This is a genomic window from Mycobacterium sp. MFM001 (genome assembly GCF_003402475.1).
GTDB lineage: Bacteria > Actinomycetota > Actinomycetes > Mycobacteriales > Mycobacteriaceae > Mycobacterium.
The window spans coordinates 625017-677879 of record NZ_BFAB01000001.1; the positions used below are offsets into that span (position 1 = coordinate 625017).

Here is a 52863-nt window from a genome sequence, read left to right on the forward strand (position 1 = left end):
CGAGCCCTTTGACGTCGCGGCGGGATACCAGGAAAAACCAGCCGAACCGCAGCCACTCCTGCAGAAGCAGCCGGCGAAGACCCGGCTGCGCCAGCAGATAGCCGCGGTTGCGATAGGTGAAGAACCGCTTGGCCGGGTCTTCCGGATACTGGGTGTGCATTCGCCCGCCCAGGATCGGCTTGAACTCCGCCGAGCCGCAGGGGTGCAGATAGGCGGTGTCCAGGCAGGTCCCGAATGCCAGCCCGGAGCGCACCAGCCGGCGGTGCATCTCCACCTCGTCGCCGCGGACGAACAGCCGCAAGTCGGGCACCCCGATCACGTCGAACGCCGACGTTCGGAAAAGCGCGCCGTTGAACAACGATGCGATGCTCGGCAACAGGTCCTGTCCCTCAGCAGTGCGCAGCTCGGCCGCGAACCGGCGCCACACCAAGCCCCGGCGAAGCGGGAACGCCAGCCGTGCCGGGTCGTCGGCGTTGCACACCATCGGCGAAACCTCGGCCAGGCCGTGCTTTTCGGCGCACGCCAGCAGCGTGGCCAGCACCCGGCTGTCGGCCGGGTGGCCGTCGTCGTCGGCCAGCCACACCCAGTCGGCGCCCAAGGCCAACGCGTGCAGAATACCGAGCGCGAAACCGCCTGCGCCGCCGAGGTTTCGGCGCGACCCTAGATACGTCGTCGGGATCGGCTCGCCGGTCACCAGCTCGCGCACCCGGTCCTCGTTGGCGTTGTCGACCACGATCAGGTGATCCGGCAACCGGGTCTGCGTAACAAGCACGTCCAGCGATTTGGCCAGTTCGTCGGGGCGCCGATGGGTAACGACGACGGCGCAGATCATTGGGGAACCTCGTCGAGCACCTCGCGCACGTGCCGGGCGGCGTCCTCGCCCTCGTAGGCGCGCACGACGTCCTCGATGCCGCCGGTCATCCGGATGGTGCCGTGGTCGATCCACATCGCGGTCTTGCACAGCCGCGCCAGGAATTCGTTGGAATGGCTTGCGAATACCAGGATTCCGGAGCGCTCCACCAGGCGCTGCAGCCGGGTCTGAGCCTTCTTCAAAAACTCGGCGTCCACCGCGCCGATGCCCTCGTCGAGCAACAGGATCTCCGGGTCGATGCTGGTGACCACACCCATCGCCAGCCGCACCCGCATCCCGGTGGAGTAAGTGCGCAGCGGCATCGACAGGTAGTCACCGAGTTCGGTGAACTCGGCGATCTCGTCGACCTTGGCCAACATCTGCCGTCGCGTCTGCCCGAGGAACAGCCCGCGGATGATGATGTTCTCGTAGCCGGAGATCTCCGGGTCCATTCCGACGCCGAGATCGAAGACCGGCGCCACCCGGCCGGTGACCGACGCCGAGCCGCGGGTGGGTTCGTAAATGCCCGAAAGTAGCCGCAGCAGAGTCGATTTCCCGGCACCGTTGTGCCCGACCAGCCCCACCCGGTCACCCAACTCCAGCGAGAGAGTGATGTCCCGCAGCGCCTCGATGACGACGACGTTGGAGGTGTTGCGTCCGATCGTGCCGCCGGCCTTGCCCAGGAAGGTCTTCTTCAGCGAGCGCGACTTGGCGTCGAAGATGGGAAACTCCACCCACGCGTTGTGCGTCTCGATGTGGGGTGCTGCCACGGATGTCTGCTTACAGGTATTGCCCGGTGCCCGACTGACCGTGTCCGCCCCGGCTTACCCCCGGTGGCAGGGCGCCGTGGCGCATCTGCTCGAGTTGCGCGCGGGCGGCCATCTGCTGGGCGAACAATGCCGTCTGGATCCCGTGGAACAGGCCTTCCAGCCAGCCGACCAGTTGAGCCTGGGCGATCCGCAGTTCGGCGTCCGACGGCGTGTTGTTGCTGAACGGCAGCGTCAACCGGTCGAGTTCTTCGCGCAACTCCGGCGCCAGGCCCTCTTCGAGCTCGCGGATGCTGGTGGCGTGAATCTCGCGCAGCCGGTTGCGGCTGGCGTCGTCGAGCGGTGCGGCGCGGACCTCCTCGAGCAGCTGCTTGATCATCGTGCCGATCCGCATCACCTTGGCGGGCTGCTCGACCAGGTCGGTCAGCGACTGGTCATCGTCGTCGTCGCTCCGCTCGGTCATCAGCCGCGGGTCGACGCCGATGATCTCGACGTTGTCGTCGCTGTTGTCGGTACTCAATGCAGTCACCATCCTCGTCATGATTCAGAAGTTGTCGGAGTGGCCGCGCCACTCGAAGATCCGGGCTTCGCCGTTGTCATAGATCTTCACCCACGACTTGGACTTCTCGAGTGAGACTAGCCCGTCGGGCATTGCGAACCCCCGGACCGTCGGCGTGCTGGTCAGGACGTAGCGGATATTGAGTACCCGAATCGCCTCGGCGGCCCGCGGATCGGTGTCGGCGTCGTCGGCGTAGGCCCAGAAGTTGAACCGGTGGTAGCCGGGGCCCTGCTGCTGCGGGTAGTCGTAGTGTGTCCACAGCGGGTGCAGGCCGGCCACTGCGTACATCCAGGCGGTGCCGTCGGTGTTGCCGTTGCCGATCAGGGTGTCGCGGGCGCCGGGAAGCCTGGCCAGATACGCCATTGCCTCCAGATCCCGCTGGTCGACCATCACCGAGTCGTACTTGTCGCCGAACAGAAACCGGTGCCGCGGAAAGTAATGCCAGGTGCTGACCAGAACGACTGCCAGCAGCAGAGCGGCGGTGAGCCAGGCCGACGCCGGGGAGGGCAGCCGCCGGGCCACGAGGGCGACGACGGTGAACAGCCCGACTCCGGCCATCAGCATCAACAGCAGCGTCGTCGCCGCCGCGATCCGGCGCGGATCCTTGTAGAAGAACTCGTCGAACGCACCGGCCAGCGCTCCGATCGGGCCGCCCAGCGGGGTGCCGGCGTCGACGTTCATCACGATCAGCAGCAGCCATACCGCCAGCGGCCACCAGATCCTGCGAACCAGCAGGACGATCCCGCCGACGGCCGCGACCAGGATCAGGGCGTACTGCACCGGAAAGTCGTTGAGGTGGCGGGAGTGCTGGAACACCGCGTCGAACAGTCCGCGCTTCTTGGACAGGTAGGTCAGAAACGAGTGGCCGGCGATGATGTCTTCCTGCTGCTTGACGGCCCAGAACTGCGGCAGCAGCACCAGGGCGGTCGGCACCGCGACGGCGGCCAGAGTCCACACGTCGGCAAGGCGCCCGCGCACCGGATGCCACAGTGCCTCCAGCAGCCACCACGCCGCCAGCAACAGCACGGCGACGACGCCGCCGGTGATGTGCACCGAGAAGACGCCCACCAGCGCCAGCACCGCCAAGGGGATGCGGTCGCGGTGCCGCAGCGTGGAGGTGATCAACGCGAACGCGGGCACCGCGAGCCCGTAGGCGGTCAGGTTGGGCATCGCGGCGGTGTCGAACTCGACGTAGGGCACCGCGGTGAACGACGCCGAGAGCGCCGCCGCGGTGGCGGCTGCCCCGGCGGTGTGCCACTCGCTGGTGTGAGTGCGCAGCACCCGCCAGGTGAGCACCGCAGCGCTGACCGGAAACAGCCAGATCGCCGCCGCCAGCGAGCTCAGGGTGTAGCCGGTGGTGGCCGCCACGCCGGTCAGCTGGCAGTCCACCGCGGCCAGCGCGTGAAACGCCGACGGGTAATACAGCAGGGCGTGGGTCTCCACGTTGCGCAACTCGCCCATGTGGGTCGACGAGGCCTGCCCGGTGTCGAGGATGAACTTGACGGTGTTGGCGTGCCAGACCGCGTCCCAGGTGCTGGGGATTGATTGCCAGTGCGGAATGCCGCGCAGCGCCGCGTACCAGATCAACAGCACGCCCAGCAGCACACCGGCCGCCACTGTGGCGGCCGGCCAGCCCGTAACGGCTCGTGATTCCCCTTCGGTATCTCGGTAGCGGGCCAGCAGCACCCGCAAACCGGCCACCACCACGGTGACGACGGCCAGGGCGGCCAGCGCAGTCCAAGCGTTCCAAGGGATTCCGACGGCGCCGAACGGGATGATAGCCAGCGCGATAACGCCGTAAGTCAGTGCCGGGCCAACCACGATCGAGATGGGCCAAGTTAGCTGAGCGCTGCGTGCGACGATTGCCCCCGGCACTATCAGCAAAAACAACGCGATCAGCGTTCCTAAGGTCAGCCCCACTGGACTAGTATGGCTGGCCGGGTGACCTGGCTCGGGACGGCGGGGACGTATCTGGGCGCCCCGCTACTGTCGCGGTTTGCGGAATTGCGGGAACTCTAAGGTGGCTGGCATGGCATACGACGTCGCCCGGGTGCGCGGACTACACCCGTCGCTGGGTGACGGTTGGGTGCACTTCGACGCGCCGGCCGGGATGCTGATCCCGGACTCGGTGGCCACCACCGTGTCGACGGCGTTCCGCGGCTCGTTCCCCAGCCCCGCCGGTCCGCATCCGTCGGCGCAGCGCAGCGCCGCTGTACTGGAGGCAGCGCGTCAGGCGGTGGCCGATCTGGTCAACGCCGACCCGCGGGCCGTGGTGCTGGGTGCCGATCGCGCGGTTTTGCTGGCATCGCTGGCCGACGCATCGTCGTCGCGAGCAGGGCTGGGCTACGAGGTGATCGTCACCCGTCTCGACGACGAGGCGAATATCGCGCCGTGGTTGCGCGCAGCAAACCGATTCGGCGCCAAGGTGCGCTGGGCTGAGGTTGACATCGAGACCGGTGAGCTGCCGACCTGGCAGTGGGAGAGTCTGATCGGCAAGTCGACGCGATTGGTTGCCGTGACGTCGGCGTCGGGGACCTTGGGCACCATCACCGATCTGCGCGTAGTGACCAAACTGATCCACGACGTCGGCGGTTTGGTGGTCGTCGACCACTCGGCGGCCGCACCGTACCGACTGATCGACATCAACGAGATCGACGCCGACGTGGTGGCCGTCAACGCGGTCGGGTGGGGCGGTCCGCCCGTCGGGGCGTTGGTGTTTCGCGATCCGGCGCTGATCAATTCGTTCGGCTCGGTGTCGACGAATCCGCACGCCACCGGTCCGGCGCGCCTGGAGCTCGGCGTGCACCAGTACGGGCTGCTGGGTGGTTTGGTCCGTAGCATCGAATACCTGGCCTCGCTGGACGAGTCGGCACACGGCACCAGGCGCGAAAGACTCGTCGTGTCAATGGAATCCGCCGCGTCGTACATGAACCAGATCTTCGACTACCTGATGACGTCGCTGCGCTCGCTGCCGTTGGTGGTGGTCATCGGCCAGCCCGAGTCGCGCATACCGGTGGTCAGTTTCGCCGTGCACGAGGTGCCCGCCGAGCGGGTGGTACAACGGTTGGCGGACAACGGAATTCTAGCGATCTCCAATGCCAGTTCGCGGGTGCTCGACGTGATCGGCGTCAACGATGTCGGCGGCGCGGTGACGGTCGGGCTGGCGCATTACTCGACGATGGCCGAAGTCGACCAGTTGGTGCGGGCGCTGGCCTCACTCGGCTAGCGTCAGCACGATCTTGCCGGTCACCCGGCCCGACGACAGCATCCGATGCGCCTCGGCGGCCTCCTGGATCGGCATCCGCGCGCCGATGACGGGCCGGACGCGACCGTCGGCAAACATCGGCCACACCGACTCCACCACCGCGGCAACAACGACGCTCTTGCCGTTGGGGCCGTCGACGGGACGGCCCCGCAACGCCGTTCCGATTACCCGTGCCCGTTTGCTGACCAGCTTGCCGAGGTTGAGTTCGCCCTTGACGCCGCCCTGCATGCCGATGACCACCAGCTGGCCGTCGCTGGCCAACGCGTCGATGTTGCGGTCCAGGTAGGCGGCGCCCATGATGTCGAGGATCACGTCCGCGCCCCCTCCGTCGGTTGCGTCCTTGACCCGGGAAACGAAGTCCTCGTCGCGGTAGGCGATCGTCACTTCGGCGCCCAGTTCGCGGCAGAGCTCCAGCTTGGGCGGCGAGCCGGCGGTGATCGCGACCCGCGCGCCCAGCGCCCGGGCCACCTGGATGGCGTGGGTGCCGACGCCGCTGGCCCCGCCGTGGATCAGGATTAGCTGGCCCTCGCCCAGATGCGCCGTCAACACCAGGTTCGACCACACCGTGCACGCCACTTCCGGCAGCCCGGCGGCGTCGAGCAGGTCGACACCGTCCGGAATCGGCAGAAGCTGACCAGCGGGAACAGCGACGTATTCGGCGTAGCCGCCGCCCGCCAGCAAAGCGCAGACTTCTTGCCCGACCGACCAGCCGGTGACGCCCTCACCCACCTCGGCGATCACCCCCGACACCTCCATGCCGAGCAACTCGCTGGCGCCCGGCGGCGGCGGGTAGTGACCGGCGGCCTGCAGCACGTCGGCCCGGTTGACGCCAGCGGCGCTGACTTTGACCAGCACCTCGCCGCGGCCCGGTTTGGCGTCACCGACCTCCTGCCACAGGAGTTGATCGGCAGATTCGGCAACGATCGCATGCATGGCCGCCACGCTACTACCTGCGAATTCCGGCTGTTCCAAAGGCGCTGTGTCGCATAGCATGACGTCATGGGCGGCCTCATCGACGGCCGGACAGCCAGTGCGATGCCCGGGTTGGATATCGCTGAACAGAAGTCGTGGCAGAACTTCATGGATTCGGCGTTGCGGATGTATGCGACGCTCAACCGCCGACTGACCGACGCACACCAGCTGTCGCTGTTCGACGTCCGAGTGCTGGAGATGCTCGACAACGCGCCCGCCGGGTCGGCCCGGATGGGGGATCTGGCCGAGGCACTGCCGTCGCTGCCGAGCCGGCTGACCCGGCAGATCCGTCGCCTGGAGGTTCAGGGGTTGGTGCGGCGCGAGGCCAGCCGCGACGACCGGCGCGGCGTGGTGGCCGCCATCACCGACGACGGCAGGACGGCGGTCCACCAGGCGATGGCCACCTATGCGCAGGGTGTACGGACCTACTTCCTCGGCCAGTTGTCGCGGTCGCAGATCACCGCGATGGGCGAGAACTGCCGGCGCATAAGCACCGCGCTGAAACTGTCCGGCCGGTCATCGAAGCTCTGACCCCCGTTACGCTTGTCGGCGGTGGCGTGGCAGAGCGGCCTAATGCACTCGCCTTGAAAGCGAGAGACGGCTAAAACCGTCCGGGGGTTCAAATCCCTCCGCCACCGCTGAATCTGGTCAGACCTGGTCTGGTCCAATATGCTGTCCTCATGGTCGCCGACACCGTCAACGTCTACGACGCGAAGACAAACTTTTCGCGCCTGCTCGCCCGTGCAGAAGCCGGAGACGAGATTGTCATCAGTCGGCACGGCCGGCCTGTCGCGCGCCTGGTCCCCTACAGGCCCGACCGGGTCGAGCGAAAACCGGGCCTGTTGAAGGGCAAAATCAAGATCGCGCCTGACTTCGACGATTTCTCGGCCTCCGATGCACGCGACTGGTATGGGGCATGAGGGGGCTCCTCGACACTCACGTTTTACTTTGGTGGCTCGCTGACGACAGGAAGCTCTCACCGGCTCATCGAACGATGATCGCGGAACCTGACAACGAGCTCTTCGTCTCCGCTGTCACCGTCGCCGAAGTTGCGATCAAGGCCTCGCTGGGAAAGCTGAAAGCTCCCGGCTTGCACGAGGCGCTGCATGAGGCGGGCATTTATGAATTGCCTTTCACCGCAACACATGCCGAAACTCTGGGCGAGTTGCCCTGGCACCACCGAGATCCCTTCGATCGGATGCTCATCGCCCAGGCGATCGCCGAACGCTTAGACCTGGTGACAACAGACACTCGGCTGCAGGCTTATCCAGTCGTCTGTGTGTGAAGCTCACCGCACCCGCGGGATCTCGGCGGCGATGAGGTCCATCAGCGCCGTGTAGCGCTTGGGCGCAACGTCCCTGCCGGGCTTGCCGCTGCTGACCAGGCCCGCCGCCAGCTTGCGCTCCGGATCGGCCCAGATGGCGCAGTTGACCAGACCTAAGTGGCCGAATGCTGCGGGGGCGTTGCGGCCGAACGGCCCGAACCTGGTGGAGCCCAGCATGAATCCCGTGCCCCAGCGCAGCGGCGCCCCTCCGGTCGCCACATCCGGTCGCAGACGCCGGCATTCGCGCACCGCACCACGCAACGTCTCGGGCCGCATGACCCGAACCCCGTCGAGTTCGCCTCCGCGGCGCCAGATTTCGGCGAAACGCGACAGCTCGTAGGCGTTCGACACCGTGTTGGATGACGGGACAACCGTGGTGAGGAACATCGGTGTGTTGGAAAGCGGGATGATCTGGTGCACCGTACCGCCGATCGCCTTGCGGAAGGCTACTGCTATCGGGGCGGGTAGTTGCCTGCCGGTGGCGTGGCTGGGTGCGACGAGCGGGAGATCCTGTTCTGCAACACCGAAATTGGTCCAGCGGAAGCCCAGCGGGTCGAGGATCTCGGCGGCCAGAATCTCCCGGATGTCCTTGCCGGTAGCGGCATAGACGATCTCGCGCATCAGCGGACCCCACGTCAGCGCGTGATAGATGTGGATAAGCCCCGGCCGGTACAGCGGCCGCAGCTTGCCCAGCTGTTCCTGCGCGTACTCGTGGTCGTCGGCCCTTTTGAGGTCCGGCCTGGGGCCGGTCGGGAACGGGACACCTGCGCTGTGCGTCAGCACGTGGCGGATCGTGGTGCGGTCCTTGCCGTGGCTGGTGTAGGTCGGAATGTAGTCGCACACCCTGTCGTCGAGCGAGAAGTGGCCGCGTTCGACCAGCATGTGCACCACGGTCGCGGTGATCGCCTTGGCCGTCGAGTACACGCAGAACGGGGTGTCTGTCTTGACGGGAATCTTCTCGGCGTCGGGCGGATCGGTGGGGCCGCTGCCCCAGGCGTGCCCGATCGCACGGTTGAGCACCACTTTGCCGTCGCGCCACAGGCACAGCTGAATCGCGGGATGCATCCCCGCCTGATACCAGTAGCGGGCCGCCTGCCAGATGCGCTCGACCGCCGCGGGGTCGACCCCGGACTGGTCCTCGTCACCGACCGCGGTGACGGCGTCGAGATCGGCCGGGACGCGAATCGAGCCTTCGGAATTGCCCATGCCGCGAGGTTACGGCGTGGCGGTCGCGGCGCGGACGTACGCTCTCGTTATTTCGCCGCAGGGAGGGGTGCCATGCCGTTGTTCAGGAAGCGTCGGCCCGCGGAGACGACGCCCGGGTGGGCTTACGAGGCACCGCCGCTCGAACAGATGCGTGACCAGCCGGCATCCAGCGTCGCGCCGCACGCTGGGCTTACGGCCGAGGATGTCCGCAATGTGGCGTTCAACAAGCCGCCCATCGGGAAGCGTGGTTACAACGAAGACGACGTCGACGCGTTTCTCGACCGCGTCGAGCAAGCACTGCGAAATCCGTCGGCCGGCATTCTCACGCCCGCAGATGTCCGCAGTGTGGTGTTCAACAAGCCGCCCATCGGCAAGCGCGGCTACAACGAAGACGAGGTCGACGCATTCCTGGATCGCATCGAGGAGCAGTTGCAACAGCGACGGTGAGCATCAGTGCAGCGTCGGTGCGTAGCGCAGCACAGCACCTACGCCGTCCGCCGGCGCGATGCGTTCGTCCGTGCGAACCAGCGACGCGCCGACCGAAACCGCGAACAGCGGCAGGGCCTCGTCGGCCCGCAGCGTGCGATCGGCCGCGGCGCCCTGCTCGGAGAGCACATTCGCGTTGGGTGCGACGGTCGTCAGGTCCTGGTCGGAGACCACCGTTTCGTCGCCGATGTCGCCGATGATCAGCGTTTCCACCGCGCCTTGGCGCAGCGCCGAGCACACCGGCCCTAGCCCTTCGGCGGCCAGCCCGGACTGCCTGCCGATCTCGGCCGCAAAACGCTGGGCGGCGTCGTCGAGGACCGCCAGCCGCCGCTTGAGCAACTCCTGCTCGATCGCGTCCTGCACCTCATCGAAGTCGTGGCCGCTGTGCCGCGCGCCGACCTCCAGCGGCACCGCCAGCGCCTTGACCCGGTCGGCCAGCGTCGTCAACAGATCCGAGCGCGACCGCACCTCGCCGACCACGAAAACGACGTCCGCGCTGGCGTCGTCGACCAACTCCGCGACACGGTCGGCGACCGCGCGCAGGTTCTTGCGGGCCGCTTCGTCGGTACGCAGCTGCGGATCGCCGTATCCGGCGGTCTCGGCCCCCGACGCCTTGTGCACGGGATGGCCGCCGCCGTCAACGGTTTCCGAGCGGAGCGTGCCCTCGACGTGCACGGTGATGTCGGCGCCGGTGTGGTCGACGGCCACCAGCACATAGGCCGGGTTGTCGAAGCCGTGCTCGACGATCGGCACGATGTAGGGCAGTTCCGAGACCCGGACCACCGGGGCGGCGGTGGGGCGCAGCAGATGCTCGTTGAGGACGACGCCGTCGGCGCCGGCGACTATGCCGCGCCCGCTGCGGCCGATCGGCGGGCGCAGATCCATCACGGCGCGTTCGATATCGGCTGTCACCGCGTCGCTGAGTCCCTGCTCGGCGAGCTGTTCCCGCACAGCGCGCCACTTCAGCTCGAGCTGGGTCTCGGCGTCCTGGGTGTCGTGGGTGTCCTCGAAGTAGACCGATGCGAACGGCCCTTTGGTGTTCAGCAGCGGGCGGAAGCGTTCGGAATCCATGCCTGGTTGGGTTGCCCACACGGTCGGCGGACAAACGGGCTCACTCGGTGTGTTCGAAGAACCGCCATTCGCCGTCGATGTTGACTTCCATTCGCCAGCCGAGCTCGTCCTTCTCGGCCTTCTGGTCGACGAACCAGGCGTGCGCGTCGTCGGCGCTTTCGATGTCTTTGGTGGCGACGACCTCGCCGTGCGGGTTGATCACTCGGTAGTTGGACATAACCGAGTGTTCCCGGGTTCAGGCCGTCTTACTCCCCGGTGAACTCTGGGGGCCGCTTGGCGAACGTCGCCGCGATCCCCTCGGACAGATCCTTGGACGGCAGAAACGCCGCATTCCACGCCGCCACGTAGCGCAGGCTCGCCGACACCGCCGAAATCCGTTGCTGGTCAAGGACATCCTTGATGCCGTGCACGGTCAGCGGCGGGTTGGCGGCGATCTCCGCGGCGGTGGCGTGCGCGGCCGCCAACGTGGCGTCGGCGTCGTCGAACACGTCGTTGACCAACCCGATTTTCTCCGCCCTCGCGGCGTCGATGTCCTTGCCGGTCAGCGCCAATTCACGCAGATGACCGTCATTCAGGATCAGCGGCAGCCGGGCCAGGCTGCCGACGTCGGCGACGATCGCCAGTTTGACTTCGCGGACGGAGAACTTGGCGTCGGCGCTGGCGTAGCGGATGTCGACCGCCGAGATCAGGTCGACGCCGCCGCCGATGCACCAGCCGTGCACCGACGCGATGGTCGGGGTGCGGCAGTCGGCGACGGCAGTGATCGCCTTCTGCATACGCAGCACCGTTTGGTGGAAGTCGGCCCGGGGCCGCGCCGACGCGCCCTCGGTCATGACGCTGGCCAGCGACCCGCCCATGGCGGGCAGGTCCAGACCGTAGCTGAAGTTGCGGCCCGACCCGGTGAGCACAATGGCTCGCACATCGCGGTCGGCGTCGAGTTCGGCGAACAGGTCGGGCATCTCCGACCAGAATGCCGGCCCCATCGCGTTGCCCTTGCCCGGTCCGATCAGGGTGACCTGCGCGACGTGGTCTTTGGTTTCGACTGTGACGGATTCGTACGGCTGGCCCATGGCCAGACCGTACCGTGGACGTCATGTCTTCCGACCTGCGGCCCGGCCCCGACTCACCGCCCACCGACGAGCTCGCCAGCGCAGAAGCCACGCTCGGTGTACTGCAGCGCGTGCTGCATCCGATCGCACGCGACGACCTGGCCAAACCCACCCCGTGCTCGGAATTCGACGTCGCGAAGCTGACCGATCATCTGCTGAACTCCATCACCGTGCTCGGCGGCGCGGCCGGCGCGGAGTTTCCCGACCGCGATCCAGAGGACTCGGTGGAGCGGCAAGTGATCGGCGCGGCTCGGCCCGCGCTGGACGCCTGGCACCGCCGCGGGGTGGACGGCACGCTCACGATCGGCTCCAACACGCTGCCTGCGGCGGCGGCCGCCGGCATCTTGTCGCTCGAATTCCTGGTCCACGCTTGGGATTACGCGAAGGCGACCGGTCACGATGTGGAGGTCGCGGAATCGGTGGCCGACTACGTGCTGGGATTGGCGAAGAAAAACATTACGCCCCAAGCCCGTTCGGCGGTGGGCTTCGACGACCCCGTCGAGGTTGCCGACAACGCACCGGCCCTCGACCGCCTGGTCGCTTTCACCGGGCGGGTGCCTTAGCGCGAGCGTGCGGCCAGCCGCACACTGGTCGCCGAGCGTGCGTCTAGCCGCACGCTCGAGCGGTCGCGGCTACACCCGCTCGAGGTAGAAGTAGAAGTAGCGGCCGTTGTCGACGACGCCCTTGCCGTTCATGATGCCCATCACGGCGTCGTCGTCGATCCGCTTGAAGTGGTCGTGCACGGGCTGGCCGTCGTAGACCATGGTCGCGGTCACCTCGCCGCGGAACTCCTCGAGCCACAGGCTGGCTTCGCCCTTGCCCATCTTGATGTTGGAGAACCGGTTGCCGTCGTCGTCGAGACACACCAGCGGTTGCACATCGGTAACCGAGTTGAAGGTCTTGCCGAACCAGCGGGACTTCTCGAGTTGGCCGTTCATCCGGTGGCCGGTGACGAATTCGCCGCCCTTCCATTCGCCGAGCATGCCGTCGAGGGTGGCCGGCGGCAGGCTCGCCCAGTAGTCGTCGAGTTCGGCGTCGGCGATGGTGCCGGTGCGCTCCTTGAATTCGGTGAATTTCTTGCGGGCCAGCTCGTCGCTCATTAAATCCATCCTTTCGCGAATCTCAGCAGGGCGTCGTTCTCCTCCGGCGCGCCGATCGTGACTCGCACACCGTCGTTGGCGAACGGCCGCACCACAATTCGTGCGTCAGCGGCCTGTTCCACGAAATCCTGCGTGCGTTCGGCCAGCGGCAGCCAGACGAAGTTGGCCTGCGACGGCGGCAGCGTGAAACCGGCGTCGCGCAAAGCTTGAGAAACCCGCTCCCGTTCGGCGACGACAGCGTTCGTGCGCGCCAGCAACTCGTCGGCGGCGTCCAGCGAGGCGACCGCCGCCGCCTGCGACACGTTGGTCAACGTGAACGGCACCACGACCTTGTCCAGTGCGGCGATCACCTCCGGGTCGCCGACGGCATAACCCACCCGCAATCCGGCCAGCCCGTAGGCCTTCGAAAACGTCCGCAGCACAACGACATTGGGGTAGGCGCGGACCAGGCCCAGGCTGTCGGGCAGCATGCCGTCGCGGATGTATTCCACGTAGGCCTCGTCGATGGCGATCAGGACGTCCGAGGGCACCGCCTCGACGAACCGGCTCAGCGCATCGGGGTCGACGACCGTCGAGGTCGGGTTGTTCGGATTGCACACGAAGATCAGCCGGGTGCGGTCGGTGACGGCCGCCAGCATGGCGTAGAGGTCGTACGTCTCGTCGCGCAGCGGAACCTCGACGGGCACCGCGCCACAAACCCGCACCTGGAGCGGATACATCCCGAAGCTGCGCCACCCGTAGAGCACCTCGTCGCCGACCGACGCGGTGGCCTGGACCAGGCGTTGGCACAACGCCACCGAGCCGCAGCCGACGGTGATGTGCTCCGGAGCGAAATCCAGATGCTGCGCCAGCCGCGACCGGAGCTCGACGTTGTGGTTGTCGGGATAGCGGTTGACATCATCGAGTGCTTCGGTGATGGCTGCCCGCACACTGGGCAGCGGGCCGTGCACGGTCTCGTTGCTGGCCAGCTTGATCGTGCCCGGGATCGTCTTGCCCTCGACGTAGGCCGCCACCTCGGCCAGCTCAGGGCGCAGGCGGGCGGTCATTTCGACAGCTTATGCAACGGCTGTGTACGCTGTGCTCCGCGGCGGTTCCGGGGCCCGAGGCGGGTCCGGTACCCTCAGACATCCAAGGAGGCGTGCCAGAGCGGCCGAATGGGACTCACTGCTAATGAGTTGTCCTCTTACCGGGGACCGGAGGTTCAAATCCTCTCGCCTCCGCCACCACAAATGAACACAAGCGCCCGTAGCTCAACGGATAGAGCATCTGACTACGGATCAGAAGGTTGGGAGTTCGAATCTCTTCGGGCGCGCTCAGTTGCTCAGCAGATCCAGCATCACATGGCTGGCGATTTTCGCTCCGAACGGGATTGCCGCCGGGTCGACGACGTAGTCGGGGCTGTGCGGCGAATACGGGAACAGCTTGCCGGCCGCCAACGCGTTGGCATACACCTGCGGATCGGCCACACCGAGGAACAAGTAGCACAGCGGCACGTCGGCGTGCGGACCCTTGAGCAGGTGGCAGTCCTCTGAGGCTGTCACCGGCGGCACGTTGGTCAGCACGTTCGCGGATCCGATCGCGCCGCCCAGCGTCGTCGCCACCCGCGAAGCGAGCCCGTCGTCGTTGACCAGCGGCGGCGAGCCGCTCTTCACCGTGATCGTCGGCAGCTGGTCGTCGGGCATCCCGTAGCTGCGGGCAACCCCTTCGCTGACCGCCTTCACGCCGGCAAGCAGCTGCTCACGCACGGCCGGGTTGAACCATCGCAGATTCGCCTGCAGCAGCGCGTGATCGGGGATGACGTTGTGCGACGAGCCCGCCTGCACCGAACCGACCGTCAGCACCGCGGTCTCCTGCGGCGGGATCATCCGGCTGACGATGGACTGGAACTGCACCACGGCTAAGGCGGCCATCAGCACCGGATCCTTGGCCAGCTGCGGCATCGAGCCGTGGCCGCCGACCCCCTTGAACATGATGTCGACCTGATCGGTGCCGGCCATCCTGGGACCGCCCGAGGCCGCCAGCATCCCGACCGGAACGGGGGCGGTGTGCATGCCGACCAGGCAGTCGGGCTTGGGCACCACGTCGTAGAGCCGGTCGTCGACCATGGCCTGCGCACCGCCGATCAACTCCTCGGCGGGCTGGCCGATCAACACCGCGGTGCCCGACCACGCATCGGTCGTCTCCGTCAACACCCGGGCCATCCCCAGCATCCAGGCGACGTGCGCGTCGTGGCCGCACACGTGCGCGACGGGCGACTCGGTGCCGTCGCGCCGGACCCGCACCGTGCTGGCGTAGTCCAGTCCGGTGGCTTCCTCGACGGGAAGAGCGTCCATGTCGGCGCGATACATGACGGTCGGCCCGGACCCGTTGCGCAGGATCGCCGCGACGCCGGTGCCGCCGATCCCGGTCGTCACCGCGAAACCCAGGTCGGTCAGCGCTTGCGCGACGATGCCCGCGGTGCGGGTTTCGGCGAAACCGAGCTCGGGGTGGCGGTGGATGTCCTTGAACACCTCGACCAGGCGCGCCGTGTCGGCGTCCACGAGCGTGTCGATGGCCTGTTGCGGCATGCTAGGCCTCCCTCCGCAAATGAAACGTCATGTCGACCGTGGTTCCCGACGACGTGCAATCCATCTCGAGCCAGTCGCTCACCGCCCGGATCAGCATCAGTCCCCGCCCACGGTTACCCGGATCGGCGGGCGCCGTCTTCCACGAGCCGGAATCGACGATCCGGACCCGCACCTCTGCGCCGTCGCAGGAGGCGTCGACGCGAACCATACCCGGTTCATGCCCCCGATAAGCGTGCTCGATGCTGTTGGCACACGCCTCGTTGACCGCCAACACGATGTCGGCACACAGGTCCTCCGGGACCGCGGATTCCCGCGCCCAGGCGATGAGTCGATGCCGGATATCGGCCAACTCGACTGCGTCAGCGCCTGTTTCGATGCTCAGCGGTCGGTAGGGCCTGCGGTAGACCACGATTGCGACATCGTCGTCGTATCCGTCGGGCGGTGCCATCTCGGCAAGGGCGGCGTCCGCGACGCCGTCCGCTGACAACGACATCCCCGCGGCCACCACCTCGGCGACGCGCGCGATCCCGTCGTCGATCGATGCGTCGCGCCGCTCCACCAGGCCGTCGGTGTAGAGCATCAGCGTGGACCCGGGTGCCACCGTGACGGCCGCCTGCCGACGAGGGCCCCTGCCGTGCACCGCAATTGGCACCGACTGGGCGTTGGAGAGCAGCGTCGGCTCACCGTGCGGGGCCACCAGCACGGCCGGCAGGTGCCCGGCGCTGCTGTAGCACAGCTCGCCAGATGCGGTGTCCAAAATCGCCAGGAACACCGTGGTGCAGAAGGCATCCGGAATGAACTCGGCCGCGACGTCGAGCTGTTCGAGCAGCATCGCGGGTTCGGCGCCGGTCAGCAACAACGCACGCGCCGAGCTGCGAAGCTGACCCATCACCGCCGCGGCGGAAAGACCGCGCCCGACGCAGTCGCCGACGATGATGCCGATCTGATGTTCGCCGACCGGCAGCACCTCGTACCAGTCGCCGCCGATCTCCAGCGGCGGCACGGCGGGTTCGTAGCGGACCGCGAAACCCGCGGGGGGATCGCTGGACGGCAGCATGGTGCGCTGCAGCGTCAGCGATGTCTCGCGGGCGTTCTCGAACTGGCGGACATGCTGGATGGCCAGGCTGAGGTGACCGACCAGCACAGTGACCAGCAGCCGATCCTCGGCGCTGATCCGCCGCGGCGTACCTAGCTCCAACCACAGCGCGACGTCTCCGGCACCCGAGACCACCGCCACAATTCCGCGGGACTGACCGGGGGTGTCCGCCCACTCGACGGTCTGCACCGTGAGTGGCAACTGGCGACGCGCATCCTGAAATGTCTGGCGCAGCAACGGATCCAGCTCGCGCCAGGTGGCGGTGCCGGGTTCGCCGGCCACCAGCACGGTCGGGTCGGCGCCGTTGGCGGTCCACAGGGCGGCCACCACTCGCGAAACGCCGATCGCCGCCCGGCACTCGTCCAGGGTGATCTCGAGCACCTCGGCCACGCTTTTGGCCACCCCCACGGCCGTCGCCAGGCGCAGCACCGCGTTTTCGCGTGCTGCAAAAGCGCGTTCCGCGGTGACGTCGCGAATCGTCCCGACGTACGCGACGCCTTCGGCGCCCTGGGCGGTGACGGTGCTGATGTTCACCGCCACCCAGACGAGATGACCGTCGCGGTTGCGGATCGGCGTCTCGTATTGGACCTGGCTTTCCGAGGTGAGCCGGGTCTGTTGCAGCGCCGCGGTTTTCTTGTCGACCAGCCACGGGTGCGGCCACGGATAGGGCACGCCGTCGGCGGGGTAGCCGGTGATCTTGGTGAATGCCTCGTTGACCTCGATGACCGCGCCGTTGTCGGCGGCGACAAAAAATCCCTCCTGCAGCGAGTTGACCAGTGCGCTGCGAAACTCGTCGCGATCGGCGAGGTCGTCGGCGCGGGCCCGTTGTTCCTCGTAACGTCTTGTGCCGTCGAGAAATCCGCGCGTCGCCACGTCCAGCGGGGCGAGTGTCTGCAGCAGGAATTCCAGCGCCGCCGAGCGGTCGAAGTCGGGTTCGGCCGCAAGCTCGCCGGACAGCAGGACGTGCTTCTCGATGATGTCGAGCATGCTGATCTGTTCCTGCAGGGCGCGCCGGCCGAGTTCGTGTCCGACCGCGAGGTTAGCTTCGCCGCGCGGCTGCAGATACGTACGCAGCGCGGCGGCGTACTCGACATGGAAATCTTCGGCGCGGCTCATCCCGTTGTGCCTCGATGCCGGGCGGCCAGCACCAGCGCGTCGTCGGTCTGCTTGCTGTGTCGGCTCAGGATCTGCTCGGCGATCACCGCAGTGGGGGCGGCGAAGTCGACGGTGTCGAGGTGGTCTTCGGCGATCCCGTCGCTGGCGATGACGAGCAGGTCGCCGGGACGGATCGGCACTTGCTGCGGCGCTATCGCATCGGGTAGCCGGTATCCGACGATGCCGCCGGAAAGGCGCGCGGACGAACGCACTTCGACGCCGGCGGGATGTTTGGCGACGAGGTTGGCGCTGACGTTGCCGATGCCAATCCACCGCAGCGTGTCGGTGCCGCCGAAGTCGATGCGGGCCAGCGTCATCGCGGCTCCCCGGGTGCCCGACAGCGCGCGGTGGCACAGCTGGACCAGCACCTCGAGCGGCTCTGCGCGGGCGTCCTGCAGGACGCTCACCCCGCACAGTGCCGCCGTTGCGGCGTCCTCACCGTGACCGAGCCCGTCCAGCACCCCGATCAGCGCCGCGGTGCCGTCCACCGCGACCGCGATCGCGTGGTCGCCGCAGACCTGCTCGCCCGGTCGCGGGCGTGACGCGGCCGCCCACTCGAGCGGCCCGAGCCGGCCGTTCTCACTCATTGGGCGGAATCCATTTCCACATCTCGACTATCGTCCCGCGGCCCGGGGCGGATTCCACGGTCAGCCGGTCCATCAATCGGCGAGCCCCGGGCAGCCCCATGCCCAGCCCGCGGCCCGTCGAAAACCCGTCCTCCATCGCTCTTTCCACGTTGGCGATGCCCGGCCCGTGATCTTCGGCGCGCACCACCAACGCCTTGCGTCCCTCCCTGTCTTGCACGCTGATCTGAACCTCGCCGCGCCCCGCGTAGCTGGTGATGTTGCGGGCGATCTCGGAGATGGCCGTGGCGATCATCGTCACGTCGGTCAGCGTGAAACCGAGTTCGCGGGCCAGGCGATGACCTGCCTGGCGCGCGGCGACGATGTCGTCCGAATTGCCGATGTCGATTTTCAGCTCGACACCGATGTCATCCGCCACTGTCACGTCCGATCGACTTTCGCAGCGACAGTTGCCGATTCAGCAGCGCGAGGCCCTCCTCGAGGTCGAGCGCCGTATACATGTCGTCGAACGCCAGCCCGAGCTGAACCATCGCGAACGCCACTTCGGGTTGCAGGCCCACGATCACGGTGTCCGCGCCGCGCAGCCGGGTCATGTGCGCGATCGTGCGCAGTGATCGGGCGGCAAACGAATCCATCACGTCGATGGCGGTGACGTCGACGATGATGCCCTGGGCGCGGAAGCGGCTGACCCGCTCCATCAGATCCTGGCGGAGCCGCTCGGTGTCGGAGTCGGTGAGCGCGGCCTGCACGGTCGCGATCAGAATCGCGCCCTGCTTCAGGATGGGTACTGGCATGGGGCGCTCGTAATGGGGGTGCTCACCCGCTCTGCTCGCCGGTGCGGGTGACTTCGTAACCCAGCAGCCGCTCGGCCTCTTCGATGCCACCTTGCAGGTCGCCGACCGCGTTCATCTTCGAAAGATCCAGCCCGATCGTCACCAGAGTCAGCGCGATTTCGGACGACAGACCGGTGATGATCACGCTGGCACCCATCAACCCCGACGCGTCGACGGTCTGCACCAGGTGATTGGCCACCGTCGAGTCGATGGCGGGCACACCGGTGATGTCGATGACCACCACCTTCGCGCGGTTGGCGCGGATGGCGCGCAGCAGCTGCTCGGTGACCTGCCGGGCGCGCTGGCTGTCCAGGATGCCGATGATCGGCAGGATCAGCAGCTGCTCGCGCACCTGCAACACCGGAGTGGACAGCTCGCGGATGGCCTCCTGCTGTTGGCGGATGATGCGCTCACGCTCTTGGACGAAGCTGACCGCCACGGTGTTGGCAATGCGGTTGGCGGCCGGTTCGTAGGCGTCGAGCACCCGGTTGAGCATCTCGAAATCGGATTGGTACTTCTCGAACAGCGAGCGGGCGAGCACGTCGCGCAGCAGCAGCACAATGCCCACCACCTCGTCGGTCTCGACGCCCCGCGGGATGATGCGTTCGGACAGGTCGCGCGCGTAGGCCTGCAGCGCCTCGACGCTGCCTGTCTCGAGTACCTCGACGTAGTTGTCGTAGACGGCGGTGGCCTCGGAGAAGAGCTCCTCCGGCGTCATCGCGGTGAGCAATTCCGCCTCGGTGATGCGACGGGCCCATTTCTCGCGCAAGGCGGTGCGGTTCTGCCGCAGATGCTGCACCAGTTGGGGTAGCAAACCTTCGGTGGAGACGCCCATTGCCTGGCTGACAGCGCTGGTGCTCGCTAAGCCCGTCGACGGATCCGACATCGAACCTCCCGGCTCCTGCCTGCACCCCCCGGCGGTGGCCCGCACATGCTTTGCCCAGCGTAACCGACCGCCAAGCGGCAGTCGTTGAAGTATTATTTCTGGCAGTCTGCGACAGCGGGTTTGGGTCGGCACCACAGCTCGTCGCGCAGCTCAGCGCCGGACGAAGGATGGCCGTTGTCAGCTCCGGATCCGATCAGCACCTCTGTCGAGCATCTCGACGGCGTCGCGGTGCTGACCGTCGGCGGCGAGATCGATTTGAGCACCGCCCCGGCGTTCGAGGCGGCAATCGCCGAAGCGCTCGCCGAGGGCCCGCAGGTCCTCGTCGTCGACCTGTCCGCAATGGAGTTCTTGGCGTCGTCAGGGGTCCGGGTTCTGGCGGCCGCCCACGAGAACCTCGGCAAATCTGGTCAACTCGCAATCGTCGCGGACAGTGCGGTGACCAGGCGCCCGATCCAGTTGCTCGGCCTCGACAAGATTGTGGCGTTGTACCCGACGCTGGACGACGCGCTGGGGGCGCTGCGGACTACCGCCGAGGAGTAGCGCTAAGGCGAGCGCAGCACCTGCCGGGCGATCAAGTCGATCAACTCATGAGCTCCAGCGCTTGCTCGAACAGTTTCACCGTGGCGGCGTGCAGATGGTCGCCGACTTCTTTCGGCGCCTTGCCCGCGCACGCTCGCGCCAGCGTGCCCTCGATGACGATGCCGAGCTTGAAGCAGGCCAGCACGGTGTACCAGGTGATGTGCGACAGATCGCGGGTGGTGTTGGCCGCGTAGCGCTCGAGCAGGTCTTCGGGGCCGGCCAGGCCGCCCATCTCGGTGAGCGTGTGGCCGAACACGCTAGATCCGTCGGACTGCCGCCACGTGGCCAGCATCCAGCCCAGGTCCAGCAGCGGGTCGCCGATCGTGGACATCTCCCAGTCGACGATCGCGACGACGTCGGGCCCGGTGCGGGAGAACATCACGTTGGCGGCGTGGTAGTCGCCGTGCATGATGCCCGGTTTCCACTGCGACGGCCGGTTCTCGTCGAGCCATTTGGCGACGTCGTCGACGCCGGGAATGTCGGGGCCGGGATAGTTCTCGAACTCGTTGTAGGACTCCAGTTCCGAAAGCCACCGTGGCACTTGGCGTTCCAAGAAGCCTTCCGGCTTCCCGAAGTCGGCGAGCCCGACGGCGACGTGGTCGACGGCGCCCAGCTTGGCCAGCGCGTCGGCCATCGAGATGCCCATGCCGAACCGCACGCTGGCGTCGCTGGCGTGCAGCGCGGGCAGCTCTTCGCCGGCGTTGAACCCGTCGACCGGCTCCATCAGGTAGAACACCGCGTCACCGAGCACGCTGGTGTCGTCGCAGGTGGCGATCAGCCGCGGATGCGGCACGTCGGTGCCCGCCAGCGCGCCCAGCACCCGGGTCTCCCGCAAAATCACCGTGTTGCTGCGCGGGCGCAGGTGTTGCGGTCCGCGCCGCAGCACGTATGAGCGGCCGGAGCGGGTGAACCGCAGCATGATGTTCTGCGTACCGCCGCTGATCTCGGAAACGTCCTCCAGCGGGCCTTCGCCGAGGCCCTGCCGCGACATCCATCCCGCGACGGCTTCCAGGTTCTCCACGGTGCAAAAGCTACCGTCTGCGAGGATCGGGCTATGACGCCACCAGTGATTGAGCGTTGGACCGAGATCGTCGAGAACGGGCGGGTCGACGAGCTGGACAGTCTGCTGGCCGAAGACGCCGTGTTCTACTCCCCGGCGGTCTTCACCCCGCAGGAAGGCCGGCAGAAGGCGGCGACCTACCTGCGGGCGGCGGTAAAAGTGTTCGGCGACAACGATTTCCATTACGTCGAGCAGTGGTATAAAGATCGCTCCGCCATCCTCGAGTTCGCCGCGACCATCGACGGCATCTACGTCAACGGGATCGACATGATCCACTGGAACGACGACGGGCAGATCGTATCGTTCAAAGTGATGTTGCGACCGCTCAAGGCATTACAGACGATCATGCCGGCGATGGCAGAACTGTTGCAGCAGTAAGCGTGGCGGATCGACCGGCCCAACTGCGCGACGTGCACGAGATCGCCGCCGCGATGCCGTACGTGCGGCGCATCGAAGGGCCGAAAGGCAATCCGATTTACCAGGTCGGCGGCAAGTCGTTCGTGTTCTTCCGCACCCCGCAGCCTGACGCTTCGGACCCCGAAACGGGCGAGCGCTACGCCGATGTGATCATGATCTGGGTGGACTCGGAGAGCGATAAGTTGGCGCTGGTGCAGGACCCGGATTCGCCGTTCTTCACCACCGACCGCTTCGACGACCATCCGTCGGTGTTGGTGCGGGCCAGCCGGCTGGCCGAGGTCAGTCGAACCGAGCTGACCGAACTCATCCAGGACGCATGGCTGTCGAGGGCGTCGACGCGCCGGGCGGCCCAGTGGCTGGCCGCTCATCGTCCGTAACGGCAGGAGGTAATGGCGATGCCGAGAACCGACGACGACTCGTGGGACATCACCGAGAGCGTGGGATCGACCGCGCTCGGTGTCGCGGCGGCGCGTGCCGCGGAAACCGCCGCCGACAACCCGCTGATCCGCGACCCGTTCGCGCAGGTGTTCGTGGACGCGGCAGGCCGGGGAATGTGGAGCCTGTTCGCCGATCCCGCGCTGCAGGCTCAACTGATCGAGCGTGAACCCGAGCTTCGTACCCGGATGCAGGTGATGGTCGACTTCATGGCCGTGCGGACGGCGTTCTTCGACGAATTCTTTCTTGACGCAGCGCAATCCGGCGTTCGGCAGATCGTGATTCTGGCGGCCGGTCTGGACGCGCGCGCCTGGCGGCTGCCGTGGCCGGATGCGACGACGGTGTATGAGCTTGACCAGGCAAAGGTGCTCGAATTCAAGTCGACAACATTGGCGCAACAGGACGCTCGTCCGACGTCGCAGTTGGTGAACGTTCCGGTTGATCTACGGCAGGACTGGCCAACGGTCTTGCAGCGAGCGGGTTTTGACCCGTCCCGACCTACTGCTTGGTCGGCCGAGGGGCTGGTCCGTTACCTGCCGGCGTGGGCGCAGGATCTGCTGTTCGAGCGCATCCATGCGCACAGCGCGGCGGGCAGCTGGCTAGCCGTCAACGCTCCCGCCCAGAATTTCCTCGACCCGGATCTCCTGGCCCGCCAGCGCGAACAGACACAACGTTTTCAGGCTGCGGCCGCGGAACTGCTTCACGCCGAGCTGCCCAACGCTGACGATCTCTGGTACCGCGAAGAGCGATCTGATCTCACGGAGTGGCTGCGTCAGCACGGCTGGCAGGTGTCGGCAACCGGCATGGCCGAGATGCTGGCCCGTTATGACCGTGATGTTCCCGCCGAAGACGTAATGCCGCCAACGGTCTTCATCTCCGCGCAGCGGCCAGGCTGACTTTGCGGCGTTTCGAAGCGCCGGAATGCGGGTAGGGCTGGCGGATGAACAGCCCCACACCCGATCCGGCGCCTGAGCGCGGCACTCCGCCAGAATCACCCGAGCGGCTGACACCGGCGGAGCCACCGGAGCGGCTGACACCGCAAGAACCGCCCGAACGGTTGACTCCCGCAGAGCCGCCGGAGAAGTAACACCGACGCAATTCACGTCGCCGCGCTAGGAGCTGCCAAAAGCACGAACGGACCTGTTTAAGGCCCCTATCAGCTAGTGTTTGGAAATCTCCTTTCGGGGTAAACACTGGCCCAGAATTTGTGCCCGGACCAATGGAGGTCACTATGCGGTACGGCGGAATTATCAGCGTCATTGTGCTGATTTGGCTGATCATCGGCGCGGTCGCCGTCTGGCAGCGCGGCTACTTCCAGAGCGAGGCAAAAAGCTGTGCCTCCGTTGGCAACATCGCGCTGACCGTGATCGCCGGGCCCTTGAACTACGCAGGCGTAAACCCGAAAGTCAGTTGTCATTTGCCGGAACCCAGTTCGATGCCGGCAATCAACATCGAACAACTTGTTGGAATGGAGACATCATGATCGTCCTCGGAATCATCTTGCTGGTCCTCGGATATTTTCTGACGGTGCCGGTTTTGGAGGTGCTCGGCATCATCCTGTTGGTCATCGGCGCGGTGTTCTGGATCATGGGCAGCGTCGGGCGTCCGGTCGCCGGCCGGAGATATTGGTACTGACCCGCGCCTGATCTGCTCACAGCGCGCGCATAGGATTGGCACAGCATCGACTCAGTCCGGTGCGCATACTAGAAAGCTGTGAGCCAACCTTCAGCGGAGCGCGTGGTGATGCGCCGTGCGGACGGCAATCCGATCAACGTGCTCGTGGTCGACGACGAAGCCGTGCTGGCCGAGATGGTGTCGATGGCGCTGCGCTACGAAGGTTGGAACATCGCCACCGCCGGGGACGGCACCTCGGCATTGGAGGCCGCGCGCAAGCAGCGGCCGGACGTCGTCGTCCTCGACGTGATGCTGCCCGACATGAGCGGGCTGGACGTGTTACGCAAACTGCGCGAACACAATCCGCAACTGCCCGTGCTGCTGCTCACCGCCAAGGACGCGGTGGAAGACCGCATCGCAGGGTTGACCGCCGGCGGCGACGACTACGTCACCAAGCCGTTCAGCCTCGAAGAGGTGGTGTTGCGGCTGCGGGCCTTGCTGCGGCGCACCGGCGTGACGACGGTCGACAGCGGCGCGCAAATCGTTGTCGGCGACTTGGTGCTCGACGAGGACAGCCACGAGGTCACCCGCGCCGGTGAGCCGATCTCGTTGACCTCCACCGAGTTCGAGCTGCTGCGCTTCATGATGCGCAACGCCAAGCGGGTATTGAGCAAGGCGCAGATTCTGGACCGGGTGTGGAGCTATGACTTCGGCGGCCGGTCCAACATCGTCGAGCTGTACATCTCGTACCTGCGCAAGAAGATCGACAACGGGCGCGAGCCCATGATCCACACTCTGCGCGGCGCAGGCTATGTCCTCAAGCCGGCCCGCTAGCGTGCGGCGGGCCTGGTCACTTCGGGTCCGGCTGCTGGTCGGCCAGGTCATCGTGCTGATGATCGCCTGCGTCGGAATCGGCGCGGTGACCGAGCTCGCGTTGTACCGGTATCTGGTCGGCCAACTCGACGTGCAGGTGCACGAGGCGTCGCATCGGTCGGTGCGCATGTTCGGCGAACCACCACCGCCGCCGGTGCCGTGGCATCATCACCGCGCTCCGAGGCCCGGCCCGGGTCCCGAATTTCTCGACGCGCCGGGCCAACCGGTCGGCATGGTGGCCGCCGTGGTCAGTGGTGGCAGGACCGTCGACGCCGGATACCTGACCACGACGGGTTCGCGAGCTGCCTTGTCGGACAAAGCCAAAGACCAATTGGATGCGGTCGTGCCGAACCGCACACCGGTGACGCGGGATCTCGACGGCCTCGGCCGCTACCGTGTGATCGCGGCCCCCGCGCGGCATGGCGGCGAGGTCATCGTCACCGGGCTGTCGATGTCCAACGTGGACGCCACGATGATCCGGGTGCTGTTGATCTTCGGGGTGGTCACCGTGATCGCGTTGGCCGCGGCGACCACCGCCGGCATCGTGATCATCCGGCGCGCCCTGGCCCCGCTGCGGCGCGTCTCGCAAACCGCGAGCAAGGTCGTCGACCTGCCACTGGACCGCGGCGAGGTGGCGCTGCCGGTGCGGGTGCCCGAACCCGACGCCAACCCGTACACCGAGGTGGGCCAGCTCGGGTCGGCGGTGAACCGGATGCTCGACCACATCGCCGCGGCGCTGTCTACCCGGCAGGCCAGCGAGACCCGGGTGCGCCAGTTCGTCGCCGACGCCAGCCACGAACTGCGCACTCCGCTCGCCGCGATCCGCGGCTATACCGAACTGGCGCAACGGGTTCGGGACGACACAGACGCGGTGGCGCACGCAATGAGCCGCGTGCAATCCGAGACCGAGCGCATGACCCGCCTCGTGGAGGACCTGCTGCTGCTGGCCCGGCTGGATTCCGGCCGGCCGTTGGAGCGTGAACCGGTGGACCTGTCCCGCGTGGCGGTCGACGCGGTCAGCGATGCGCACGTCGCCGGGCCGGATCATCAGTGGGAGCTCGACCTGCCCGACGAGCCGGTGACGGTTGCCGGCGATGCGGCCCGGCTGCATCAGGTCCTGACGAACCTGCTCACCAACGCCCGCATCCATACCGGGCCGGGAACCGTTGTGACGACGGGCTTGAGCGTCGACACGACGCATGCGGTGCTCACGGTGACCGACAACGGCCCGGGGATCCCCGAAACGTTGCAGTCGGAGGTGTTCGAGCGGTTCGCCCGCGGCGACACCTCCCGCTCCCGCAAAGGCGGCAGCACGGGGCTGGGCCTGGCGATCGTGTCGGCGGTGGTCAAGGCGCACGACGGCACCATCGATGTGCAAAGTGCGCCGGGCCACACGGAATTCACTGTGCGACTGCCGCTCACAGCCGACGCATAGCCGCTACCCACTGCAACCCCACAACCACCGCCGACGATCGAAGGCATGACCACGATCGCATTGACCGGTGAGCAGGCACGCGCCGATCTCGCAGCCAAAGCCCGGCCCAACGCCGCCCTGATCGCCGCGGAGCGCGGCGTACCGGTGCTCGACATCGTCGTGCCGGTATACAACGAGCAAGCGGCCCTTGCGGATTCGATTCACCGCCTACACCATCACCTGACCCACGACTTTCCGTTCACCTTCCGGATCACGATCGCCGACAACGCCAGCGTGGATGCCACTCCGCAGATCGCGGCCGCATTGGCCGACGAACTCGCCGAGGTGCGGGCAATCCGGCTGGAGCAGAAGGGCCGTGGTCGGGCCCTGCACGCGGTGTGGGAAACCTCCGATGCGCCGGTACTGGCCTACATGGACGTCGACCTGTCGACCGACCTCGCCGCGCTGGCCCCGCTGGTGGCGCCGCTGATCTCGGGGCATTCCGACCTGGCGATCGGGACACGGCTCGACCACGGCTCACGGGTCGTGAGAGGCGCCAAGCGCGAGGTGATTTCGCGCTGCTACAACCTGATCCTGCGCTCGATGTTGGCCGCCCGGTTCTCCGACGCCCAGTGCGGCTTCAAGGCAATCCGCTCGGACGTCGCGCGACGGCTGCTGCCGTACGTGCGCGACACGGGTTGGTTCTTCGACACCGAGTTGCTGGTGTTAGCCGAACGCAGCGGGTTGCGAATCCACGAGGTCCCGGTGGATTGGATCGACGACCCGGACAGCCGGGTCGACATCGTCGCGACGGCGTTGGCCGACCTCAAGGGAATCGCCAGGCTGCTCAAAGGCTTTGCGCGCGGCGAGATACCGGTCCAGGCGATCGGCGCGCAGTTCGGTCGCGGCGCCGGTGCGTCTCGATCGTTGCTGGGTCAGGCGGTGCATTTTTGTGTGATCGGCGTTCTCAGCACGCTGGCATACCTGGCGCTGTTCCTGTTGCTGCGGCCGCTGGGCGCGCAGCCCGCTAACCTGGTCGCTCTGTTGGTGACGGCCCTGGCCAACACGGCGGCCAACCGCCGGTTCACGTTCGGGGTGCGCGGTCGTGCGGGAGCGGCCCGCCACCAGTTCGAGGGTCTGGTGGTGTTCGCGGTGGGCTTGGCGCTGACCAGTGGTGCGCTGGCCATGCTGCACAACGTCACCGATCCGCCGCGGCTGCTCGAGCTCGTCGTGTTGGTGCTGGCCAATCTGGCCGCGACCGTCGTTCGATTCGTACTACTGCGCGGATGGGTCTTTCATCCCCGTCGCGCCGGCAAGGAGGAACTGCGATGACGCTGGTGGCAGACGTTGCGCCGTCGGAGGTTTCGGCTCCGGTCGCGTACTCGCGGCGACCGCAATGGGAGCGGCGTGCGTTGTGGGGGCTGCTGGCCGCGACGGCGCTGCTCTACGTGTGGGGTCTGAGCGCGGTTGGCTATGCCAACGAGTTCTACGCCGCCGCCGTACAGGCAGGCACGCAGAGCTGGAAGGCGCTGTTCTTCGGCTCGCTGGATCCGGGAAACGCGATCACCGTCGACAAGCCGCCGGCAGCGATGTGGGTGATGGGATTGTCGGCGAGGCTCTTCGGCTTCAACGCATGGTCGATGCTGGTGCCGCAGGCGCTGATGGGTGTCGGTTCGGTGGCCTTGCTGCACGGCGCTGTGCGACGGGCCAGTGGACCGGCCGCCGGCCTGCTGGCCGGGGCGGTGCTGGCGCTGACACCGGTGGCGGCCTTGATGTTTCGCTACAACAACCCGGACGCGCTGCTGGTCCTGTTGCTGGTTGCCGCCGGCTACTGCACGGTCCGCGCGCTCGACGGGTCGTCCGGCCGGTGGCTTGCGCTCGCCGGAACCGCGATCGGGTTCGCTTTTCTGACCAAGATGATGGAGGCCTTCCTGGTGGTGCCGGCGCTGGCGTTGGCGGTGCTGGTCGCCGCTCCGGGTTCGCTGTGGAAGCGGATCGGCAGCCTGCTGGTCGGCTTGACGGCCATCGTGGTCTCGGGCGGCTGGCTGGTTGCCCTGGTAAGCCTGTGGCCCAAGGATTCTCGGCCCTACATCGGCGGCTCCACCGACAACAGCCTGCTGCAGCTCGCGATGGCCTACAACGGCGTCGGCCGGGTGCTGGGCGGGGACGGCAACCACGGCCCGAGCGCCAAACCGGGCGGCGGATCCCCGATGTTCGGTGGCGGGCCGGGCATCACAAGGATGTTCGGGACGTCGATGGGGACCGAGATTTCCTGGTTGCTGCCCGCTGCCCTGATCGGACTGATCGCAATGTTGTGGTTCGTGCGGTCCGCACCGCGAACCAGCCGGCTGCGGGCAGGGCTGTTGCTGTGGGGCGGGTGGCTGTTGGTGACCGCGCTGGTGTTCAGCTACATGCAGGGCATCATGCACCCCTACTACACCGTTGCGCTGGCGCCCGCGGTCGCCGCCGTCGTGGCGATCGCCGCCCGGGAACTGTGGCGCGGCAGGCAATTCGCGTCGTCGCGGGTTGTGCTGAGCGCCATGGTCTTTGCGACCGGAGTGTGGGACTTCGTCCTGCTGGACCGCACACCGGAGTGGCTGCCGTGGCTGCGTTGGACCCTGCTTCTCGGCACGATTGCCGTGGCGGCCGCGCTGCTGATCGGCCGGCCGCTGCGCCGATACCCCGCCGTGCTGGCCGCGGCCGGGCTGCTGTTCGGGTTGGGCGGCACTGCGGCATACACCGTCGAAGCAGTCGCGGTCTATCACGGCGGCGCAATCCCGCGGTCGGGGCCGGCGCACGCGTCGGACCGCGACCACGGCGGTCCGGGACCGCGGCCTGGCGACAACAAAGCCCTGGACGCGCTACTGTTGACGGCCGCCGACAAGCGTTGGGCCGCAGCAACTATCGGCTCACACCTGACCGACAGCCTCGAGCTGAGTACCGGCACGTCGGTGATGGCGATCGGTGGCTTCAGCGGCCAGGACAACTCACCGACGTTGGCGCAGTTTCAGCGGTACGTCGCCGACGGCCAGATTCGCTACTTCATCCCCGATGACGGTCGCGGGCATCCGGGTGGACCCGGTGGTCCGCGGAAACCCGCCGGCACCGCCGCCGCGATTACGGAATGGGTCAAGGCGCACTACCGCCCGCAGAATGTAGGCGGTGCAACCGTTTACGATCTTGCCGCTCAGGCTGCTACGGGCAGGTGACGTCGACCTCGAACGGCTTGCTCACCATGCCTGCCATGGGATTTGACGGATCCACGCCGGTCGCCGTCCCGGTGAACTTGTAGCCGTCGCCGTCCTTCGAGGCTTGGGCGCTGGCTCCGGGACTGCCCTGCTGGTAAGCAAGGTTCACACCGTTGACAGTGCCCAATGCGATCTGGTGAACCACGGGCGGATTGGCGTCGGTGGCCTGGACTGCGACGGCGTTGGACGAGCCAGGCTGACCGATCCCGATCTGGAGTTCGCCCGCCGCCTTTTGGCAGGTGACCTGACCCTTGGCGTTCTGATCCTGGCCGTCGACCACCACCTTGGCGTGGCCCTTGGTGCTGACCTTCTGGCCTCCACCGCCGGAACAGCCCGTCAAGCCCGTGACGACGATCGCCGTCGCTGCTGCAGCGATCGTTACTGAACGTTTCACCCGTGCTCCTTTGTCGTTTCGGCGGCCCGATATTGACGGACCGTTTCGGCAGTATGCAGCTCGGCGGGATCGGGAACATCGGATTCGGCAAAATTTAATTTCCAGGTCACAGAGCCATTTCCGCTCCGATTTCGGTCCGACGTAGATGAATTGCTGGCAGTGTTGTGGCAGTGGAGCCGATCGATGACACAACCGATTTCGCCGATGCCGATCGCGGATTCATTGCCGCGCTGAGCCCCTGCGTAGTCAAGTCCGCCGACGGCCGCGTGGTCTGGGATAACGATGCTTACTCGTTTATCAGCGGCGACGCGCCGACGTCGGTGCATCCCAGCCTGTGGCGGCAGTCGATGCTGAATGCCAAACAGGGCCTCTACGAGGTGGTGCCGGGTATCTACCAGGTTCGCGGCCTGGATCTGTCGAACGTCAGCTTCGTCGAAGGCGACACCGGCATCACCGTCATCGATCCGCTGGTGTCCACCGAGGTGGCGGCGGCAGCGCTGACGCTGTACCGCACCCACCGCGGGGACAGGCCCGTCGTCGCGGTGATCTACACCCACAGTCACGTCGACCATTTCGGTGGTGTCCTCGGCGTCACGTCACAGGCCGACGTCGATGCCGGCAAGGTGGCGGTGCTGGCGCCGGAAGGATTCACCCAGCACGCCGTTCAGGAAAACGTCTACGCCGGCACGGCGATGGCACGTCGCGCAACCTACATGTACGGCACCTCGCTGCCGCGCGGGCCGCAGGGCCAAGTCGGTTGCGGTCTGGGTCAGGCGCCGTCGACGGGTGAGGTGGCGCTCATCGTCCCGACGGTCGATATTCGCGCGACCGGTGAGACGCACACAATCGACGGCGTGGACATCGAATTCCAAATGGCGCCGGGCACCGAGGCGCCTGCTGAAATGCATTTCTATTTCCCGCAATTCCGGGCCTTGTGCATGGCCGAGAACGCCAGCCATAATCTGCACAACCTGCTGACCCTGCGCGGCGCGTTGGTGCGTGATCCGCACGTGTGGTCGGGATATCTCACTGAGGCGATCGACATGTTCGCCTATCGCGCCGATGTCGTATTCGCCTCTCACCACTGGCCCACCTGGGGACGCGATCGCCTCGTCGAGTTCCTGTCGCTGCAACGGGACCTGTATGCCTATCTGCACGACCAGACGCTGCGGCTCCTCAATCAGGGCTACACCGGTGTGGAGATCGCCGAAATGTTCGAGATGCCACCGGCGCTGGACAGAGTGTGGCATACCCACGGGTACTACGGGTCGGTCAGTCACAATGTGAAGGCCGTCTACCAGCGCTACATGGGCTGGTTCGACGGCAATCCGGCCCGGCTGTGGCCGCATCCGCCCGAGGCGCTGGCCAGTCGCTACGTCGACGCGATGGGCGGGGTGGACCGCGTGGTCGAACTCGCCCGGCAAGCCTTCGATTCCGGTGACTTCCGCTGGGCGGCAACATTACTCGACCATGTGGTGTTCACCGACGACACGCATGGCGCCGCGCGCAAGCTCTACGCCGACACGTTGGAGCAGCTGGGCTATGGCGCCGAGAACGCGACGTGGCGCAACTTCTTCCTCTCCGGCGCCGCCGAATTGCGTGACGGCAACTTCGGCACCGCGACGCAAACGGCCTCGCAGTCGATGCTGTCCCAACTGACGCCGGAACAGATCTTCGACACGCTGGCGATCAGCGTCAACGGGCCGCGGGCATGGGATTTGGATCTCACTGTCGACGTGGCCTTCGAGGACCGCGACGCCAATTATCGCCTCACCCTGCGCAATGGCGTGCTCGTGCATCGGCGGGTACCGGCCGATGCGTCTACCGCGAACGTGACGGTGCGGTTGGCGACCACGGTCCGGCTGCTGGCCGCCGCCGCCGGCGATTTCACTTCCCCGGGGCTGGAAGTCACCGGCGATCAGGCGGCGCTGCAGGCGCTGCTCGGTGTCCTCGACCGGCCCGACTCGGCCTTCAACATCGTCACGCCGTGACATGGTCAATCGACCTCGATGACCACCTTGCCGATCGCCTTGCGTTCGGCCACATACCGTAGCGCCGCCGGAGTCTCGGCCAGCGCGAACCGTGCGCCGATGTAGGGCCGGACCCGGCCGTCGGCGAACATCGCTGTCAGCTCGGCCATATCGCGCTCGGCTTCGGCCGGATGATCGCCGAGAAACGTCCTGATCTCCATGCCGCGCACCGTGATGCCCTTCAGCAGCACGAGATTGAGTGGTATCGCCGGAATCGTTCCCGCGGCATAGCCGAGCGTCATGAAGACCCCGCCGCGTCCCAGCGCACGCAGGGCCGGCTCCGAATACGGCCCACCAACGGGATCGAGGACAACGCGCGCATTGTCACCGGTGAGCTCGCGGATGCGGGACTTCAGGTCCTCGCGGTCGTAGTCGACCGTCGCCTCGGCGCCGCGCCGCCGGCACACTTGCAGCTTCTCCTCGGTCGACGCCGCGGCCAGTACCCGGGCCTTCATCGCGACCGCCAGATCGACAGCGGCCAGCCCCACCCCGCCGGCCGCGCCGAGCACCACCACCCAATCTCCTTCTGCCACTTGGGCAACCGATCGCAGGGCGTGATAGGCGGTGCGGTAGGTGACACCGAACGCCGCCGCGGCCGCATATTCCGCACCGTCAGAGATGGGCGACAGCGCCTCGGCGGGAAGCAGCGCCTGCTCGGCGAATGCACCGACGAACGCGGCGCCACTCACCCGGTCGCCCGGCGCAAACCCGACCCTGTCGCCAACGGCAACCACGTCGCCGGCCAGCTCACTGCCCGGCGTGAACGGAACCGGAATCCGGACCTGGTATTTGCCGTCGATCAGCAGCACGTCGGGAAAGTTCACCGCCGCGGCCCGCACCCGCACCACCACCTCGCCGGGACCCGGCACCGGGTCGGGAACCTCGTCGAGGACAAGATCTTCCGGTGGGCCGTATCGATGGCAGACAACGGCTCGCATCACGTCACGCCCAGTCCGCGTAAGCAGAACTGCACCAGATGATCGATGTCGTCGCGACCGGGTCGAGCGGACGAATCCAGGTAGCGGCGCAATGTTGTGGCGGTGCAATAGAACACCGCGTCGGCATCGCGCTTGACATCGGTACTGCCCAGCGCCGCAACCGGTTCGGTCAGCAGATCACGCATCGGCTGCATGATCTCCTCGTCGATGTTGGCGGTGGCTTGCCCGGCCGCCGCACGACTCATGCTCAGCAGATGCGGATCGGCGACCTGCGCCAGCACTCCTTCGATCCACCGCGCGATTTTGCCCTGCGGCGTCGGCTCTTTGGCCATCTGGTGCTGCAGATAGGACACCACGATGCCCACACCGCGTTCCATGACGGCCAAAATGAGATCGTCCTTGCCGGCAAAGTACCGGTAGAACGCCTTGTTCGACGATCCCGCCTCGGCGACGATGTCGCTGACCCGCGGCGGATCGGGGGCCGCCCGCTCCATCACCCGCACCGCGGCGGCCAGGATCCGCTCGACCTCCTCGGTGGCCTCGCGCTGGCGATCGTCGAGGGCGCGCTCGACGGCAGCCGTGACCCGGCTACTGGTCAACGAGGTCTCCGTATTTCGCACGGGCGGCCTCGCGGCGGACGTCGAGCATCTCGCTGGGCCATTCTGGATCCTCGGCGTCGTAGTTCTTCAGCAGCATCCGGGCCAGGTTGACCTTGTGCGCCTCGGTGGGCCCGTCGGCCAACCCGAGCGCCACCCCGCCGAGCAGCACGTTGGTCAACGGCAATTGGTCGGTCAGCCCTAGCGCGCCGTGGACTTGAATCGCGCGCAGACCGATCGACTTGAGCACTTGCGACGCCAGGATCTTGCAGGCGCCGATCTCCGTGCGGGCCGCATGCTCGCCCGCGGTGTCGCACAGCCACGCGGCATGAAGCACCGCCAGCCGAAACGGCATCAGCTCGGTGTACGAGTCGGCGATGAACGCCTGTACCAGCTGCTTGTCGGCCAGCGAGCTGCCTTGAGTGAAGCGGCTTTTCGCGCGGCGGCCCATCATGTCGATGGCGCGCTGGGCTACGCCGATCGAACGCATCGCGTGATGCAGCCGGCCCCCGGCGAGCCGGGTCTGCAGGATCAAAAAGCCCTGCCCGGGTTCGCCGAGCAACGCGTCGGACGGCACCCGCACGTTGTCGTAGCGCACCAGCGAGTGGCCGGGCTCATGCGGGAGAGCGCCGGTCAAGTGGTGGGTGGCTTCCACCGTCAGACCGGGAGTGCCGGCCGGGATCAGGAACGTCGACGCGCCCCGATGCACCGGCACTTCCGGATCGGTGATGGCGACGACGATGAAGAACGATGCGACAGAAGCGTTGGAGGAGAAGTACTTCCGCCCGGTGATCACCCAGTCGTCGCCGTCGCGCACTGCGCGGGTGGTGAACACGCGGGGGTCGGCGCCGCCTTGCGGCTCGGTCATCGAGAAGCAGGAGAAGATCTCCCCGGACAGCAGGCCCGCCAGATAACGATCCTTTTGGGCCTGGGTGCCGAAGCGGGCCAGGATTTCGGCATTGCCGGTGTCGGGGGCCTGGGTGCCGAACACGATTGGCGCCCAAGGGCTGCGGCCCAGGATCTCGTTGATCAACGTCAGCTTGACGGCGCCGAAGCCCTGCCCGCCGAGTTCTGGGCCGAGGTGTGGGGCCCACAAACCCTGGTCGCGGACCTGCTGTTTGAGCGGGTCGACGATGCGGCGACGCTCGTCGCTCAGCGGCAGGAACTCGCAGCCGGGGAAGAGCACCTCGAGCGGCTCGACCTCCTCGCGGACGAACTGCCGGATCCAGTCCAGCTTCTTTTCGAACTCCGGCTCGGTGGAAAAGTCCCACGCCATCTCGCCTCCTAAGGTCAGGGAATCCCGCCGTCGGCCCGCAGAATCGAGCCGGTGGTGAAGCTGGACGCGTCCGACGCCAAAAACAAAGCGGCCCCGACGATTTCGGACGGATCGCCGGCGCGCTGCAACGACAGGTGGCGGAACGGGTTCTCCGTCGCATGCTCCAGTCCCCACGCCTTGCTGACGTCGGTGAGAAACGGGCCGGCCATCAGCGTGTTGACCCGCACCGCCGGCCCGAACGCCTTGGCCAGCGCCTCGGTCATCGCGTTGAGCCCGGCCTTGGCGGCCGCGTAGGGGATGATGTCCGGCGTCGGACGTAGCGAACCCGCGGTGCTGACGTTGATGATCGATCCGCGCCCGGCGGCGAGCATGCGCTCACCGACCAACGCGGACAACCGAAACGGTCCTTTGAGGTTCAGGTTGACGACGGCGTCGAACAGCTTCTCGGTGACGTCGGTCAGCTTGTCGTAGAGCGGGGACATGCCGGCGTTGTTGATCAGCGTGTCGACCTTGCCGAACCGGTCGTAGGCGGCGTCGACTAGGCCGTCGAGCTGGTCCCACCGCCCGACGTGCACCTGATACGGCATGGCGGATCGCCCGGTTTCGGCCTCGATCTCCTTGGCGGTCGCCACGCAGTTGTCCATGTTGCGGCTGGCGATCACCACGTCGGCCCCACAGCGGGCAACCCCGAACGCGATTTCCCGGCCCAGGCCCCGGCTACCGCCGGTGATCAGGACGACCCGATCGGTCAGGTCGAAAAGCTGTTCTGCGTAACTCATTTCGACCGCGCCAATTCGGCCGCGGTGGCGATCAGCTGCAGGATCATCGGGCCGAACGCCTCGGTGATCTTCGGGTCGACCTTCCCGGTGCGCACACCGGCAGCGTAGGTCTTTTCCAGCACAATGCCGAGCTTCCAGTTGGCCAGCACGAGGTAGTAGTCGATGTTCTCGGTCGACAGCCCGCTGACCGTTTCATAGTGCTCCAGTAGCTCGCTGCGCGCCGGCATACCGGCCATGTCCAGATAAAACCCGTCAGTCCGCGGATGTTCGCCGTCATAACCGAGCAGGCACCACGCCAGATCCAGCAGCGGGTCGCCGACCGTGGTCATCTCCCAGTCGACAATCGCGGCCAGCCTGGCCGGCGCCCCGTGCGCGAACATCACGTTGGCGAACTGGTAGTCGCCGTGCATGATGCCCGGCGTGTAGTGCGCGGGACGGTTGCGGCGCAACCAGTCGGCGGCCTCCTCGAGACCGGGAAGGTCACGCACCCGATAGGCGTCCAGGAAGGCCAGCCAGCGGTCGACCTGCCGCTCGTGGAATCCGTCCGGGCGGCCGAAACCCTCCAGGCCCTGCGCGCGCCAGTCCACCCGGCCCAGCCGCGCAGCGCCGCCGACGAGTTCGAACGCCAACTCCCGCCGAGCCGCCAAGTCGCTGTCGAACGGCGCCGGCCAGCCGCCGTCCATCGGACTCCAGCCGTCGATCGCCCGCATGACGTAGAAAGGCATGCCGAGCAGATCGCCGGCATCGTCGGCGGCGATCAGCTCGGCATGTGGCACATCAGTCCCGGACAACGCCCGCACCAGCCGGATCTCGCGCAGCAGGCCGTCGATGCGGGCCGCGTCCGCCCGGGCGCCCGGCATCCGCAGCACCATGCGCTCGCCGCCGCGCTCGATCAGATACAGCGTGTTCTGCGAACCGCCCGACAGCGGTTTGAGTACCGGTTCCTCGCCGGCGCCCGGGGCACCGTTCTCGTCCAGCCAGCGACCCAGCACACCCGCGTCCACCGCACACCTCACTCTCTGTCCGGAGAATAACATTCTCCGCCTGTGTGCGAGCACACTTCGCCGCGAATGCGAGGCTGAGCGGATGCAACTGCTCCTGGTCCGGCATGCCCTGCCGCTTCGCAGCGAACCCGGCCAAGGCGCCGACCCCGACTTATCCGACGAGGGGTTCAAGCAGGTCGAACGGCTGCCTGAGGCGCTGGCCCGGTTCCCGATCACCCGGGTCGTCAGCAGCCCGCAACGCCGCGCCGTCCAGACCGCCGAACCGGTCGCCGCGGCGCGCGATCTGGCCGTCGACATCGACGAACGGTTCGCCGAATACGACCGCGATCTGCCCGTCTATATCCCCATCGAGCAGATCCGCGAGGAGAACCCTCAGGAGTGGGCCCGGATGGCCGAGGGCCGGTTACCCAGCTCGGTCGACGAGGCCGCTTTCCGCGCCCGGGTCAACGCCGCCGTCGACGACGTCGTCGCTGCCGCCGACCCCGACGACACCGTGGCGGTGTTCAGCCACGGCGGGGTGATCAACGTGGTGCTGCACGAGATCCTGGGAACCCGTCGGCTGTTGTCGTTCCCGATCGACTACGTGTCGGTGACCCGACTGTTGTTCTCCCGCTCCGGGCAGGCCAGCATTGCCGCGGTCAACTGCACCGAGCACGTGTGGGATCTGTTGCCCAGAAACCAGCGCGGCGACGATGCCGAGCGCGAAGCGCGATGAGGAGCCTCGCAATCCGGCTTAGTGCCGACCCGAGGCGTGCTTCTTGGCTGCCCGCCGCAACTGGTAGATCCGCGCGGTGCCGGCCAGCACGGTGATCAGCCCGCCGCACACCGCCGCCAGCAGAATGGCCACCCCCAGCGGCAAGCTCCAATGCCAGCCCAAAAACTGGAATTGCGCCGACGCCGTGTTCTGGGTGATGAAGATCAGCAACACGATCAGAATCAGGAAGCCGACGGTCAGCGCCGTCCACACCGCGCCGGCCCGGGTGAACATCACCGGCGAACCCGACGGCTGCTTCGCGGCGTCGTGCGCCGGTACTTCGGCTGGACGTGGCTGATCGGGCGATACAGGTGGATCGCTGCTCATAGTCCCATCTTTGCAGGAATCACCGCCGTGTGGCGCGGGTTGTGGCGATAGGGTCGGCAAGTATGGGCACGCTGCGACGCCACGCGGCGGTGTGGCTTGCGACGTGTCTTCTGATCGCAGGTTGCGGCAGTTCCAATCCTCTCGGCGGGATGTCGGGCAGCACGCAATCGATTGTGGTCGGGTCCGCCGACTTCCCCGAATCCAAGATCGTCGCCGAGATCTACGCACAGGCGTTGCAGGCCAACGGCTTTGACGTCGGACGCCGCCTGGGGATCGGCAGCCGAGAAACGTATATCCCTGCGCTCAAAGACCATTCGATCGATTTGGTACCGGAGTACATCGGCAACCTTCTGCTGTATTTCCAGCCCGACGCGATGGTGACCATCCTCGACGCCGTCGAATTGGAGCTCTACAAACGGCTGCCCGGCGACTTGTCGATCCTGACACCGTCGCCCGCGTCGGACACCGACACGGTCACCGTCACGGCCGCCACGGCCGCGCTGTGGAACCTCAAGACCATCGCCGATCTGGCCCCGCACTCGGCCGAGGTGAGGTTCGCGGCGCCGTCGGCGTTCCAGAGCCGGCCGTCGGGACTGCTTGGGCTGCGGCAGAAGTACGGACTGGACGTCGGTCCCGGCAACTTCGTCGCGATCAGCGACGGCGGCGGCGCGGTAACGGTACGCGCGCTGCTGGACGGAACGGTCAACGCGGCCAACATCTTCAGCACTTCGCCGGCGATCCCGCAAAATCACCTGGTGGTGCTCGACGATCCTGAGCACAACTTCCTGGCGGGCAACATCGTGCCGCTGGTCAACTCGCAGAAAAAGTCGGACCGGCTCAAAGATGTGCTGGACGCGGTGTCGGCCAAGCTCAGCACCGCCGGCCTGGCGCAACTCAACATGGCGGTCGCGGGCAACTCCGGTGTCGATCCCGACGAGGCCGCACGGAACTGGGTGCGGGACAACGGCTTCGACCATCCGATCCGGCAATGATTCGCTTCGACAAGGTCAGCAAGGTCTATCCCGACGGCACCGTCGCCGTCGACCAACTGTCGCTGGACGTACCGCAGGGCGCGCTGACGGTCTTCGTCGGCCCGTCGGGCTGCGGCAAAACCACCTCCATGCGCATGATCAACCGGATGATCGAGCCGACGTCGGGCACCGTCACCGTCGACGGCGCCGACGTCTCCAGCGTCGATCCGGTGAAGCTGCGCCTCGGAATCGGCTACGTCATCCAGGGCGCCGGCCTGATGCCGCATCAACGGGTGATCGACAACGTCGCGACGGTGCCGGTGCTCAAGGGGCAGTCGCGCCGTGCCGCACGCAAGGCCGCCTACGAGGTGCTGGAGCGGGTCGGGCTCGATCCGAGGCTGGCCACCCGCTATCCCGCCCAACTTTCCGGCGGTGAGCAGCAGCGCGTCGGCGTGGCGCGGGCGCTGGCGGCCGACCCGCCGATTCTGTTGATGGACGAGCCGTTTTCCGCCGTCGACCCGATAGTCCGCCGCGAACTGCAACGCGAAATCGTGCGCCTGCAAAGCGAATTGCGCAAGACCATCGTGTTCGTCACACACGACATCGACGAGGCGGTCCGGCTGGCCGATTTCATCGCGGTGTTCGGCCCGGGCGGTTCGCTGCAGCAATACGACGAACCCGCGCGGTTGCTGTCGCGACCGGCCAACGATTTTGTCTCGAGCTTCATCGGTCTCGGCCGCGGCTACCGCTGGTTGCAGTGCCTGGACGCCGACGGGCTTCCGTTGCACGACATTCCACAGATCTCGGAGTCCCAGATCGGTGCAGCCCAACTGCGCGACGGCTGGTCACTGGTGGTTCACCAGGACGGCACGCCGCTGGGATGGATCGACGCGGCAGGCCTGCGGCAGTACCGCAACGGCGCGTCGTTGTCGGACAGCGTGACCGCCGTCGGTTCGCAGTTGCGCCCGGACGGGAACCTCAGCCAGGCACTGGATGCCGCGCTGGCTTCGCCGTCGATGCTGGGTGTGGCAGTGGACAAGGCGGGCAAGGTCATCGGGGGAGTGTTGGCCACCGATGTGCTGGACGCGCTGGAATCCCGGCGGCAGGACTAGCCGTGCACTACCTGCTCACTCACCTGCCGGCCGCGTGGACGCTGACCGTGATCCATCTGCGGCTGTCGCTGGTACCGGTGCTGCTCGGGCTGGCGATCGCACTGCCGCTGGGTGTGGCCGTGCAGCGGCGAACTACGCTGCGCCGGCTGACCACGGTGACCGCGAGCATCGTGTTCACCATTCCTTCGCTGGCCCTGTTTGTGGTCTTGCCGCTGGTGATCCCCACCCGCATCCTCGACGAGGCGAATGTCGTTGTCGCGCTGACGCTCTACACGACGGCGCTGCTGGTGCGGGCCGTGCTCGAGGCGCTGGACGCGGTGCCACAGCAGGTGCGCGACGCTGCCACCGCCGTCGGCTACCGGCCGATCACCCGGATGCTGAAAGTCGAACTGCCGCTGGCTATTCCGGTGTTGGTGGCGGGACTGCGGGTCGTCGTAGTGACGAATATCTCGATGGTCTCGGTCGGCGCCGTGATCGGCATCGGCGGTCTGGGTACCTGGTTCACCGAGGGATATCAGGCCGACAAGAGTGACCAGGTGATGGCCGGCATCATCGCGATCTTCGGGCTGGCGATCGTGATCGACGTGCTGATCGTGCTGGCCGGCCGGCTCGCCACACCGTGGCAGCGGGTGACGCGCGTGCGCCGCCCGGCCCGGCCGCTGAGAGCTCCGATCGTGGGCGGCGCGCGATGAACTTTCTTGCGCGCGCACTGTCCTTCCTGTTCACCGCCGCCAACTGGATCGGGCCGACGGGCCTGGCGGCCCGCACGCTGGAGCACCTGGAATACACGGCGCTGGCCGTCGCGGCTTCGGCGTTGATCGCCATCCCGATCGGGCTGGTCATCGGGCACACCGGTCGCGGCGCGCTGATTGTGGTCACCGCGATCAACGGGCTGCGTGCGCTGCCCACACTGGGTGTGCTGTTGTTGGCCGTGCTGGTCTGGGGTTTGGGCCTGGGCCCGCCGATCGTCGCGCTGATGCTGCTGGGCATCCCGCCGCTGCTGGCCGGCACCTACGCCGGGGTGTCCAATGTCGATGCGAAGGTCGTCGACGCCGCCCGCTCGATGGGCATGACCGAGCTGCGGGTGTTGCTGCGTGTCGAGGTGCCCAATGCGCTGCCGCTGATCATCGGAGGGCTGCGCACCGCGACCCTGCAGGTGGTGGCCACCGCGACGGTGGCGGCGTATGCCAGCCTCGGTGGGCTGGGCCGTTACCTGATCGACGGCATCAAGGTGCGCCAGTTCCACATCGCGCTGGTCGGCGCACTGATGGTGGCTGCGCTGGCATTGATCCTTGACGCCGCACTGGCGTTCGCGGTGTGGGTATCGGCGCCGGGCACCGGCCGGCTGCAGCGGCTCTTGCCGACCCGACGGCCAGGCTGTGCGACACCCGACCCGGTCGCCTACGGTATAGCGCGTGAGCCCAGCCCCTCCTGATGCGACGTCGAGCGCCTGGCCGGCGATGCTGACGTGGCGTGCGCCCGACTGCTACCGCATGGAATCGGTGCGGGTGCAGTTGTCCGGCAACCGAATCAAGGCCAACGGCCGCATCGTCGCCGCGGCCACCGACACCCAGCCGGCGTTCGGCGCCTACTACGACCTGCAGACCGATGAGACCGGCGCCACGAAGCGACTCGGGCTGACGGTGACGCTGGCCGAGCGGGAACGCCAGCTCTCCATCGCCCGCGACGAGGAGAACATGTGGCTGGTCACCGACCACCGCGGAGAGTCACGGGCCGCGTTCGACGGCGCTCTGGACGTCGACGTGGTGTTCAGCCCGTTCTTCAATACGTTGCCGATCCGCCGTCACGGCCTGCACGAGCGGTCCGACTCGATCATCGCGCCCGTGATCTACGTGGGACTGCCCGACATGTCCATCACGTCAGCCGTCGTCACCTACAGCAACGCCAGTTCGGCCACCATCGGGGAGGTCAAGGTGAAATCGCCGGTGTCCGACACCACTTTGGTGGTCGACGCCGACGGGTTCATCGTGGAGTATCCAGGCTTGGCAGAGCGGATCTGATCACCCCACCGGCCCGCCCGGCTGCGGCCAGTTCCTCGCGCCAATTCTCCGCGCCGACAAAGACAGTGACGATCTCCGGCCGCGAAAAGCTGTCGTAGCGAGTGCGTGCTGCGTGCCCGGCTTCGACCAACTCGGCCACAGAGTTGTTGTGCGCCAGCGACTCTCGGGCATTGGTGAGCAATTCGATGAACCGGTCCACCATCGGCAGAACCTGGCCGGCGTTGGCTTCGCACATGGCGCGCACCAGATCCGGTGCGGTGACTGCCACCCGGGTGCCGTCGCGAAACGACCCAGCGGCCAGCGCGAAGGCCAGCGGAACCTCGGCGGCGGTGACGGCCAGCGACTCGGCGAGCAGATGCGGCAGATGAGAAATCGCGGCCGCGGCGGCGTCGTGCTCGTCGGAGCGCGCCGGCACCACAACCGAGCCGCAGTCGAGCGCCAACGTCATCACCAAGGTCCACACCGCGGGGTCGACGTGGTCGTCGACACTGACCACCCACGGGGCCCCGCTGAACAAGCGGACATGGCCCGCGGCCCAACCCGAGTGCGCGGTTCCGGTCATCGGGTGGCCACCGACGAAGCGATCACGTAGCCCGGCGGCCGTGACCTCGTCGAGCACTGCGCTCTTGACGCTGGTGACGTCGGTGAGGGGACAGTGCGGCGCCAATTCGGCGATGTGGGCGAGCAGCGACGGCAAAGCCGGCATCGGCACGGCGAGCACGATCAACGCGCCCGCGTCGGCGGCGCGGGTCAGGGCCTCGCTGAGATCCGTAGTGGCGTCGAAGCCGTCGAAGCGGGCAGCCTGGACACCCTCGACGGAGCGGTTGTAGCCGAAGACCTCGTAGTCTGCCGCGGCCGCGGCCCGCATGATCGAGCCACCGATCAGTCCGAGCCCAAGTACGCACACCGGTGTCTTTGCCACACCCCAAGGTTGGCACATTTCGCGGCAAGTTCGCTGGTCAAGCTGCACCGTCAGGGACTAGCGTTGCGCGCATGGCACCACAGCGGGCCTCTGCGCAGGCGGACACGCCGGACGGCTTCGGCGTGGCCGTCGTGCGCGAAGACGGCAAGTGGCGCTGCGCTCCGATGCGTCGCAAGGCGCTGACCAGCCTGGCCGACGCCGAGACCGAACTGCGCGAGTTGCGCAGCGCCGGGGCGGTTTTCGGGCTGCTCGACGTCGACGACGAGTTCTTCGTCATTCTGCGGCCGGGCCCGTCGGGCACCCGGATGCTGCTCTCAGACGCCACAGCGGCCCTCGACTACGACATTGCCGCCGAGGTGCTGGAGAACCTGGACGCGGACATCGATCCGGAGGACCTGGAGGACGCCGAGCCATTCGAGGAGGGCGATCTGGGACTGCTGTCCGACATCGGGCTGCCCGAGGCGGTGCTGGGCGTGATCCTCGACGAGACCGACCTGTACGCCGACGAGCAGCTGGGCCGCATCGCGCGCGAGATGGGCTTCGCCGAGGAGTTGTCGGCGGTGCTCGATCGCCTCGGTCGGTGATCGCAAGCGCGGCGGAGCCGGGCGCGGCGGGTCGCCGCCATGAAGCCCGGTCGGTGATTTCCGACGAAGACCTGATCCGCGCCGCGCTGGACGTTGCGACGACAGCGGGCCCGCGCGATGTCCCCGTAGGCGCGGTGGTCGTCGGCCCCGACGGCACCGAGCTGGCCTGGGCGGTGAACGCCCGGGAGGCCCTCGGCGATCCGACTGCGCATGCGGAAATCCTGGCGATGCGGGCCGCCGCCGGCGTGCTCGGCGACGGCTGGCGGCTGGAGGGTGCGACGCTGGCGGTCACCGTCGAGCCGTGCACGATGTGCGCCGGTGCGCTGGTGATGGCGCGGGTGGGACGGCTGGTGTTCGGGGCGTGGGAGCCCAAGACCGGCGCGGTCGGCTCGCTGTGGGACGTGGTGCGTGACCGGCGCCTCAACCACCGGCCCGAGGTGCGGGGCGGCGTGCTGGCCGACGAGTGCGCGGCGCTGCTGGAGGACTTCTTCGCCCGCCAGCGATTGGGGTGAGCGGCCCGGCGTTCGGTAAGCTGTCCGGCGGTGGCGTGTCCGAGCGGCCTAAGGAGCACGCCTCGAAAGCGTGTGACGGGTAACCCCCGTCCGAGGGTTCAAATCCCTCCGCCACCGCCAAATTTTTCCAGCCAGTTCCGGTTAACCACCGGAACGGCTAGTTCGGCATAAGTCCGGTGTGGTGTGTTGTGGCGCAACCTATTTCAGCTATCGATGGCAGGAATCTACCCCTCGGGCCGCCTTCTCGCGACGGCATTCACGGCGACTCGTCGCCAGCCACCGCGTCAACGAAGGTTCGTTTACCCTTTGCTACGGCGAGTAGGGTCAAAGCATCGGGGTCAGCGGGGGGCCAGCGGCGGCTAACCGCTTGGAGGAAACTGTGGACATCGTGCTCGGAGTGTCGATGGCACCCACCACTGTCCGCATGGTGCTGGTCGAAGGCGAAAACGCGGACGGCGCCACCGTCGAAGAGGACACGTTCGCGATCCCCGCGGGCGCCAACACCGCGCCGCCCACCAGCGCCGCCGACCAGGTGATCGCGGCGATCCTGGGCACCCGCGAAAGCGCGGCGGACGGCGGCCACCGGCTGGCTTCGACCGGCGTGACCTGGACCGACCCCATCGAAGCAAGCGCACTGCGAGATGTGCTGGCCGCCCGCAAGGTGGAAAACGTCATGCTGGTGTCGGCGTTCCTGGCCGCGGCCGCGCTGGCCCAAACGGTCGGCTCCGCGATGGGCTACACGCACACCGGGTTGCTGTTCATCGAACCGGACAGCGCGACCCTGGCCGTCGTCGACTCCGCCGACGGTTCGATCACCGATGTGCACCGGGCAGTCCTGCCCGACGACGACACCCAGGCCGTCGCCCGGATCACCGCGATGACCGCGGGTGCCGACGGCTTGCCGTCGCGGCCGGAGGGCCTGTTCGTGGTGGGCTCGGGCGTCGACGTCGGGATGATCAAGTCGGAGCTGGATGCGGCGACGACGCTCGCGGTCAGCGCCGCCGAGGAGCCGGAGACCGCGCTGGCCCGCGGTGCGGCGCTGGCGTCGGCGCACGCACCGCTCTTCGAATCCTCGACCGCCGCGGTGGCCTACGCGCAAGACCCCGGCACCGGCCTGGCACCCGATGCCCAGCCGAACGACCACGGCCAGCCCCTCGCGTACAGCGCCGACCCGGTCGACGAAGCCGACGAACTCGACTTCCACACCAATGCCGACCACCCGGAACGCAAGCCGTTTCTGGTGGCGCTGGGAGTGCTGACGATCTTCGTCGTCGGTGTTGCGGCACTGGCGATTGCGCTTGCCCTCGACATTCGGCCGCACGTCAACCAGCGGCCCAATCTGGGCCAAAGTGTCGTCGCCCCAACCAAACAGGCGCCGCCACCCCAGCCGGCGCCCCCTCCCCAAGCGCCCGCGCCTGCGCCGGCGGCTCCCGCACCTGCTCCCGCGGCTCCGGCGCCCGCACCCGCGCCCGCGGCCCCGCCACCCCCGCCGGCGCTGCCGCCGCCGCCGGCGTTACCGGCCCCTCAACTACCCCCGCCGCCGCTGCCGGGGCCGGGCATTCCGGGCCCGAACCTTCCGGGTCCAAAGGTTCCTGGCCCCGGACTTCCGGGCCTGCCCCACGGCGGTGGCCCGCACGTTCCCGGACTGCCCGGTATCCCGGGCATACCCGGCCTGTAAACCGCTGGGCCAGTTGCTATTTGACCGATCTGGATGATGCGTTAGCCAGTCACGGTTTAATAGTTCAATGGAGCTGATAACGCCCACCGATTCGATATTTCTGCTGGGTGAATCTCGTGAGCACCCCATGCATGTCGGTGGCCTGCAACTGTTCGAGCCGCCCGAGGGCGCCGGACCCGAATTCGCCCGCGAGACCTACGAAGCTCTGGTCGCCAACACGGAATTCCAGCCCACCTTCCGTAAACGCCCGGCACGGATGTTCGGCGGAATCGCCAACATCGGCTGGGCCTACGACGACGAGAACGACATCGACATCGACTACCACGTGCGGCGCTCGGCCCTACCGCCGCCTGGACGGGTCCGCGATCTGCTCGAACTGAGCTCCCTGCTGCACGGCAGCCTGCTCGACCGCCACCGCCCGTTGTGGGAAGGCCATTTCGTGGAGGGGCTGAGCGACGGGCGATTCGCCCTGTACACCAAGTTCCACCATGCGCTGATCGACGGCGTCTCGGCGCTCAAGCTGATGCAGCGCTCGCTGTCCACCGACCCCAATGACACAGAGCTGCGGGCGATCTGGAATCTGCCGCGCCGGCATCGCCAATCGCCGAGCCGATCCCGGTGGCAGACGATCACCCAATTGGCGGGATCAGTTGCCGCCCTTGGTCCTTCGACGTGGACGCTGGCTCGCGCCGCGCTGCTCGAGCAGCAGCTGACGCTGCCGTTCGCCGCACCCCGCACCATGCTCAACGTCCGTATCGGCGGCGCGCGCCGCGTTGCGGCGCAGTCGTATTCGCTGGACCGGGTGAAAAGCATCAAACAGGCCGCCGGTGTGACCGTCAACGACGTCGTGCTCGCGATGTGCGCGGGCGCGCTGCGCTACTACCTGGCGGATCAGAATGCGTTGCCGGACACGCCATTGGTGGCAATGGTGCCGATCAGTCTGCGCAAAGAAGACGAGGCCGACAGCGGCGGCAACATGGTCGGCACCATCCTGTGCAACCTGGGCACGCACGTCGACGATCCGGCCCACCGGCTGCAGATCATCAGCGAGTCGATGCGCAAGAACAAGAAAGTTTTCTCCGAACTGCCGCGGCTACAGGCCTTGGCGCTGTCGGCCGTCATGATGGCGCCGTTGGCCCTGGCCGCGGTCCCGGGTTTCGTCTCGTCGGCACCGCCGCCGTTCAACATCGTGATCTCCAACGTGCCAGGGCCGACGCAGCCGATGTACTGGCGGGGCGCCCGGCTCGACGGCAACTATCCGCTGTCGATCGCCCTGGACGGGCAGGCGCTGAACATCACCGTGGTCAACAACGCCGGCAACCTCGACTTCGGTCTGGTCGGGTGCCGGCGCAGCGTGCCGCACCTGCAGCGTCTGCTCGGGCATCTGGAGAACTCGCTCAAGGATTTGGAACGCGCGGTCGGGGTTTGACCGCGTGCCGAAGCTCAGTGCGGGACTGCTGTTGTACCGCGTGCGCGACGGGGTTGTCGAGGTGCTGATCGGGCATCCGGGCGGGCCGTTCTGGGCCCGCAAGGACGAGGGCGCGTGGTCGATCCCGAAAGGGGAGTACAGCGACGGCGAAGATCCCTGGGTGGTCGCCCAACGCGAATTCGAAGAAGAACTCGGCCTGCCGGTGCCGGCCGGGCCGCGCATCGACTTCGAGCCACTCAAACAGCCCAGCGGCAAGGTGATCACCGCGTTCGCGGTGCAAGCCGATCTCGACGTCACCGACGCACACAGCAATACCTTCGAACTGGAATGGCCCAAAGGCTCCGGAACCCTCAAGGAATTCCCCGAGATCGATCGGGTCGGCTGGTTCCCGGTGGCGCAGGCCAGAGCCAAGCTGCTCAAGGGCCAACGTCCGTTCCTGGACCGGCTGATGTCGGCCCTGGCCGACTGAACTAGCGGTATCTTCAAGGCCATGCAAACATTGCGAACACCCGACGAGCGGTTCGCGGACATTCCTGAATTCCCTTACACGCCAAGGTATTACGATATCTCCGACGACGACGGCGGTACGCTGCGGATGGCCTGGGTGCAAGACGGGCCCGACGACGCCGACCCGGTACTCATGCTGCATGGCGAGCCGTCGTGGTCGTTCCTGTACCGCAAAATGATCCCGGTGCTGACCGAGGCCGGGCGTCGAGTCGTCTGCCCGGACCTGGTCGGATTCGGTCGCTCCGACAAGCCCACGCGACGCGAAGACCACACCTACGCGCGTCACGTCGAGTGGGTGCGCAGCCTGGTTTTCGACGTGCTGGATCTGCAGCGGGTGACCCTGGTCGGCCAGGACTGGGGCGGGCTGATCGGGCTGCGGCTGGCCGCCGAACATCCGGACCGGTTCAGCCGGATCGTCGTCGCCAACACCGGCCTGCCGACCGGCGATATCCCGATGCCGGACATCTGGTGGCAGTTCCGCGAAGCCATCCAGGGCCTGCCGTCGCTGGACATCGGCCGGTTCGTGCAGTCCGGGTGTCGCCGACCGATGAGCGAGGCGGTGCGGGCGGCGTACGACGCGCCGTTTCCCGACGACTCGTATTGCGCCGCACCGCGAGCCATGCCCGGCCTGGTGCCCACCTCACCCGACGACCCGGCCGCCCCCGCCAACCGGTCGGCGTGGGCCACGCTGTGCGAAAGCCCGACGCCAATGCTGGTCGCATTTAGCGACGGCGACCCGATCACCGGCGCGATGGCGCCCATCTTCCAACGCCAGATGCGCGGCGCTCAGGGCATCGACCACCCGGTGGTGCACAACGCCGGGCACTTCCTGCAGGAAGACGCCGGCGAAGAGCTGGCCGGCTACATCGTCGATTTCCTACGCAGCTGACCCACTACACCTCGCCGAATGGCCAGTTATTGCACGCTTTTCGCAAATTCGCGTGTCATAAGTGGCCGCTCGACGCTCGCGGTTAGTTGCGTTCCCACGGCGGGGTTTCGTCCATCTTCTTGTAGTACTTGGCCAGATGGCTCTTGACCCGATCGATGTCGCTCTTAGGCAGGTCGATGCCGCCGCGTGCGCCGTCCATGATCGCGCCGGCGATCATCACCCCGCGCGGTACCACCTTGAGCTTGCCGCCGATCACGTCGGCGATCAGTAGCTTGTACGCGGTGAAGTTGTCTTTGTTGTCGCTGTCGTACCAGACGTGTGCGTCGCGGTATTTCTGATTCGGTTTGTCCTGCGCGTCGGCCCATTTACGGACGCGCTTCTCGGCGGCGCCGCCGTCCCATTTGCGGTCACGGTCGGCCAACGGCAGGTCTTTGAACGCTGTCACTGACATGTATGTCGCGTGCCCGATGACGGTGCAGGATAAACACTGTGGCGCTCTCAACGCCGTTGACCCAGATGTTCGGCATCGACTATCCGATCGTGTCCGCGCCGATGGATACGGTCGCCGGCGGTGAGCTGGCCGGTGCAGTCAGCGGCGCGGGAGGGCTCGGCCTGATCGGCGGCGGCTACGGGGACAAGGATTGGTTGGCCCGCCAGTTCGACCTGGCCACCGGGTCGCGAGTCGGCTGCGGATTCATCACCTGGTCGCTGGCGCAGCAGCCGCAGCTGCTCGATCTCGCCTTGGACCGCGAGCCGGTCGCGGTCATGCTGTCGTTCGGTGATCCGGCTCCCTTTGCCGACAGGATCAAGTCGGCCGGCACACGGCTGATCTGCCAAATCCAAAACCGTGCGCACGCCGAGCGAGCCCTGCAGGTCGGCGCCGACGTGCTGGTGGCCCAGGGCAGCGAAGCCGGCGGACACGGCTACGGGCCGCGCTCCACGCTGACCCTGGTACCCGAAATCGTCGACCTGGTCGCAAGCCGCGGAACTGACACCCCGGTACTCGCCGCGGGAGGCATCGCCGACGGCCGCGGCCTGGCCGCGGCGTTGATGCTGGGCGCGGCCGGGGTATTGGTCGGCACGCGTTTTTATGCCACCGTCGAAGCGCTCTCGACACCGCAAGCTCGAGACCGTGTTGTCGCGGCGACCGGCGACGACACCTGCCGCACCACGATCTACGACCAATTGCGGCGCTACCCCTGGCCGGACGGGCACACGATGAGCGTGCTCCGCAACAGCTTGACCGACCGATTCGAGGACGGCGAAGTCGATACGCCCCGCATCGAGGAGTATCAGCGAGCCGTCGCCGCGCACGACTACACGATCGCCAACGTCACCGTTGGTCAGGCCGTCGGCATGGTCAACGCCGCCGTATCGGCCGCGAACGTGGTTACCGGCATGGCCCGGCAGGCCGCCGCTGCGCTGGCACGGGGTTCAGCCGCGACCTAGGCCCGGCACGATGTCGCCCAGGCTGAAGGTGAGCGGCCGCTCGAGTTGAGCGTAAGTGCACGAGCGTGGCTCGCGGTCGGGCCGCCAACGCTTGAATTGCGCTGTGTGGCGGAATCTTTCGCCTTCCATGTAGTCGTACCGCACCTCGACCACCCGCTCGGGCCTCAGCGGTACGAAGGAGAGGTCCTTGCCGGCGTTCCAGCGGGAGTACTCGTTCTTGCGTGGGGTGCGCTGGCCTGCTTCGTGGGCGGCCCAGTTCCACGGGTGGCCGTCGAATGTGGTGACGAGCGGCTGCAATTCGGTGAACAAGCGCCGCCGTTCGGCCATCGGGAAGGCGCCGATGACGCCGACGGAAGCGAGGGTGCCGTCGTCCTTGTAGAGGCCCAGCAGCAGCGAGCCGATTGCGTCGCCGCCGGACTTGTGTACGCGATAGCCGGCCACCACGCAGTCGGCGGTGCGTTCGTGTTTGACCTTGAACATCACCCGTTTGTCTGGTTGATAGGTGAGGCTCAGCGGCTTGGCAATGAGCCCGTCGAGACCGGCGCCCTCGAATTCGTCGAACCAGCGTTGGGCCGTCGCCAGATCGGTGGTCGCCGGTGTCAGGTGAATGGAGGGACCGGAGTCGGCTAACGCGTCGACGAGTGCGGCGCGACGCTCCTCGAACGGCCGCCCGGTGTAGTCGTCGTCGCCGAGAGCCAGCAAGTCGAACGCGATGAACGAAGCCGGCGTCTTCTCGGCGAGCATCCGCACCCGCGAATCGGCCGGGTGGATGCGCTGTTGCAGCGCCTCGAAATCCAAGCCGTGGTCGGTGGCGATGATGATCTCCCCGTCGATCACACACTGCTCGGGCAGCTCGGCTTTGATCGCTGCGACGAGTTCGGGGAAGTAGCGGGTCATCGGCCGCTCGTTGCGGCTGCCGAGTTCGACGTCGTCGCGGTCGCGGAAGCATATCGACCTGAACCCGTCCCACTTGGGCTCGTAGGACGCGTCGGGCGGGATCGACGCGACCGGTTTGGCCAGCATCGGCGAAACCGGCGGCATGACAGGCAGGTCCATGGACTCATTGTGCTGGAATCAGGTATGGCTGCGGCAGCAGAGGAACTCGACGTCGACGGGGTCACGGTCCGGCTGACCAACCCGGACAAGGTGTACTACCCAAAGCTCGGCTCGGCTGGTACCAAACGCAAGCTCGTCGAGTACTACCTGGCGGTGGCGCGCGGACCGATGCTGTCCGCGTTGCGCGACCGGCCAACCCATTTACAGCGGTTTCCCGACGGCATCGACGGCGAGGAGATCTACCAGAAGCGGATTCCGCAGCATCATCCCGATTATCTGCAGACCTGCCGCGTCACCTTCCCGTCGGGACGGACCGCCGACGCGCTGAAGGTGACCCATCCGTCGTCGATCGTGTGGGCCGCTCAGATGGGCACGATCACGCTGCATCCATGGCAGGTGCGCTGCCCGGACACCGAACACCCCGACGAGCTGCGTGTCGACCTGGATCCGCAGCCGGGCACCGGTTTCCGGGAGGCCAGCGCCATCGCGATCGATGTGCTCAAGCCGGTGCTCGACGAGCTCGGCCTGGTCGGCTACCCGAAAACCTCCGGCGGACGTGGCGTGCATGTGTTCCTGCGGATCGCGACGGAATGGGACTTCATCGCCGTACGCCGGGCGGGGATCGCGCTGGCGCGTGAGGTGGAGCGGCGCGCACCCGACGCGGTCACGACGTCGTGGTGGAAAGAGGAACGCGGCAGGCGGGTATTCATCGACTTCAACCAGAACGCGCGCGACCGCACCTTCGCCTCGGCCTACTCGGCGCGCAAGACACCGATCGCGACGGTGTCCACGCCGCTGACATGGGCGGAGCTCGCCGACGCCGATCCCGACGACTACACGATTGCGACAGTGCCGAATTTCGTTGCGGGACGCGATGATCCGTGGGCGGACATCGATTCGGCCAAGCAGTCGATCACCCCGCTGCTGGATATGGTCGCCGCCGACGAGGAGCGCGGCCTCGGCGATATGCCCTACCCGCCGAACTACCCGAAGATGCCGGGCGAGCCGAAAAGGGTTCAGGCGTCACGAAATGCCGATCTAAGCAGGAGAAACAACCGGGACTGAGCATTGCGCTTACAGAGCATAACGCTTACTCGCCTGATAACCTAGGCAAATGGCTGAGTCTCTCGAAACGCTGCGAGGCAGCTTCAATCGCTCGCTGCGCGTGGAAGGCAAGGCCGACCGCACGTTGGTCCTCTACGGGCAATCGCTGACCTACTTCAGTGCGTGGCTTGCCGCTCGAGGACAGCCCGCGGACCTATCCAGCCTGACTCGTGGCAACGTGCTGCGCTGGCTTGACGCGCTGCGCGAGCGGAGCCTGAGCGCCGGAACGATCCGCACCCGCTGGCGCGGCCTGCGCCGCTTCACCAACTGGCTGCTGACCGAAGGCATCATCGACCAAGACCCGCTGGCCGGGATCGAGGTGGACAGGCCCGAGCCGCCGCCGGTTCCCGTGTTCACCGACGATGAGTTGGCCGCGCTGGTGGGCGCGTGCAAGGGCAAGAGCTTCAAAGACCGACGCGACGAGGCGGTTATCCGGCTGCTGCTCGACTGTGGTCTCCGGGTGTCAGAGGTCACCGGTATCAACCTCGATCATCTCGACCTGGACGCCGAAACTGTGCAGGTCATCGGGAAGGGCTCACGAATCCGGTCGGCGTACTTCGGCGACAGGACGGCCCTCGCGCTCGATAGGTACCTTCGGGAGCGGCGCAACCATCGTCACGCGAGCAGCCCCGCGCTATTCCTGGGCGAGCGCGGCCGATTCACCCCCGATGGGGTGCGGGAAAGGCTGAAGGTCCGCGCCGAGATGGCCGGCCTGGATCCGGCCAAGGTTCACCCGCACCGCTTCCGCCACACCAACGCTCACGACTTCCTCCTCGCGGGCGGTCAGGAGCGCGACCTGAAGCGGCTTATGGGCTGGCGCTCGGACACCATGCTGGAGCGTTACGGCGCGAGCGCTGCAGACCAGCGGGCGCGCGAGGCAGCTCGGCGGCTGAAACGAGGGGACCGGGTGTGAGAATGGGCTCTCTGGCGATTCGGGTCAAGGTGGTCGACGAGAAGGGTCGCACCGTCTGCATGTTCTGCAAACAGACCCACGTTGATAATCAGATGCGGCCGGAGTACACCGAAGCGTGGGCCGCCACAGCGAAGCCGATGAGCGAGAA

General features: G+C 67.0%; 61 protein-coding genes, 4 tRNA genes and 2 pseudogenes (2 of these 67 running past the window's edge). 39 read left to right on the forward strand and 28 right to left on the reverse strand.

The genetic code is table 11. The features are described 5' to 3' along the window. The 4 genes in view from MFM001_RS03000 to MFM001_RS03015 are tightly spaced (at most 10 nt apart) and all read right to left on the reverse strand, a layout consistent with a single transcriptional unit that may run on beyond the window. On the reverse strand, positions 1-832 hold the 5' portion of the coding sequence (locus tag MFM001_RS03000; RefSeq protein ID WP_116373350.1) for a glycosyltransferase. The gene continues 56 nt to the left of window position 1, outside the view; only the first 832 of its 888 coding nucleotides appear in the window; its start codon is at positions 830-832; the stop codon falls past the left edge of the window. Beyond that, positions 829-1620 carry an ABC transporter ATP-binding protein gene (locus tag MFM001_RS03005; protein ID WP_116373352.1) on the reverse strand — a complete coding sequence of 264 codons (792 nt, stop codon included), beginning with the start codon at positions 1618-1620 and terminating at the stop codon, positions 829-831. The genes MFM001_RS03000 and MFM001_RS03005 overlap by 4 nt, the downstream gene beginning before the upstream one ends. A 10-nt stretch (positions 1621-1630) precedes the next feature. Then, positions 1631-2161 carry a bacterial proteasome activator family protein gene (locus MFM001_RS03010; RefSeq protein WP_192886841.1) on the reverse strand — a complete coding sequence of 177 codons (531 nt, stop codon included), beginning with the start codon at positions 2159-2161 and terminating at the stop codon, positions 1631-1633. After that, on the reverse strand, positions 2162-4096 hold the full coding sequence (locus MFM001_RS03015) for a DUF6541 family protein (RefSeq protein ID WP_116373356.1): 1935 nt from the start codon (positions 4094-4096) through the stop codon (positions 2162-2164). It abuts the gene before it with no gap. A gap of 109 nt (positions 4097-4205) precedes the next feature. Between MFM001_RS03015 and MFM001_RS03020 the strand changes: the two genes are divergently transcribed. Then, a complete protein-coding gene (locus MFM001_RS03020; RefSeq protein ID WP_116373358.1) occupies positions 4206-5402 on the forward strand; it encodes a cysteine desulfurase-like protein in 1197 nt (398 codons plus the stop codon). Here the strand turns inward: MFM001_RS03020 and MFM001_RS03025 are convergent. Next, a complete protein-coding gene (locus tag MFM001_RS03025) occupies positions 5391-6374 on the reverse strand; it encodes an NAD(P)H-quinone oxidoreductase (protein WP_192886829.1) in 984 nt (327 codons plus the stop codon). The genes MFM001_RS03020 and MFM001_RS03025 overlap by 12 nt on opposite strands. Positions 6375-6440: 66 nt before the next feature. On the opposite strand from MFM001_RS03025, the gene MFM001_RS03030 reads away from it, so the two are divergent. The 4 genes from MFM001_RS03030 (at position 6441) to MFM001_RS03045 (ending at position 7698) form a co-directional block, all read left to right on the forward strand. Then, positions 6441-6944 (forward strand): MarR family winged helix-turn-helix transcriptional regulator, encoded by a 504-nt coding sequence (locus MFM001_RS03030; protein ID WP_116373362.1) that lies wholly within the window; start codon positions 6441-6443, stop codon positions 6942-6944. A 20-nt stretch (positions 6945-6964) separates the two neighbouring features. Beyond that, a tRNA-Ser gene (locus MFM001_RS03035) sits at positions 6965-7051 on the forward strand. A gap of 42 nt (positions 7052-7093) precedes the next feature. Next, the gene (locus MFM001_RS03040; RefSeq protein WP_116373364.1) at positions 7094-7333 is read left to right on the forward strand and encodes a type II toxin-antitoxin system Phd/YefM family antitoxin; all 240 of its coding nucleotides are present in this window, start codon (positions 7094-7096) and stop codon (positions 7331-7333) included. Continuing rightward, complete coding sequence (locus tag MFM001_RS03045) at positions 7330-7698, forward strand: type II toxin-antitoxin system VapC family toxin (protein ID WP_116373367.1); 369 nt, start codon at positions 7330-7332, stop codon at positions 7696-7698. Before MFM001_RS03040 ends, MFM001_RS03045 begins: the two co-directional genes overlap by 4 nt. Positions 7699-7701: 3 nt before the next feature. Here MFM001_RS03045 and lipE read toward each other — a convergent pair whose 3' ends face one another. Beyond that, positions 7702-8943 (reverse strand): lipase LipE, encoded by a 1242-nt coding sequence (gene lipE, locus MFM001_RS03050; protein ID WP_116373369.1) that lies wholly within the window; start codon positions 8941-8943, stop codon positions 7702-7704. A gap of 147 nt (positions 8944-9090) precedes the next feature. On the opposite strand from lipE, the pseudogene MFM001_RS24735 reads away from it, so the two are divergent. Next, positions 9091-9231, forward strand: a pseudogene (locus tag MFM001_RS24735) (DivIVA domain-containing protein); the annotation flags it as partial. A gap of 30 nt (positions 9232-9261) precedes the next feature. Continuing rightward, positions 9262-9375 (forward strand): annotated as a pseudogene (locus MFM001_RS24740) (DivIVA domain-containing protein); the annotation flags it as partial. An 18-nt stretch (positions 9376-9393) separates the two neighbouring features. Here MFM001_RS24740 and MFM001_RS03060 read toward each other — a convergent pair. The 3 genes from MFM001_RS03060 to MFM001_RS03065 are packed head-to-tail and all read right to left on the reverse strand — an operon-like array spanning position 9394 to position 11570. Continuing rightward, positions 9394-10500 carry a hypothetical protein gene (locus MFM001_RS03060; RefSeq protein ID WP_116373373.1) on the reverse strand — a complete coding sequence of 369 codons (1107 nt, stop codon included), beginning with the start codon at positions 10498-10500 and terminating at the stop codon, positions 9394-9396. A 40-nt stretch (positions 10501-10540) separates the two neighbouring features. Continuing rightward, positions 10541-10717, reverse strand: coding sequence for a hypothetical protein (locus tag MFM001_RS24580; protein WP_192886830.1), 177 nt, complete (start codon positions 10715-10717; stop codon positions 10541-10543). Between the two features lie 28 nt (positions 10718-10745). Then, on the reverse strand, positions 10746-11570 hold the full coding sequence (locus MFM001_RS03065) for a crotonase/enoyl-CoA hydratase family protein (protein WP_116373375.1): 825 nt from the start codon (positions 11568-11570) through the stop codon (positions 10746-10748). Positions 11571-11593: 23 nt separating this feature from the next. Between MFM001_RS03065 and MFM001_RS03070 the strand changes: the two genes are divergently transcribed. Further along, a complete protein-coding gene (locus MFM001_RS03070; protein WP_116373618.1) occupies positions 11594-12172 on the forward strand; it encodes a TIGR03086 family metal-binding protein in 579 nt (192 codons plus the stop codon). A 69-nt stretch (positions 12173-12241) separates the two neighbouring features. Here the strand turns inward: MFM001_RS03070 and MFM001_RS03075 are convergent, their stop codons facing one another. Together MFM001_RS03075 and hisC are read right to left on the reverse strand one after the other, a co-directional pair. Further along, positions 12242-12709: a DUF4334 domain-containing protein gene (locus MFM001_RS03075; protein WP_116373377.1), complete on the reverse strand. Its 468-nt coding sequence runs from the start codon at positions 12707-12709 to the stop codon at positions 12242-12244. Continuing rightward, positions 12709-13755, reverse strand: a complete 1047-nt coding sequence (gene hisC / locus MFM001_RS03080; RefSeq protein WP_116373379.1) for a histidinol-phosphate transaminase — start codon at positions 13753-13755, stop codon at positions 12709-12711. Before hisC ends, MFM001_RS03075 begins: the two co-directional genes overlap by 1 nt. Before the next feature lie 86 nt (positions 13756-13841). Here hisC and MFM001_RS03085 point away from each other — a divergent pair. Next, positions 13842-13932, forward strand: a tRNA-Ser gene (locus MFM001_RS03085). A 16-nt stretch (positions 13933-13948) separates the two neighbouring features. Further along, positions 13949-14021: transfer RNA gene (locus tag MFM001_RS03090), tRNA-Arg, on the forward strand. Position 14022: 1 nt separating this feature from the next. On the opposite strand, the gene MFM001_RS03095 is transcribed toward MFM001_RS03090, so the two are convergent. From MFM001_RS03095 to MFM001_RS03120, 6 genes are read right to left on the reverse strand one after another with little or no spacing between them, the layout of a single operon-like run. Further along, on the reverse strand, positions 14023-15276 hold the full coding sequence (locus tag MFM001_RS03095; protein ID WP_116373381.1) for an amidohydrolase: 1254 nt from the start codon (positions 15274-15276) through the stop codon (positions 14023-14025). A gap of 1 nt (position 15277) precedes the next feature. Beyond that, positions 15278-17488, reverse strand: coding sequence for a SpoIIE family protein phosphatase (locus tag MFM001_RS03100; RefSeq protein ID WP_116373383.1), 2211 nt, complete (start codon positions 17486-17488; stop codon positions 15278-15280). Then, positions 17485-18114 (reverse strand): SpoIIE family protein phosphatase, encoded by a 630-nt coding sequence (locus MFM001_RS03105; RefSeq protein WP_116373385.1) that lies wholly within the window; start codon positions 18112-18114, stop codon positions 17485-17487. The genes MFM001_RS03100 and MFM001_RS03105 overlap by 4 nt, the downstream gene beginning before the upstream one ends. Then, positions 18107-18517, reverse strand: coding sequence for an anti-sigma regulatory factor (locus tag MFM001_RS03110; protein ID WP_116373620.1), 411 nt, complete (start codon positions 18515-18517; stop codon positions 18107-18109). The genes MFM001_RS03105 and MFM001_RS03110 overlap by 8 nt, the downstream gene beginning before the upstream one ends. A gap of 1 nt (position 18518) precedes the next feature. Continuing rightward, positions 18519-18905 carry an STAS domain-containing protein gene (locus MFM001_RS03115; RefSeq protein ID WP_116373387.1) on the reverse strand — a complete coding sequence of 129 codons (387 nt, stop codon included), beginning with the start codon at positions 18903-18905 and terminating at the stop codon, positions 18519-18521. A 22-nt stretch (positions 18906-18927) separates the two neighbouring features. Then, the gene (locus MFM001_RS03120; RefSeq protein ID WP_116373389.1) at positions 18928-19830 is read right to left on the reverse strand and encodes an STAS domain-containing protein; all 903 of its coding nucleotides are present in this window, start codon (positions 19828-19830) and stop codon (positions 18928-18930) included. 174 nt (positions 19831-20004) lie between these two features. Between MFM001_RS03120 and MFM001_RS03125 the strand changes: the two genes are divergently transcribed. Next, positions 20005-20370, forward strand: coding sequence for an STAS domain-containing protein (locus MFM001_RS03125; RefSeq protein WP_116373622.1), 366 nt, complete (start codon positions 20005-20007; stop codon positions 20368-20370). 40 nt (positions 20371-20410) lie between these two features. On the opposite strand, the gene MFM001_RS03130 is transcribed toward MFM001_RS03125, so the two are convergent. Next, positions 20411-21400 (reverse strand): phosphotransferase family protein, encoded by a 990-nt coding sequence (locus MFM001_RS03130; protein ID WP_116373624.1) that lies wholly within the window; start codon positions 21398-21400, stop codon positions 20411-20413. Between the two features lie 63 nt (positions 21401-21463). Between MFM001_RS03130 and MFM001_RS03135 the strand changes: the two genes are divergently transcribed. The 10 genes from MFM001_RS03135 (at position 21464) to MFM001_RS03175 (ending at position 29431) form a co-directional block, all read left to right on the forward strand. Beyond that, a complete protein-coding gene (locus MFM001_RS03135; protein ID WP_116373391.1) occupies positions 21464-21847 on the forward strand; it encodes a nuclear transport factor 2 family protein in 384 nt (127 codons plus the stop codon). A gap of 2 nt (positions 21848-21849) precedes the next feature. After that, entirely contained in the window at positions 21850-22263 is a 414-nt protein-coding gene (locus MFM001_RS03140) for an MmcQ/YjbR family DNA-binding protein (RefSeq protein WP_116373393.1), read from the forward strand. Between the two features lie 18 nt (positions 22264-22281). Beyond that, positions 22282-23217, forward strand: a complete 936-nt coding sequence (locus MFM001_RS03145) for a class I SAM-dependent methyltransferase (RefSeq protein WP_116373626.1) — start codon at positions 22282-22284, stop codon at positions 23215-23217. A 44-nt stretch (positions 23218-23261) separates the two neighbouring features. Beyond that, a complete protein-coding gene (locus MFM001_RS24585) occupies positions 23262-23408 on the forward strand; it encodes a hypothetical protein (RefSeq protein WP_192886831.1) in 147 nt (48 codons plus the stop codon). 132 nt (positions 23409-23540) lie between these two features. Next, positions 23541-23804 (forward strand): hypothetical protein, encoded by a 264-nt coding sequence (locus MFM001_RS03150; RefSeq protein ID WP_116373395.1) that lies wholly within the window; start codon positions 23541-23543, stop codon positions 23802-23804. Next, on the forward strand, positions 23801-23956 hold the full coding sequence (locus MFM001_RS03155; protein ID WP_116373397.1) for a DUF6131 family protein: 156 nt from the start codon (positions 23801-23803) through the stop codon (positions 23954-23956). The genes MFM001_RS03150 and MFM001_RS03155 overlap by 4 nt, the downstream gene beginning before the upstream one ends. 108 nt (positions 23957-24064) lie before the next feature. Then, entirely contained in the window at positions 24065-24769 is a 705-nt protein-coding gene (locus MFM001_RS03160) for a response regulator transcription factor (protein WP_116373628.1), read from the forward strand. Then, complete coding sequence (locus tag MFM001_RS03165; protein ID WP_116373398.1) at positions 24747-26243, forward strand: cell wall metabolism sensor histidine kinase WalK; 1497 nt, start codon at positions 24747-24749, stop codon at positions 26241-26243. The genes MFM001_RS03160 and MFM001_RS03165 overlap by 23 nt, the downstream gene beginning before the upstream one ends. Before the next feature lie 45 nt (positions 26244-26288). After that, positions 26289-27554, forward strand: a complete 1266-nt coding sequence (locus MFM001_RS03170) for a glycosyltransferase (RefSeq protein WP_116373399.1) — start codon at positions 26289-26291, stop codon at positions 27552-27554. After that, positions 27551-29431 (forward strand): glycosyltransferase family 39 protein, encoded by a 1881-nt coding sequence (locus MFM001_RS03175; protein WP_116373400.1) that lies wholly within the window; start codon positions 27551-27553, stop codon positions 29429-29431. Before MFM001_RS03170 ends, MFM001_RS03175 begins: the two co-directional genes overlap by 4 nt. On the opposite strand, the gene MFM001_RS03180 is transcribed toward MFM001_RS03175, so the two are convergent. Further along, positions 29418-29864: a lipoprotein LpqH gene (locus MFM001_RS03180; RefSeq protein WP_116373401.1), complete on the reverse strand. Its 447-nt coding sequence runs from the start codon at positions 29862-29864 to the stop codon at positions 29418-29420. The two genes, MFM001_RS03175 and MFM001_RS03180, sit on opposite strands and share 14 nt — an antisense overlap. 149 nt (positions 29865-30013) lie before the next feature. Between MFM001_RS03180 and MFM001_RS03185 the strand changes: the two genes are divergently transcribed. Then, complete coding sequence (locus MFM001_RS03185) at positions 30014-31855, forward strand: alkyl/aryl-sulfatase (RefSeq protein ID WP_116373402.1); 1842 nt, start codon at positions 30014-30016, stop codon at positions 31853-31855. A gap of 5 nt (positions 31856-31860) precedes the next feature. Here the strand turns inward: MFM001_RS03185 and MFM001_RS03190 are convergent, their stop codons facing one another. The 5 genes from MFM001_RS03190 to MFM001_RS03210 are packed head-to-tail and all read right to left on the reverse strand — an operon-like array spanning position 31861 to position 36520. Then, the gene (locus MFM001_RS03190) at positions 31861-32832 is read right to left on the reverse strand and encodes an NADPH:quinone oxidoreductase family protein (protein ID WP_116373630.1); all 972 of its coding nucleotides are present in this window, start codon (positions 32830-32832) and stop codon (positions 31861-31863) included. Further along, positions 32832-33452 (reverse strand): TetR/AcrR family transcriptional regulator, encoded by a 621-nt coding sequence (locus MFM001_RS03195; protein WP_116373403.1) that lies wholly within the window; start codon positions 33450-33452, stop codon positions 32832-32834. The genes MFM001_RS03190 and MFM001_RS03195 overlap by 1 nt, the downstream gene beginning before the upstream one ends. Then, complete coding sequence (locus MFM001_RS03200) at positions 33421-34704, reverse strand: acyl-CoA dehydrogenase family protein (RefSeq protein ID WP_116373404.1); 1284 nt, start codon at positions 34702-34704, stop codon at positions 33421-33423. The genes MFM001_RS03195 and MFM001_RS03200 overlap by 32 nt, the downstream gene beginning before the upstream one ends. A 14-nt stretch (positions 34705-34718) precedes the next feature. Next, positions 34719-35483, reverse strand: a complete 765-nt coding sequence (locus MFM001_RS03205; RefSeq protein WP_116373406.1) for an SDR family NAD(P)-dependent oxidoreductase — start codon at positions 35481-35483, stop codon at positions 34719-34721. Then, positions 35480-36520 carry a phosphotransferase family protein gene (locus tag MFM001_RS03210; protein WP_116373408.1) on the reverse strand — a complete coding sequence of 347 codons (1041 nt, stop codon included), beginning with the start codon at positions 36518-36520 and terminating at the stop codon, positions 35480-35482. Before MFM001_RS03210 ends, MFM001_RS03205 begins: the two co-directional genes overlap by 4 nt. 49 nt (positions 36521-36569) lie before the next feature. On the opposite strand from MFM001_RS03210, the gene MFM001_RS03215 reads away from it, so the two are divergent. After that, complete coding sequence (locus MFM001_RS03215) at positions 36570-37202, forward strand: histidine phosphatase family protein (RefSeq protein ID WP_116373410.1); 633 nt, start codon at positions 36570-36572, stop codon at positions 37200-37202. Positions 37203-37220: 18 nt separating this feature from the next. Here the strand turns inward: MFM001_RS03215 and MFM001_RS03220 are convergent, their stop codons facing one another. Then, positions 37221-37568 (reverse strand): lipopolysaccharide assembly LapA domain-containing protein, encoded by a 348-nt coding sequence (locus tag MFM001_RS03220; protein WP_116373412.1) that lies wholly within the window; start codon positions 37566-37568, stop codon positions 37221-37223. A 62-nt stretch (positions 37569-37630) separates the two neighbouring features. On the opposite strand from MFM001_RS03220, the gene MFM001_RS03225 reads away from it, so the two are divergent. The 5 genes from MFM001_RS03225 to MFM001_RS03245 are packed head-to-tail and all read left to right on the forward strand — an operon-like array spanning position 37631 to position 41672. Continuing rightward, positions 37631-38560, forward strand: coding sequence for an ABC transporter substrate-binding protein (locus MFM001_RS03225; protein WP_116373414.1), 930 nt, complete (start codon positions 37631-37633; stop codon positions 38558-38560). Next, positions 38557-39651 carry an ABC transporter ATP-binding protein gene (locus tag MFM001_RS03230; protein ID WP_116373416.1) on the forward strand — a complete coding sequence of 365 codons (1095 nt, stop codon included), beginning with the start codon at positions 38557-38559 and terminating at the stop codon, positions 39649-39651. The genes MFM001_RS03225 and MFM001_RS03230 overlap by 4 nt, the downstream gene beginning before the upstream one ends. Before the next feature lie 2 nt (positions 39652-39653). Next, positions 39654-40343 carry an ABC transporter permease gene (locus MFM001_RS03235; RefSeq protein WP_116373418.1) on the forward strand — a complete coding sequence of 230 codons (690 nt, stop codon included), beginning with the start codon at positions 39654-39656 and terminating at the stop codon, positions 40341-40343. Continuing rightward, a complete protein-coding gene (locus MFM001_RS03240) occupies positions 40340-41086 on the forward strand; it encodes an ABC transporter permease (protein ID WP_116373420.1) in 747 nt (248 codons plus the stop codon). The genes MFM001_RS03235 and MFM001_RS03240 overlap by 4 nt, the downstream gene beginning before the upstream one ends. Positions 41087-41111: 25 nt before the next feature. Continuing rightward, complete coding sequence (locus MFM001_RS03245) at positions 41112-41672, forward strand: putative glycolipid-binding domain-containing protein (protein ID WP_116373422.1); 561 nt, start codon at positions 41112-41114, stop codon at positions 41670-41672. On the opposite strand, the gene MFM001_RS03250 is transcribed toward MFM001_RS03245, so the two are convergent. After that, the gene (locus MFM001_RS03250) at positions 41635-42579 is read right to left on the reverse strand and encodes a prephenate dehydrogenase (protein ID WP_192886843.1); all 945 of its coding nucleotides are present in this window, start codon (positions 42577-42579) and stop codon (positions 41635-41637) included. The two genes, MFM001_RS03245 and MFM001_RS03250, sit on opposite strands and share 38 nt — an antisense overlap. 86 nt (positions 42580-42665) lie before the next feature. Here MFM001_RS03250 and MFM001_RS03255 point away from each other — a divergent pair, with 86 nt between their 5' ends. From MFM001_RS03255 to MFM001_RS03285, 7 genes are all read left to right on the forward strand, one after another. After that, positions 42666-43178, forward strand: a complete 513-nt coding sequence (locus MFM001_RS03255; RefSeq protein WP_116373426.1) for a tRNA adenosine deaminase-associated protein — start codon at positions 42666-42668, stop codon at positions 43176-43178. 53 nt (positions 43179-43231) lie between these two features. Further along, positions 43232-43690: a nucleoside deaminase gene (locus tag MFM001_RS03260; RefSeq protein WP_116373632.1), complete on the forward strand. Its 459-nt coding sequence runs from the start codon at positions 43232-43234 to the stop codon at positions 43688-43690. Positions 43691-43719: 29 nt separating this feature from the next. Then, positions 43720-43810: transfer RNA gene (locus tag MFM001_RS03265), tRNA-Ser, on the forward strand. 259 nt (positions 43811-44069) lie between these two features. Beyond that, on the forward strand, positions 44070-45368 hold the full coding sequence (locus tag MFM001_RS24440; RefSeq protein ID WP_160117988.1) for a hypothetical protein: 1299 nt from the start codon (positions 44070-44072) through the stop codon (positions 45366-45368). Positions 45369-45435: 67 nt separating this feature from the next. Further along, the gene (locus MFM001_RS03275; protein WP_116373428.1) at positions 45436-46797 is read left to right on the forward strand and encodes a wax ester/triacylglycerol synthase family O-acyltransferase; all 1362 of its coding nucleotides are present in this window, start codon (positions 45436-45438) and stop codon (positions 46795-46797) included. Positions 46798-46801: 4 nt separating this feature from the next. Continuing rightward, complete coding sequence (locus MFM001_RS03280) at positions 46802-47266, forward strand: NUDIX domain-containing protein (RefSeq protein WP_116373430.1); 465 nt, start codon at positions 46802-46804, stop codon at positions 47264-47266. Positions 47267-47287: 21 nt separating this feature from the next. Beyond that, on the forward strand, positions 47288-48193 hold the full coding sequence (locus MFM001_RS03285) for a haloalkane dehalogenase (protein ID WP_116373432.1): 906 nt from the start codon (positions 47288-47290) through the stop codon (positions 48191-48193). 82 nt (positions 48194-48275) lie between these two features. On the opposite strand, the gene MFM001_RS03290 is transcribed toward MFM001_RS03285, so the two are convergent. Continuing rightward, the gene (locus MFM001_RS03290) at positions 48276-48644 is read right to left on the reverse strand and encodes a hypothetical protein (protein WP_116373434.1); all 369 of its coding nucleotides are present in this window, start codon (positions 48642-48644) and stop codon (positions 48276-48278) included. A 38-nt stretch (positions 48645-48682) separates the two neighbouring features. Between MFM001_RS03290 and MFM001_RS03295 the strand changes: the two genes are divergently transcribed. Further along, the gene (locus tag MFM001_RS03295; RefSeq protein ID WP_116373435.1) at positions 48683-49642 is read left to right on the forward strand and encodes a nitronate monooxygenase family protein; all 960 of its coding nucleotides are present in this window, start codon (positions 48683-48685) and stop codon (positions 49640-49642) included. Here the strand turns inward: MFM001_RS03295 and MFM001_RS03300 are convergent. After that, positions 49628-50698 carry an ATP-dependent DNA ligase gene (locus MFM001_RS03300; RefSeq protein WP_116373437.1) on the reverse strand — a complete coding sequence of 357 codons (1071 nt, stop codon included), beginning with the start codon at positions 50696-50698 and terminating at the stop codon, positions 49628-49630. The two genes, MFM001_RS03295 and MFM001_RS03300, sit on opposite strands and share 15 nt — an antisense overlap. Before the next feature lie 24 nt (positions 50699-50722). Between MFM001_RS03300 and ligD the strand changes: the two genes are divergently transcribed. The 3 genes in view from ligD to MFM001_RS03315 are tightly spaced (at most 49 nt apart) and all read left to right on the forward strand, a layout consistent with a single transcriptional unit that may run on beyond the window. Continuing rightward, complete coding sequence (gene ligD / locus MFM001_RS03305) at positions 50723-51763, forward strand: non-homologous end-joining DNA ligase (protein ID WP_116373439.1); 1041 nt, start codon at positions 50723-50725, stop codon at positions 51761-51763. A gap of 49 nt (positions 51764-51812) precedes the next feature. Continuing rightward, positions 51813-52715, forward strand: coding sequence for a tyrosine-type recombinase/integrase (locus MFM001_RS03310; RefSeq protein ID WP_116373441.1), 903 nt, complete (start codon positions 51813-51815; stop codon positions 52713-52715). A 2-nt stretch (positions 52716-52717) separates the two neighbouring features. After that, on the forward strand, positions 52718-52863 hold the 5' portion of the coding sequence (locus tag MFM001_RS03315) for a hypothetical protein (RefSeq protein ID WP_116373443.1). Its footprint extends 253 nt past the window's final position; the window shows 146 of its 399 coding nt (coding positions 1-146); the start codon lies at positions 52718-52720; the stop codon falls past the right edge of the window.

Excerpts from the sequence above, each read along its gene's own strand:
- MFM001_RS03020 (WP_116373358.1), top strand. The coding sequence starts at position 4,206 with ATGGCATACGACGTCGCCCGGGTGCGCGGACTACACCCGTCGCTGGGT.
- MFM001_RS03025 (WP_192886829.1), bottom strand. The coding sequence starts at position 6,374 with ATGCATGCGATCGTTGCCGAATCTGCCGATCAACTCCTGTGGCAGGAG.
- MFM001_RS03030 (WP_116373362.1), top strand. The coding sequence starts at position 6,441 with ATGGGCGGCCTCATCGACGGCCGGACAGCCAGTGCGATGCCCGGGTTG.
- MFM001_RS03040 (WP_116373364.1), top strand. The coding sequence starts at position 7,094 with ATGGTCGCCGACACCGTCAACGTCTACGACGCGAAGACAAACTTTTCG.
- MFM001_RS03045 (WP_116373367.1), top strand. The coding sequence starts at position 7,330 with ATGAGGGGGCTCCTCGACACTCACGTTTTACTTTGGTGGCTCGCTGAC.
- lipE (WP_116373369.1), bottom strand. The coding sequence starts at position 8,943 with ATGGGCAATTCCGAAGGCTCGATTCGCGTCCCGGCCGATCTCGACGCC.
- MFM001_RS03060 (WP_116373373.1), bottom strand. The coding sequence starts at position 10,500 with ATGGATTCCGAACGCTTCCGCCCGCTGCTGAACACCAAAGGGCCGTTC.
- MFM001_RS24580 (WP_192886830.1), bottom strand. The coding sequence starts at position 10,717 with ATGTCCAACTACCGAGTGATCAACCCGCACGGCGAGGTCGTCGCCACC.
- MFM001_RS03065 (WP_116373375.1), bottom strand. The coding sequence starts at position 11,570 with ATGGGCCAGCCGTACGAATCCGTCACAGTCGAAACCAAAGACCACGTC.
- MFM001_RS03070 (WP_116373618.1), top strand. The coding sequence starts at position 11,594 with ATGTCTTCCGACCTGCGGCCCGGCCCCGACTCACCGCCCACCGACGAG.
- MFM001_RS03075 (WP_116373377.1), bottom strand. The coding sequence starts at position 12,709 with ATGAGCGACGAGCTGGCCCGCAAGAAATTCACCGAATTCAAGGAGCGC.
- hisC (WP_116373379.1), bottom strand. The coding sequence starts at position 13,755 with ATGACCGCCCGCCTGCGCCCTGAGCTGGCCGAGGTGGCGGCCTACGTC.
- MFM001_RS03095 (WP_116373381.1), bottom strand. The coding sequence starts at position 15,276 with ATGCCGCAACAGGCCATCGACACGCTCGTGGACGCCGACACGGCGCGC.
- MFM001_RS03100 (WP_116373383.1), bottom strand. The coding sequence starts at position 17,488 with ATGAGCCGCGCCGAAGATTTCCATGTCGAGTACGCCGCCGCGCTGCGT.
- MFM001_RS03105 (WP_116373385.1), bottom strand. The coding sequence starts at position 18,114 with ATGAGTGAGAACGGCCGGCTCGGGCCGCTCGAGTGGGCGGCCGCGTCA.
- MFM001_RS03115 (WP_116373387.1), bottom strand. The coding sequence starts at position 18,905 with ATGCCAGTACCCATCCTGAAGCAGGGCGCGATTCTGATCGCGACCGTG.
- MFM001_RS03120 (WP_116373389.1), bottom strand. The coding sequence starts at position 19,830 with ATGTCGGATCCGTCGACGGGCTTAGCGAGCACCAGCGCTGTCAGCCAG.
- MFM001_RS03130 (WP_116373624.1), bottom strand. The coding sequence starts at position 21,400 with ATGTCGCGGCAGGGCCTCGGCGAAGGCCCGCTGGAGGACGTTTCCGAG.
- MFM001_RS03135 (WP_116373391.1), top strand. The coding sequence starts at position 21,464 with ATGACGCCACCAGTGATTGAGCGTTGGACCGAGATCGTCGAGAACGGG.
- MFM001_RS03145 (WP_116373626.1), top strand. The coding sequence starts at position 22,282 with ATGCCGAGAACCGACGACGACTCGTGGGACATCACCGAGAGCGTGGGA.
- MFM001_RS24585 (WP_192886831.1), top strand. The coding sequence starts at position 23,262 with ATGAACAGCCCCACACCCGATCCGGCGCCTGAGCGCGGCACTCCGCCA.
- MFM001_RS03150 (WP_116373395.1), top strand. The coding sequence starts at position 23,541 with ATGGAGGTCACTATGCGGTACGGCGGAATTATCAGCGTCATTGTGCTG.
- MFM001_RS03155 (WP_116373397.1), top strand. The coding sequence starts at position 23,801 with ATGATCGTCCTCGGAATCATCTTGCTGGTCCTCGGATATTTTCTGACG.
- MFM001_RS03160 (WP_116373628.1), top strand. The coding sequence starts at position 24,065 with ATGCGCCGTGCGGACGGCAATCCGATCAACGTGCTCGTGGTCGACGAC.
- MFM001_RS03165 (WP_116373398.1), top strand. The coding sequence starts at position 24,747 with ATGTCCTCAAGCCGGCCCGCTAGCGTGCGGCGGGCCTGGTCACTTCGG.
- MFM001_RS03170 (WP_116373399.1), top strand. The coding sequence starts at position 26,289 with ATGACCACGATCGCATTGACCGGTGAGCAGGCACGCGCCGATCTCGCA.
- MFM001_RS03175 (WP_116373400.1), top strand. The coding sequence starts at position 27,551 with ATGACGCTGGTGGCAGACGTTGCGCCGTCGGAGGTTTCGGCTCCGGTC.
- MFM001_RS03190 (WP_116373630.1), bottom strand. The coding sequence starts at position 32,832 with ATGCGAGCCGTTGTCTGCCATCGATACGGCCCACCGGAAGATCTTGTC.
- MFM001_RS03200 (WP_116373404.1), bottom strand. The coding sequence starts at position 34,704 with ATGGCGTGGGACTTTTCCACCGAGCCGGAGTTCGAAAAGAAGCTGGAC.
- MFM001_RS03205 (WP_116373406.1), bottom strand. The coding sequence starts at position 35,483 with ATGAGTTACGCAGAACAGCTTTTCGACCTGACCGATCGGGTCGTCCTG.
- MFM001_RS03210 (WP_116373408.1), bottom strand. The coding sequence starts at position 36,520 with ATGTTATTCTCCGGACAGAGAGTGAGGTGTGCGGTGGACGCGGGTGTG.
- MFM001_RS03215 (WP_116373410.1), top strand. The coding sequence starts at position 36,570 with ATGCAACTGCTCCTGGTCCGGCATGCCCTGCCGCTTCGCAGCGAACCC.
- MFM001_RS03220 (WP_116373412.1), bottom strand. The coding sequence starts at position 37,568 with ATGAGCAGCGATCCACCTGTATCGCCCGATCAGCCACGTCCAGCCGAA.
- MFM001_RS03225 (WP_116373414.1), top strand. The coding sequence starts at position 37,631 with ATGGGCACGCTGCGACGCCACGCGGCGGTGTGGCTTGCGACGTGTCTT.
- MFM001_RS03230 (WP_116373416.1), top strand. The coding sequence starts at position 38,557 with ATGATTCGCTTCGACAAGGTCAGCAAGGTCTATCCCGACGGCACCGTC.
- MFM001_RS03240 (WP_116373420.1), top strand. The coding sequence starts at position 40,340 with ATGAACTTTCTTGCGCGCGCACTGTCCTTCCTGTTCACCGCCGCCAAC.
- MFM001_RS03245 (WP_116373422.1), top strand. The coding sequence starts at position 41,112 with ATGCTGACGTGGCGTGCGCCCGACTGCTACCGCATGGAATCGGTGCGG.
- MFM001_RS03255 (WP_116373426.1), top strand. The coding sequence starts at position 42,666 with ATGGCACCACAGCGGGCCTCTGCGCAGGCGGACACGCCGGACGGCTTC.
- MFM001_RS03275 (WP_116373428.1), top strand. The coding sequence starts at position 45,436 with ATGGAGCTGATAACGCCCACCGATTCGATATTTCTGCTGGGTGAATCT.
- MFM001_RS03285 (WP_116373432.1), top strand. The coding sequence starts at position 47,288 with ATGCAAACATTGCGAACACCCGACGAGCGGTTCGCGGACATTCCTGAA.
- MFM001_RS03290 (WP_116373434.1), bottom strand. The coding sequence starts at position 48,644 with ATGTCAGTGACAGCGTTCAAAGACCTGCCGTTGGCCGACCGTGACCGC.
- MFM001_RS03300 (WP_116373437.1), bottom strand. The coding sequence starts at position 50,698 with ATGGACCTGCCTGTCATGCCGCCGGTTTCGCCGATGCTGGCCAAACCG.
- ligD (WP_116373439.1), top strand. The coding sequence starts at position 50,723 with ATGGCTGCGGCAGCAGAGGAACTCGACGTCGACGGGGTCACGGTCCGG.
- MFM001_RS03310 (WP_116373441.1), top strand. The coding sequence starts at position 51,813 with ATGGCTGAGTCTCTCGAAACGCTGCGAGGCAGCTTCAATCGCTCGCTG.